Source organism: Chryseobacterium sp. NFX27, assembly GCF_049887855.1.
Lineage (GTDB): Bacteria > Bacteroidota > Bacteroidia > Flavobacteriales > Weeksellaceae > Chryseobacterium.
Window position 1 is genome coordinate 1 of the sequence record NZ_JAGEKK010000004.1, and the last position, 57671, is coordinate 57671.

The following is a 57671-nucleotide window of genomic DNA, read 5'->3' on the forward strand; positions in this document are numbered from 1 at the left end:
TCGCTGCTCACTTAAAGATACTGCTTGGATCTTAAACTCTAGACTGTAATTTTTTCTGATCTTTTTCATACTCTTAAAGTTAAAGAGTATAAGAATCGTGTCCTAACAAAGTTAGCAACTCCAAAAACTGATATCTACGATATTGGCAACTTAATTTCTAATATTGAAGAGGCCAATTTTAGAAAATCGGTGCACATCATGCTTGTCGGAAAAGGAGAAGACAAGGATGACTCCAATAGTTTCAAATCATTTCTGAATATGGTGAAAGACGATCAATGGTACTGTTTTGATCTAAGGCCTTTGAAGAAATCCATTTTACAAAATAAGCTGATTTTAGATGATGTTTACTTGTCAAGAGTTATTAAGGGTTATGATTATTTGATTTATATACCTCAAGTGACTAAAAGCAAAGAGATTTCGAAAGAATAACGACATTACAAGACCTTCTCGGTAAATTAAGAAAGACAAAGATCATAAATCCAACCCCTAACTTTTTAACTTACACTCTTTGTGGTATAGTGTCTTTTGACAACCTTACAGAATCTCCGAATCACTTCCGAGTTTGCAAATAACCAACACTAAAAATAATTTGGAAGTTAGATGCGTAACTGATTCGAACCAAATATTCAAATTTTCAAAATCACAATCCCATTAAGATAACTTAACAGGAATCAAATAAAAAGAACAAAAAAAATAAACACCTTATTTTCAACTACATAAATGTAAAATATTTTCAATATCATTAAAAATAGTGTTGGTAGCCTACCAGCGAGGTCACAAATTTGCCAAAGGCGACAACTAAAGACAGTTGGCGCCATTTTTATTTAATGAAATAATTGTTTTTAAGTGATGAAAACATAATCTGTAAAGTATCAATAGATCCGCTACAAAAATGACTTAAATTTATGGTATAAAGTTTAAAACTTTTATCCATGAATAAACAGCAACAGCAAGTCAAGGCTCGCAAAGATTGGCTTAAAATCTATTTAGAATTGGGGTCTGTAACAAAAACAGCTTTACGCTGTAGAATTGCAAGATCAACACTTTATCGTTGGATAAAAAGATATAAAGAAGAAGGAGAACAAGGACTGTCAGACAAGTCAAGACGTCCTAAACCCTTACTAATACTAAGGTTACAAAAGAAACTGAATCTATTATCCTTGATTTAAGAGAGAAAAAAAGATGGGGAGCAGCAAGAATCTCAATTCATCTGCTTCGAAAAGGAATCATGCTTTCTGCAATGACTGTTTGGCGGGTACTCTTTAAACATAAAGTTAATCCTGTATTCAAAGGCGTAAAAAATCTGATTACAAAAGATACAGCAAAGAAGTTCCAGGGGATAGAGTTCAGCTGGATGTTACTAAAATCAGAAATAAAGCCTATCAATTTACAGCTATTGATGACTGTACAAGAATGAAAGTTATTAGGATCTACTCTAATAAAAAAGCAGAAAGTACAATACATTTTTTAGGTGAAATTTTGGATACATTCTATTTTCCTATACAGCATATTCAAACTGATTGGGGAACGGAGTTTTTTAATTATTCCTTTCAATATGAGCTACATGAACATTTTATCAAATACAGACCCATCAAGCCCAGATCCCCTCATTTAAATGGTAAAGTAGAAAGAACCCAACAGACTGACAAATCCGAATTCTGGTCGCTAGTGGATTTATCTGATTCAGATCTTGATTTAAATGCTTTAGCTTTTGAATGGCAGGAGTTTTACAATAAGAAAAGACCGCACTCTTCTTTGAATGGAAAAACGCCTTGGGAAAAATTACAGTCGTTGGAACATCTTATCCCTATTCAGCCTGATGTACAGCAAAATTTTGGGACTCGAATGAAGTAATATTGCCCAGAAATTATACTTACTTAAGTTATATAAAACAAAAAAATATTAATTTAGTTTCAAAGCTCAAGAGGAAGTAGGCTCTGCTGGGGAGCAACCTACCAGCAATAGGCTTTTAGATATACGGAAAGGGAGACCCAAAAGGTCTCCTCTTTTTATTTCCGGTATCTTCTATGGCTAAGAAAACCCTCTCTTAATTTGTAGCGAATCTATTGTTATAGCACACAATATACCCCCTTTACAACATACTCCTATTATGTACTATCCACTTCAATAAATTGTTAATGATCGAAGCAATCCACTGTTGAAATGAGCAGCAGGTATTCTTTTGACATTTGACATTTGTTAAAACATCAGTTCCTCTTTTCCAGCCAATCTCACCAACCATTACCGGATTGCCGTTAGTTTATTACTGCCTACCTTTTTATGGAGTAGAAACGAAACTTGAATGTCTTCGCTTTCTGTCTGGGCATGAATGGCAGATAGGTAATCTTTATACAATAAACTTGTCGGCTGCAGTGCCAGCACTTTTCCGTCACCATATAGCACCATCTTAAAACTTTTTATAGGCAAAATTTCTCTCTTTTCGCGCACTGTACCACTCATTTCATCCCACCGTTGTTTAGAATCTGCGGGGGTGTTCCAATAGTAAGCTTTTGCCAATTCTACTTCTTTATCATACATCAACGAAGCATAGGCGCGTACATCTTTTTTTATCAGTATATTTCTAAAACTTTTATAGGCAGCAACAGCCTCTTTAAGTAACTCATCCTTATTCTCTCGACTAAGGTCTTGAGAATTGTGCCATCCTTCTAACTGATATGGGACATCGGCAACAAAATTTCCTTTAAATTCAAATACTTTTTGTCCGCTGGCCAGGAAGTTTTCAGTTCCTCGTTTATTGGAAGTACTAAATTCAAAAACCTGTTTATAGTCGTCCAAAGATCCATCAGCTTTCCTATGTAATACCTTGATGTTAAACTTAGAAGCTTCAACAAATGTCGGTGACCAGCTTTTATTGGAAAGTTGAGGAGGAAACAGACGAATCGTAATTTCCTGCCGCCCACTTCTCAGTATATGATCATTGATTGGAAGTCGTTGCAAATTGGTACTGCCTAAAAATAGATAGCGATGCAATGGTATATCATTAATTAAAATTTCATAACCACATGCATCATGGCTGAATTCCACCTCATATAATGGGCTATAATCATATATTTTTACCTGCTTATAAATATCGAGCATTTTCTGATCTATATCCTTATCTTGATTTCCCATCGTTGAAGCTACTGAGTGCTTTTGCTGACAGCCACTTAGGTTTGACAATAAAAATAAACTTGCTATAATTAATTTTCCCATTTTAATCATTTATGTTGTTAGTTCCCATTTGTATTTGTGCTTCAATGAGCAATATAGTACTTTTTCTGGTCCGCAGTTACTTGTTTTTCTTTTTCAACAACAGCACCAGGAGCATCAATAATTTGTTGACTTCCAAGTATAATAAATGGTTACTAAAGTCTGAAAACTTCCTTTGCTAATTGCTTCTAACGAATTCTTTATTGAGCTATGTATGCATATTCGAAAAGGTGTATGCTAAACAAATATATTTAAAATAAAATTTAATAATCCTAATACAAAAGTAGGCTGATAAAAAAAACATGGTTAACACATAAGTAGGAATGTCTAACACAAAAGCACATTAGGAATGCTTCGGTTAAATACATTCTATCATTTTATTCTGCTTTAATGTTCTTCTTCTTTTTCAATATCGAGACTTGGCGGGATCAGTTTATACATCACCGGCGTCACAATTCTTGAGAGAATCGTTGAACTAATGAGTCCGCCAATCAATACTATGGCTAATGGAGCAATCAAAGGATTGGAGTTTAAAGCTAAAGGAATCAATCCGCAAATCGCTGTAATTGATGTTAATACTACCGGAAGAAAACGAGTCTCTCCAGCGATTGCAATCGCCTCATCAATTGATTTGCCTTCCAATCTGAGCTGATTCGTGAAATCAACCAAAAGAAGGGAGTTTTTAACCTGAATTCCGGACAGTCCAATGAATCCGATAATGGCAACCAGGGACATTGGGCTTCCATCAATCAGCAACAATATCACACCACCCAAAATTCCCAATGGAATGATTGAAAGGACAATGATGATTCCTTTGAAAGTTTTAAACTGAAGCAACAACACTGCGATAAAAAGAAAAGTGCTCAAAATAATGACCGAAATAAAATTTCCGCCCAAAGCATCGCCCTCAGATTCTTTCTCGCCGGACAGTTTGTAATAATAACCTTTTGGCATTTTCAACTTGTCCAATTGTGGTATGATGTCTACCAACAGATCGTTGGCATAGTATCCTTTTGCTGACATTGCAGACACTTTGGCAAATCTGGATTTATTAAAATGATTGATTGCTGTCGGAGAAGTTTCAAACGAAACGGTCGCGATCTCATTGAGCGCAATGGGGGCTCCTTGAACATTATTGACATAAAGATTTTTCAAAGCATCCAGATTAGCGAATTTTTCTCTGGGCAAAGTCAGAGTTACCGTTCTGGCGTCGCCACGGTCATCAATATAATCACCGACGGGAAGCCCGGCAACGGCCAGACGGATCACTTTATCAACTTCGCTCGTCAGTACTCCGAGCGTTCTCGCTTTTTCCTTATTAATCCTTATTTTCACATCGGTCTTGTAGGTATTAAGCTCATTGTTGATATATACTGTTCCTTCCTGCTTTCTCAGAATATTTTCTACCTGGGAAGACAGTTGTCTCAAAACGGAGGGGTCTTCACCAAACAGACGGACCACGATATTTGCTTCTATAGGAGTACCCTGCTCGAAATCTTTTACCTCCACTTTGGCGTAAGGCATCGTCTTAAATTTCTCTCTCAACGTTTCGATCAATGCTGTTTTGATCTCAGGTTTTGCCTCGTCGTCCAGCTGAACAAAGATCTGCGCAAAGTCCGGTTTCCTATCTTGTGGATGGACGTTATAATAGATCTGTGGATTTCCCTTTCCAACATTCGTAGTGTAATAGGCAATTTCCTTGTGACTTTTTAATTCAGATTCAACGATCTTCGCCACACGGTCACTTTCCGAAATATTGGATTGAAGCGGTGTCTTAATATTGATCAGGAACATCGGTTTTTCTGAGGTCGGGAATAATTTAAACCCTGCCAAACCGAACAGTCCGAATGCCAGAACACTTAATGCCAGTGAAATCCCGATCGTCATTTTAGGATATTTCAAAGCTTTAGGCATAATCCTTTTATAACTGTTGGTCAGGAATTTCTGAAGGTACTGCAGAAAAATATTTCCGCCTTCGTTATCGTGGGTCTTCAGGAACTTACTGCCCAGAAAAGGAACCAATGTAAGCGCCACCAGCATTGAGGCCAAAACACTCGTCATTACCGCTACAGGAAGACTTCGAATAAATTCTCCTGCAATATCAGGAAGAAATGCCAATGGCAAAAACGCAATAATTAATGTTGCCGTACATCCTACAACCGCCAAACCGATCTGCTTAGTCCCTTTAAGAACCGCATCTTTTTTAGAATGACCTTCACGAAGCCAACGTTCAATATTTTCGACGACCACGATACTGTCATCGACCAACAATCCCAAAGCCACAACCAATCCGACGATGCTTAACTGATTCAGTGAAAATCCCAATGCATTCATCGCTATTAGTCCCAATGCCAATGACAAAGGAATAGAGATCATCACAATGATTGATGCTCTTGAACCTAACGGTAGTAACGTGATGATAACCAAAATAATGGCCAACCCGAAATCCACACCTAAATGCCCGAGTCGCTGAGAGACCATATTTGCCTGGTCGAAATTCTTAACCAGTTTGATATTTTCAGGAAGATCTTTTGAGAATTCTTCGAGTATAGGCTCAAATTCTTTCTGAACATCGGTTATATTGACATTATCCTTCATTCCTGCACTGACCAGAACGCAACGGTGTCCATTGATCCTTGTGATGTGATCCACTGTCTGAGATTTGTACCCGACCTCAGCAACGTCTTTCATATAGACGATTTTCCCATTGGCATTGTAGATGACCGTGTTGGCAACATCCTCCTCATTTTTAAACTTACCACTGGTTTTCACGTTGAAAACCTTGGTGCCCATATCGATGCTTCCTCCCGGAATATCGGCTGCTTCACTTTGTAAGCTTCCCATCACCAAATTCAGTGGGATTCTCAATTGAGCCAGCTTATCCAGCTTCAGATCGACTCTGATTTCCTGTTCGGGAATACCGGAGTAGATCACATTTTTGAGATTGGTGATTTTCTCTAATTTTGTTTTAAGCTTGTCAGCCTCGTCGTGGAGTTTTTTTTCAGAAACCGTTTCAGAAACCAATGCCACCTGCAGAATTTTCACATCGGCCGAGGATATTTTTTCTGTTTTGATCTGATAAATATCTTTGGGAAGTTCACTGTTTTTCAAGGCATTGATTTCGGTTGAAATTTCCTGATATTTGTTATCTACATCTACCCCATATTTAAATTTTACCTGAAAAGCGGCAACACCGTCTTCTACAGTTGTCAGTATTTTATCAATATTTTCAAGACCGTAAATTTTGTTTTCGATTGGTTTTACAACCTGCTCTTCCATATCTTTAGGACTTGTCCCGGGATAGATGACCGTAATCAGATATTGTGGTGGATGCGTCGATGGATCTTCAGATCTCGGCATTGTGAAAAGCGTTAACAGACCGACAACCGCAACAAGAAGAAATATGATCAGGGTAAACTGATAGTTTTTAACGGCAAAATTTGTTATCTTCATCGGATTCTATTTAATTATTTTGATGGTTGACTGCTCATTGAGATAAGCACTGTTGGAGATCGCGATCTTGTCGCCTTTCTGAAGCCCGTCTTTTACAAAAACTTTATCATTTTCGAATCTGGCAATCGTCACAGGTCTTTTCTTGACCTTATTGTTTGCAATGACGTAGACAAATGCTTTGTTTCCATCTGCTTCAAGCAAAGAATTGTAAGGAATAACAATCAAATCTTCAGACTGATCGGTCTTAATATCAGCTTTTCCGAACATTCCTACGGCGGGTTTGCTGTCATTCATTATCAGTTTTAGTTCGACCTGAAAAGAACCGATAGCCCTATCTGCTGCCTGTGATTTCCTGAAAACGAAAGATTCAAATTTTTTATCCGGATAGCCATCAAGAGTCACCATCGCTTTTTGCCCGATCTTTACAGAGGCCCATTCGGTATCTGTCAATCCTACTTTCAATAAATAATTGTTATTGTGCGACGTCTCATTGATCAGTAAAACTGGCGAACCCGGACCCACAATTTCCCCTTTGTTTGCTACTTTTTGGGAAACGAAACCATCAGCTGTCGCATATATTTTTGCATATCTTGCGTTGAAAGCAACAGCATCTTTCTGTCTTCGGGCAATGTCCAGACCTGTTCTGGTGTTCTGAACCTGTTCCAAAGTATATACACTGTCTTTGTATAAGTTTGTGGCTCTTTTATAGTCACGCTCATTCTTTTGAACATTTAAGTCAGATTGATTCAGACCGGCACGTATCTCCGTCTCATCCAGAGTTGCCAGGAGCTGCCCTTTTCTGAAAAACTGGCCTTCCTCGACAAAAACACCTCTCACCACTCCACCGATCTTAAAAGAATAGGTAGTTTCATTCTCTGTTGTCACCAGACCTGATGCATTGATATTGGAGCCCAGAGCCAAGGATTCCACTGCCGCTGTTTTTACGGCGATCACGTCAGCCGTTTCAAAATGTTTTGATTCTTTTTTTTTTTCTTTGCAGGATGTCGTCAATAAGACTGAAAGCAGAAATATTGTTATTTTTTTATTCATAATGATTAATTTTTAGTTAGGTTGAAAGTTGCGTTGGCTCTTTCCAGTTCGGCAAAAGCAATCCAGGAATTAAAGAGGGCGATGTTGGCATTGAGCTGTGTGTTAACCAGTTGGTTCTGGGCATCCAGTAATTCGATGTAAATTGCCATCCCTTCTTTGTATAATCTGGTCACATCATCATTGTACTTTTTAGCCGTCTCTTTCTGTTTGGTATCTGAATGATACTGATCCAAAGCTGATTTCAAATTATTTTGGGAAACCTGAAACTGTAACAGCAGCTGCTGTTTTACATTATCAATCTGGGAACTGATCTTCTTACTGTCCTCATCCACCTGCTTCATCTTATACTTGTTTTTATTGCCGGAGAAGATGTTCCATTCCAGACTCAAACCTGCGAAATAATAGCGTGACGATTTGTCGACCTTGAAATCAAAATCCTGAAATCCGAAATCTGCAAATCCGCTTAATTTCGGATACCAGTTGGATTTGGTCATCTTAAAAACATTATCGTTGAGCTCTTTCGCCTGATTCAGTTTCTGCAATTCTTCCATGTTTTCAGTATTTTCTGAAAGTATTTCATTTGGTACTTGCATATCTTGATCGATTTCAATGTCAGAATCTAGTTCTTTATTTAAGAGAAAATTAAAATAGGATTTAGCGTTTTTAGATGTATTAACAGCGGTCTGAAGGTTGGCTTCAATTCTTGTCACTTCATTATCACTTCGGAGTACGGCTGTGCGGTTGATCTTGTCATTTTTATAAAGCGACCTGTTCACTCTTTGATTTTCCTTGACTATGGACATAGCATTTTCGTAGATCCTGATCCCTTCCATTGACTGTAGATATTTATAGTAAGCAATTTTAATTTCCTTAACCAATTCCCGACGGTAAATTTCCAGTTCGATCCTTTGTACGGTAGTTTGCTGTGACTTGATCTTTTTGTTGTACATAATTTCGTAGTTCAACAGTGGCATTGTCGTGTGGATCTTCACATCGTAAAAATTATTTGGATTGATCAAAACTGACTGATTTTGCAATGATGGAAAAGAATTGGAATTTGTGATCTGATTCAACGTGCTGTATACAGGATTCAGCATATCGCCGATCGGAATATCGATAGTTCTGCCTCCATCGGCTATGGTATAGTTTGCAACCAGACCAACAGAGGGATAAAACAGTGATTTCGCTTCCTGCAAAGTATATAAGCTTTTGTTGATATCGAATTTTTTCTGTTTGATGATTTCATTATTTTCCAGACCGGCTTTGATGTAACGATCCAGATGACTTTGGGAATATCCTAATATTCCAAAGCAAAGCAACAATACGAGTGATAACTTTTTCATTAATATACATTGTTTTTAATTTGAACATTGTTCATTTTTTAAGACAAAAAAACTCAGAGTCTTTCCAATATTTTTAAAAATTCGTTGTAGCCCTCAGACATTATGGTATCAGGGCTGCTGAATTTTACACCTTTTGTTCGCTGCCGAATTTCCAGGCAGCACATTCCGTGTACCAAACTCCAGATCATAAAAGCTAAGGCTTCAGAATTATGTTCCTTGAAATGCCCATTAAGCATACACTGTTCCACCGTTTTCTTAACATAACCGAATGTTTCATTTCCTTCCGACCACAGCTTGTTTTTTTGTGTTTCCAGATAATCCATTGGCGCTCTCAGGTTGAACATCAGATCATACATCTCAGAATTTTCTAGGGCAAACTTAATATAGACTGATCCCATTTTTTTTAACCGCTTCATTGGGTCTTCTATAGCAAAAAGTTCATTGAAGTACTGCCCCAACTCCTGAAATCCGATCGAATGCAGATCGTGAAAGATTGCATTTTTATCTTTGAAATAGACATAGACCGTACCAACACTATAATTGATCTCATCTGCTATGTTTCTGATCGTGGTATATTCTATGCCTCTTTCAACGAAAAGCTTTTTAGCTCCGTTTAGGATCAGGAGCCTTAGTGCTTCCTTTTCCTTTTGTTTTCTTTCGCTGATGCTCATAAAATTATTTTAAGATGCAAATATATAAATATTTTTTGAACAATGTTCATTAATGATTATATGCTTAAATTTATCAACAATTTCCCCAATGATAATAGTACCAGTATTTTAACTCAATTAGATTTTTGATCCTTAAGTCTCCTTCTTAAAGCTAACATATCATCACTTACTTTCCAATACAGAACTTCAAGCTATTTGATTATTAATTAGTTAACCAAAATGAGGAAGAAATAGGGAACTAAAAGCATCATAACATCCCAAACCATCGCAAAGAAACGACAAATTAGCTCTCTAATTCATCTAACTTACACAAAACAAAGGTAAATAAAATTTTTGAGGGGCAAAAATAAGCAGTTTATATCTGAATTTTTGGCTCTAAGAAAATCTTTAAATGACTCTAAAAGAAGAGACGACATTCATGATAATATATTTATTACTTTTCAGCAAGCATTTCGTCAAAAAATAATTCTAAATATTTCGTTGTATTTTCAACCAAAATAAATATCTGAAGCATTCCCATACCGCCTTTTTAAGATGTCACGTTCTAGCTTTGTTTCTTTTTCGAAGTCTCAAGCTCTTTTCTTATGGAATCATAGGAAATTTGTTTTCCTTCGTTGGTTTACATTCTTTGTGAAGCTTTCTCCAATTGACTAAACTTTCTTTGCAAATCCCAATTCTTGAGCTACTAAGGATACATTGCCTCGCTACTCACTTAATAATACCGCCTGAATTTTTCTGATCTTGTTCATAATCTTAAAGTTAAGTATAAGAATTTTGTCCTAACAAAGTTAGCAACTCCATTTTTTTCTGTATATTTATGGTTAAACTAAATTAGCTAAAAACTCATGAAAAGAACTTCACTCACCCTAGTCTTTCTCTCCATTTATGGTATTGCATTTACTCAAGAACTAACAAAAGCAGAGAATGCATTTAAAAATTCAACGTTTATTACATTCAATACGAATATTAAACCTGAACAACTTATTGGCTCTATCATCTATTACAAGGAAGGTAAAAAAGATGATTTTGAATACATACCGATCCTAAAATCAGACCAACTGAAAAAGATAGAACCAATTTACAACAATAACATTATGTTTAGTACCATGGTAAGCAAATCAAACATATCATCAGCTAAGTACTTATCGATCATCAATGTAAATGTTGCTGTAAACTACATGCTGGAAGTTATTTTAGAGGATGTTTTAGATTATAAGGCGCCGAGCTTCGCCAGTGACGCGGATATACAGACTCAGGCTTTATTTTACGCAGGGATACTGAAAAGACAGGGCTATATAACTGAATATATAGATAATGTTAACTTATGCACTTTAACAAGCAAAGTCTTCTCCGAACAGAGAATCGAAGGACAAGGCTCTTATTTTGTTGATGCAAGTAATAAAACGTTTGCCAGTAATGATGAGTTCACCTCGAAAAGGTTAATTAGCATTCATTCTGTTAACTTAACACTTTTTGTCGACGACTTTAAAGTAACCAAACTGACAGATAAATTGAGTACTAAAGCCAAGTCTACACTTAAAGACAAATTAGCGAGTAAAGCTTTGGCCGAAACAAATGCACCAGAAACCTCAGTACCGAGCTATGTCATTGCCAATAAAATTAAGCTTGGATCTAAAGAAGTAATTTTAAGCAAGCAATAAGTAAGCAGCTAATGTGTGGAGTTGCTATATTTGAGTAGATACAAAATTAAGAGAATTATATACCAAGCAAATGACTGTTTTACCAAGTTATTAAATTGTAATTTTTCTGATCTTTTTCAAACTCTCAGAGACAAAAAGTATAACAATTTTGTCCTAACAAAGTTAGCAACTCCAATCGTTCTTATGATAAACAATCAGTACAACAAATATTAGATTATCAGAACAAACATCAATTAAATAATACCCAAGTTGCTCAAAAATATAAACTCAGTAGAAATACTGTTGCCAAATGGAAAAAGCTAGACTTAGCTCAAGAAACTGAATAATTTTTTTCATAGCGTACTTTACGCAATTTGTGTTTTGGACAGCCTTCTTATATTATGAGGGCTGTTTTCTTAAAATGTGTATTGTCGCTTTTATTTACACACAAAGTAGTCCTCCTCATCATTTAAGTAATCTTAATTATAATGTGAATACCAGAGGAAAGTTCAAGAATCTAGAAGGTGTGGCTAACAAGATTATCTATAATAGATTATCCCATATTTTTTGAGGCTTGGAGCAGGTTAGTTCAATGTTTTACCATTGCATATCACCACAGGTAAACGCTATGACTGCTAACCCTACAATCGAAAGTTTATTATGAGATCAGTTTATCTTTATAGTAAAATAAAATGAAGTAATACTGATAATGAGCAATTTAAAAACAAAAATTAACGAAAAAAATTTATGCCCAGTCAATCATGCTGTAAGTTTATTAAGCAGAAAATACAAACTTAGAATACTTAATGCATTACTTAATAAAGGTCCGAAACGTTTTAAAGTTCTTGAAAGAGAAATATTTACGACCGTACCTCCTACTGTTGAATATAAAACGACAACACTTGGTCAGACAACAATGCCTATGCTTGATGAGATATACCAATGGGGGAATGTTGCATATGTTTCATATGAAATAGAAAACTTTGATTAGTGGAGCGATGCTCATGCCGATGGCTCATAAAAGAAGTGACAGAGATAATTTCATATGAGTGCTAAAAAGTGACATTTCTCACCGCTTTTTGTTATACATTTAAAATGTGTTTCTTTTTAAATTTGCAGTACTAATAAGAGTTTCACTAAACTTTTTAAAAAATATTTCTCTTGTCTGATAATTTGAATACCCATATTTGGCAGTACTGTCACTCTTAAAAATGGGGTTCCTCTTCATATTGTGAAGGAGATGATGGGGCACTACTCTGTGAAGCAAACTGAGGAATATGCAATCACAGAGCAAGAATCAGTAAGTTTAGAAATGCAACAATTGAAATAGAAGCTAAACAAGATTGACAATAGTCAGAGCAACGAAAGCCCCATGCAACTTTTACTAAAGCTTCAACAGGAAGTTACTTACTTAAGTCAAAAAAATATTCCAAATGGAAATATAAACCCACAAGAACAGTTAAGGGAAATAACAAGAAGGCTTGACTCCCTAAGGGAAATGTTTTTAAATACATAATCTCGTTTAAAATAACCTGTTTCTCTCAGTGAGTACTCAAGTTACGTATATTGTAAACTCCCAAATTACTTTTTCTATTTGGGAGTTTTCTTTAACATAGAGAGCTCATCGGAGAAAAAGCCACTTGCTAGAAATTTTCAAGTCTATTCTTGGAACAATTAATTTAATTATTGATTATTCGAAGGCTTGAGTATAATTTTGCCGAAAGTTTTTCCCTGCTCTACTAAACGGTGCGCTTCCTGAACCCCTTCCAAACTAACGATATTAGAAATATCGGGCTTTATCTTTCCATCTTTTAATAATTGAAAAAGAGTTTTCAAATCTTCCTTAAAAAAATTAGAATGCCTTTTTTTGTATGCTGTGATGTCGTAAAACTCTGCGTTTGGAAACCATGGCAAGATATTCCATATCAAGACTTTGATAAAATCGAAATAGACACTACCTTTTTTTCCTTGTGATATTCCCTGAAAACCAAAATCGACCAGCGTACCATTTTTGTTCAAGATACGAAATGACTTTTGAAGCTGTATCCCGCCAATAGGGTCAAAAACGGCATCTACTCCCTGCGGTTCTCTCTCCTTTAGAATCTGTTCAAAGTCTTCTGTTTTGTAATCAATGAGTTGCACTCCTGAATTTTTCAGAGTCAAGTCACGATGTAGGGATGCTGTACCATACATCTTTAAATTCATCAAAAGTCCCAGCTGAACCAATGCCTGCCCCACTGCCCCACCAACAGCGTGAATAAAAATAGTCTGCCCGAATTGTACTTTTGCTAATCTATGTAAAAGCTGATAAGCCGCAACATATGTAAGGACAAGACTTATCGCCTGCTCATCCGTTATACCATCAGGAACCGAAACCAGTGTCTTTGCGTCCAAACAAATATACTCAGTGTATGCACCAGTAACCGTTAATTGCGCAACTTTTTGTCCTATCTTTATGTTTTCCACATCTTTTCCCAAAGCATCTACAGTTCCTACCAAGTCATAGCCCGGCGTTAACGGTAAATTTCCTTTTCTTACAGATGGATAAATTCCACGTCGGATAAGGGTGTCTGTAAAGTTAACACTAGTTGCCAATACTTTAATTCTAACTTGCCCCGGCATTGGTTCCGGCAAATTATTGCGCGTTACTATTTGCAGTACCTCTGGGGTACCAAATTCAGTTATCACTATTTTTCTATAAAACATCTTTTCTTAAATTTTCCTTGTTTTTTGCTTTCAAATTTGGATACAAGGAGATGTTCCTACCTATGGCAAGCTAATTTTCTCCCTGATTACTTCAAAATTAAATTTTGTCCAGCTCAGATTGGTAACGCGAAGAAACCTCCTTCCAATTAATGATTCTCCAAATATTTTCAAGATAATCCACTCTTTTATTCTGATACTTCAAATAATAAGCGTGTTCCCAAACATCGATACCTAAAATGGGAACACCTTTGATTTCAGCGGTATCCATCAGCGGATTGTCTTGGTTTGCTGTAGAAATAATGCTCAGTGCACCATCTTTGATGATCAACCAAACCCAGCCACTTCCAAAACGTTTTAGACCGGCTTCATTCACTTCTTTTTTAAGGTTTTCCAAACTACCAAACTGATTGTTAATGGCTTTAGACAAACTTTCTGACAACGGTGTATTCACAGGTGATAGACTTTCCCAAAACAATATATGGTTATAATGTCCTCCTGCATTATTGTGCACAGCAACAGGATATTTGGAAATACTATTGAGTAAGTTTTCTAAAGAAATATCTTCAATTCTTATTTCATTTAAGGCTTTGTTTAAATTATCCACATAGGTTCTATGGTGTTTATTGAAGTGGATATCCATCGTTTTCGTATCGATAATGGGCTCTAAGGCACTTATTTCATAAGGCAACGGTTGTAATGTATAATTCATTTTACTTAATTTAAATGGATGAATAATTATTGATGATTGACTAGTCTGTACCAAATATTCTACGGATTAAAACATCGGAAGTTTCTGCTTTCTCGATCTGAATATTGAAAGTTTTCCGTAGTGTGTAAATTAATTTTTCAGGATCGCCCAATAATTTAGTGATAATGACACCGTCCTGTCTTTTGTGTTTAAATTGATTATTCTCAAGGGTATAAATTCCGTTTTCACTTCTTCTTGTAATAATTAGATTTTTAACAAAACCCGATTGAGGATTTGTTGACACATACCAGTTAGCAACTTCCAGGTCCTGTACATTACTTTGCTCAATTTCAAAACTGTACATCCGGAGCCAATCCTTATTCCAGTATTCAAGTGTAGAAAAGGTTTCCTTTCTCACAATTCGGTACCCGCTTTTAGAATTTATATTTTCGTCATCGCTAATTAAGGATACGGGAAAATCGGGTGTGGTCACCCCGAAACCAGCATCCACTAAATAATCTCTACCATCCAGACTGACAATGATAAAAGCATGGGTTTTTGGTGGCAAGGCGCTGTCTTCTTTTTTCCATAGCACTCGTGCTAAAAGTATTTTCCTTTGAAACCCTATAGTTTCCAATACATAATTAAGCAGTAGATTTTGCTCATAACAATACCCTCCACGCTGTTGATAAACTAATTTTTCAAAAATATCCTCTATTTGCAGGGATGGTGATGTGCCAGTAAACGCATCCACATTTTCAAATGGAATAAACCGCGTTTGCAATTTTACCAGTTGCGACAGTGTTTCATAATTTGGCTTGGCAATATTTTGAAATTTAATCTTTTCAAAATATGATTGTATGTTCAAGTCCATATGTACTTTATTTTGATCTTAAAAATATTTTACGATATATATGTGTGTCCATTGAATATTTGCCCCCGCCTTCCACAATTAAAGCGACTGCTATTCCTATTGCTAATAAATCAAACTGGCAGCCTTCCCCTTTTTGGTTTCCAAACCAGTTCATAAAAAAACCATTTCCCAAATGTGTTGTGACCATAATGCCAAGCAATAAACCTACGTAAGCAGTTGCCCAGAATCGTGTAGTCAGTCCCAACAAAAGGCAAACTGCTCCACAAAATTCTATCATAATGACGGCGAATGCTATAATTGCTGGAAGATGCAACTGCTCGGTAAAGATTTTTATCGTCCCGTTAAATCCCGCGCCTCCATATATTCCTACTGTTTTTTGCAAGCCGTGTGGCAGAAAAATAAGACCCAGTGTAACTCGTAATATGATTCCGGTGAATGTGTTGTAAGTTTTAAAAATTATGTGTTTCATTATTTTGAATATTTAATTGTGACCCTATTGAAATTGTATCTATAGCAGCATCTGAAACAATTGATAATCCGCCCCCTATGCATCAATTGATGACCATATTTCGCTGGAAATAATAATGCAGATGTTTTTTGGTTACTGATCATTTTTAATTGAAGACGTTGGAAGCTATAAAAATTCCGTAATTCTCTTTGCTTGTTTTATCGGGTCCATATGCATCCCAATTGGCTCCTAAACCAAAACGAAAATCTTTATAACTCAATCCTGCCCTGAGCATCAGATAACTTCTTGCATGATCTCCATTTTTCACCGTTGCACAATACAGGCCTTGTGCCCGGGTGTAAATATTCCAGTGCTGATTCAATTGCGGCTTATATTCCAGCATAGCAAATCCTTCCCAATTACTATTTTTAGACAAGTCAATCCTTGGCACCAGGGAAAACATAAGTGTTCGGGAGGAATAAGTATATGAAAGCGCTGTATTTGGACGCAACCCCGAATTAGGTGTATAATGTGTTCCTGCTAAAACCTTTAGCCCTTTGGCAAACTGATAAGTGAGATGAATCTGATTCATCATATCTTTTGAATAGGTCTCGCTCCATTTCGAAGAAAAATTGGTGACACTGAAAATACCGAATTTAGAAAAGTTCCGAAATGATTTATTAACTGTCATTTGCGCAGCATATCCACTTGTTCCCGGTAAAATTTCGACCACTATGGGTGGATTTTTCACTTCGTGAACAGCATTTTCCTGCGCGAAAATTTTGGCTGGAAATAGTAGTACTACATTAATCAAAAATATCCTATTCATTACTTTTTTGTTCTTAACTGTTATTACAATACAAATTTCTTCCAATTCGAATCATAATTGTAGAACAAAAAAATTAAAGACTAGGACAAATCAATCATTTTTCGATATTCACTGGGTTGAAGGCCGGAATGCTTTTTGAAAAACCGTGAAAAATAGGAAACATCTTCAAATCCTAAGACAAAAGCTGCTTCAGAAACCGTATAATTGGGTAATGATAAAAGCGCCCTTGCTTCCATGGTAAGTGCTTCATTTATAATAGCTGATGCCGTTTTCCCTGTGACAGATCTTGCACATTTATTGAGATGATTGGGTGTAATATTGAGCATTTCTGCATACACCTGTATTTTGTGCGTCTTTTGTATGTTGTCGGTAATTAATCTCCTGAAACGTTGTATAATTGCTTCTTTCGGAGAAAATACAGGCAATGGCAGCGTGTGGATGAAATTGGCGATTTCATTCAGCAAGGTATTTAAATAGGATTTTAATAAACTATCGCCCGTATCTTTTTCATACAGCAAAAGGAGTTGCTGTAGTAAATATTGAATTCTCGAGGTTGTTTCCTTATCAAAACTGAAAACGGGATTATAAATGAGTTCAATATAATTAGAAATTTCTTTTAGCTTTTTCTGGGATGAAAGATCATTAATGAAATCATTTGAGAAATGACCGTAATAGCCTTCAATATTTCCATTTTTTTTTAAGATCGTCCGGATCTTATAACCTGGCAAAAGCATTAACATTCCAGATGTTAATTCGAATATATCCGAACAAACCATTTTTGATAATTCCCCTTTTGTTATAAAAACAAAATCGTTCACCGTCTTACGATGAGGAACGGAAGGCAGAACTGCCGTTTCGTTTAGAGAAGTAAGGGGTTCAATAACAAAATCACTGAAAATACCTTTGGTAGCCAGTCGATCGACATTAATTATTTCTTTAAAACTGTCCGGTTTAAATTCTTCAATTCTATCCAATTTGGTGCTTTTATCTTTGCTATACTAAAATAGCAAATTTATAATGCAAAGTTAACTCTATGCAATGCATTTGCTTTTAAATCAGAAATGATAATATATTGCATAACATCTCATTGTTATGGAGTTCTTCAGATTCAGACCTTGGCTAGCTGTAAATGAACAACTTAAGATAAATTATTTTAGGATTGTTTTCAATTATTCATAATATTCGGTCATCAAAATAAACTAATTTATGTACATTTCAAAGATTCGTGGCAGAAATTTGAAAATGATTAAAAAAAGGTTTTATACCATCTAGAAAAGGGTGGTTCGAATATATGTAGAATAGAGACCTTCATATTCTGTAATTTTTCTAGCATCTTGTAGGCATCCATAATATTACGGCTGAATCCATCCAATAAGTGAAGAATGATTTTTAGTTAGCTTAAGCTTAGTGAACAGTCTGTTCCATTATGGTCGGTTAAAAGTTTTTGCAGAATAATCCACGAAAATAGTTTCTGTAATAATTAGATTATTATATTTACAATCACTAGCGTCCAAAATAAAATTTAGGTTATAAAAAAGCGATTCTTCTTTTCAAGAACAGTGTTTTTTTTTAGATTCCGACCTTAAAAGACGCCAAATTGCCCGTTTTTGTCAGGTAATTTTTCCCTGATAACGGATCTTCGTCCACTTCCAAAGTCAATCTTCACAAAGATATTCATGCGTATAAAACTCACCAAGTTGGGTTTTTGATTTGTTCTATTAAGTTTTTGTAAAAATTACATTCACAATGTTATTAAGGATTTAGGAAATCTCCATATGCTATCAATAATGTTAGTGTAAAGAATTTTTGTAGGGATTGTGCGTAATAATACCTACGGGGGACAGATAGCAACATTGCAGAGGCTAAACTGCCCATTAAACAATCTTTTTCTCATTTAGTATAGGTTAAAAAAACAAGTCTATAGAGGAAAGCTAAGCTTTACGGGTTACAGAAAGAAATATTTTCTTTTCTCCACTTACTTCCATGCACCACCATTTGAATTCATACCATCTGTAGGTATTAGTGTCAATCTGCACCTGTAGATTCGTCGTTTCAACTTCCGCTGCAGTAGTAGTCCAATATACAATATTATTAGCATCAATCTGCAAATAATTTCCGGTCAGCAGATTATTATTAAGTGAGGTTTCGTTCTCATTTACCTGGGTAGCAAATGATTGATAGCTTACAAGTTTGGGACTATCCGATATGTTATAAATCCGCGGATCGTACCATGTTAAATTCACTCCCTGCAAGTTCATTTCTAAACCGTCAATAGAAGGTAAAGCAGGAAGGTTATTTGCTGTGACATAGGTTTTTAAATTAAAAGTATTCGCCTGTGCCGTAGCCACAGGCACAGAATATATCCTTGTAATTGCTTCTCCTACAGGCAGGCCTCCACCATCACTTATTTTAGGAAGTCCTTCAAGGTATCCTAAAACACCGTTTGCATCTGCGACTAAAGTTTTTGTTGCTGTAAAAGCCTGGTCTTTAGTTTCAGACTTTGTACCGTCAGGTTTTGTAAAAATGGCATTGCTGGTATTATGCTTAGGAAGCTCTCTTACCCGTTCAATACCGTTAACGTCAAGCATTTCTGTAGGAGCAGGAGTATTAATACCCACTTGTGACAAAAGTGAAACAGAGACCAAAGTGGCCATTAGAAGTAATCCTTTTTTCATTATGTTTTTGTGTTTAAATTATGATTAAAAAGCTGGTTATGAGGATGTCTTTAATGCCAGCTAAATTTTTTGCAATATTAGGAAGAGTATAATAAAAAAAATAACAGTAGGTGTTAAGAAATACGAAATTCTCATATATCTTTAAAGGAAAAAACCTGATATGATGAGGCTAGCCAAAAAAAATTTACAAAAAAACACATTAATAATCAAAACATTACAGCATATTGTATCATTATTAACAGATAGAGAAAGAGATTATAAAAAAATCAGTCTACAATAAAAGCGGGATTTTAAAGTACTTATATCTACTTGTATAAATTCCCTCATACAACATTGATGGACGGAGAGACAAAACGTTTTAAGTCTTAAAATTAGTTATCTCCGGAATATCTATTTTTGCACTGTCATTATTTCAGCTCAGGAAACCATAGAATTTTAGGAACTCCCATTCAAAGGTATTATAGCCAAATACAAAAAAGAAAAAATGGTTTTTATTGATGATTACGCTTCATAGGTGTGGCCCATGCAAAATGATGAAAAAAATGTTTTTCCTCAAAAACGATCAGAGACTACTATAATACCAACTTTATCAATGCAAGATTTGATATGGAAAAGTGAGAAGAAGAGATCTTGCTTCTAAATTTGGGGGCTCGCTCCTATCCTACTTATCTTTTCTGAATGGTGCTGGTGACAAAAACGTCCTGTTATCTTTTTATTAACTAAGGTATTCTCCGGAATATTCTAGGTTTACCCGTTAAAAAGCATGATCTTTCTGGTCTGTTCACATATGTTTTAATATCTTGTGATTTACTCGCATTGAAGATTTCTCCAAAAGATTAACATTAGACTTAGCATTATACAACTTATTGGTATAAATATTTTCATAAAACTGTATTTCTTTTTATAATAAAAAGTATTGATTGACCAACTTGAAGAATTATTGTTTTTGTTAGTATCCCTATGCACGCAATTTTTGATATCTAAATTAGATGAATATAGAAATAATAAATTGCTAGCATTTATTAAAAAATGAATGTTAAATATTCTGAAAAAAGATAATATAAAAAAAGTGCATTCATACCTTGCAAAGCTGCAGAAAATATTTGTATATATATATTCAACAAACCTCATTCACAACGATTCCGAAAAATAATATCACAACACACTGTCATTTTATAAATAAAGATATCAACATATTTGCACACAAACAATTAACACATTTTTAATAACTCATTTGTGTTTTTAAAGCACCCAAAAAACCGCATTATTTAATGATCCGAAAACCATTAAGTAAGTACCAAAGAAATATTACTTTTTTTCAGGAATTATAACATAATACTAAAATCTTTATAGCAGTAAATTTATAATTTCGCACTGAATCCTACTGCGACTATCAATATCAGATGACTGGCAGTAGAATGAAATATAATTCAAATAACTATTCCTCTCAAAACACAAACAAATGACAAAAACTAAATCAACTATTCTCAGGACTTCTTAATAGATACATCAAGATATACACTAATCTTTTCTAGATAAATAAAATCAAAAATTAGACTAATAATTTACAGGCTCTGGCTATAAGATTAATGGCAAGAGTGATCATATACCTATGAACATATCAAAGAATATCATCGAAAATTTATTATTATATAATAATGCAAACCATATCCTCTATGAACTTAATAGCATACCGGGAAAAGAAATAGCTGAAAAAATAGTTACCCTTGCCACCTGCTTAAGATCTACAGGGAAATTTAGGTGTGGAGATAGAGTAATATTGATTATGAATGATTCACCGGAATTTATCTATTCATTCCTTTCTTTAATATCAATTGGCTGTATTCCGGTTCCGCTTAATCCATTAATTCAAGATTCGGAATTAGAGTATATCTTAATAGACTCTAAAGCAATAGGTGCTATTATAGATTATCAACAATATCTACGGCTATATAATGTCATACATAATAGTTCATACTATATTATAAATGAATGTATTGTAGTAAATAATCCTTTAGTAAAAGAATATGGATCGATAAATTATTTGCAAAAATCTTTATTCCCACAAAACTTCTGTAATGCTTCTTCAGGTTTGGAATTTGTGTACGAAGAAAATAATCTGATTGCCTTTTGGCAATATACTTCCGGGACTACTGGTAATCCAAAGGCGGTACAGCACAGACATCCTACTATGCTAACAAATACAGAGCTATTTGCACAAAAGACATTGGGAATTTTTAAAGAAGACATAATAATGTCTGTTTCCAAGATGTTCTTTGGCTATGGACTAGGAAATAGCCTGTTCTTTCCTTTGATCACAGGAGCTTCTGTCATAATTGATGAAAAATGGTTCACCGTCGATAATCTGAAAAAAAACATAAGGCTTTATAAACCTACTATCTTATTTGGAACCCCAAAAGTATATTCGGAAATTCTTCATCAGCAAGAAAGCTTTTCAAAAAACGAGTTCAATAGCATAAGGTTATTTATTTCTGCAGGTTCTTCGCTTCCGGAATCTATCATCAGAGAATGGGAAATAGTATTTGGTAAAACTATCATCAATGGAATTGGATCTACAGAAATAGGACATATTTTTATGTGCAACTATCAATTAAAAGAACAGAGTGAAAACTCATCACTAGGTGTTCCCGTTTCTGGTTACAATATAAAAATAAGCAAAATTAACACCCCCGATGAAACAATAGAAAACTATGGAGAAATAGGCGAACTATGTATTCATCCCCCAAAAAATACACTCAGTTCATATTGGGAAAAAGAAGAAACTAATAAGATAAAATATAAAGAAGGTTGGTATTTTTCAGGAGATCTATGTTCTCAAAATGAAGATGGCTCCTATCTCTATCATGGCAGAAAAGATGATCTCTTTAAAATAAATGGACGCTGGGTAAATCCTCTTGAAATAGAAAATTATGTATTGCAGAATTTCAAGCAGATAAATGAATGTGCAAATATCCATCATTTAGATAATGATAATCTTGCCAGGTCAGTATTATATCTGGTAGGAAAAAGTGGAAGCGCCACTCGTGTTCTTTCTGATGAAATTCAAAAAAAATTGTCAGAAAATTTTCCCTCCTATAAACGTCCTTCCACAATTTATTTCATAAAAGAATTAATAAGAAATAGCAATGGAAAAGTAAATAGAAAAAGATTAGAAAACAATTTAACATAACTCAAATTATTAATATTAAAATATGCAGATAATAGATGCAATTAGTGAAGTTCCCGGAGTGAATATCATTGGTATCCGTGGTAAAATGCAGAACGGCTTTCAATGCCAGATTTATGAAACTGAAAAAGAAAAATCCTTATCCGCTTGGGCTGCAGAAGTAAGCATGCAACTCTTGGATAAAAATGATGTTTCACAAGATGAATTGGGTATCATTATCAATGCTTCTATTTCACTATATGATACTACTTCTCTGAGAAATACTTCAGCGCCTGGCTTAGGGCATGCAGTACAAAAATATTTGAATGCGAAAAATGCATTCGTTTTCGAAATGTTTCATAATGACTTAGGAAATATGATCAAAATCGCATCTGATTTTTTATTAAACTCCAAGAATAAGTATGCATTGATTATTCAGTCAAATAAATTCTCGGATTTTCTTAAGGATGATAAGAACGGATTTTGTATTCCTGACGGGGTAAATGCATTACTGCTTAAATCAAGCAATAACAAAATAGAACTAGAAAATATACATATCCTTTCTTCTGAAATATCAAAAGCTAGTTTAAGCTTCAATACAGGAAATGAAGAAGCTCTGAAAAAAGAGAATATTTTCAGATTGAATTGGAATTACAGCCCATCTTTTGTAAAAGCTATCAACTCTGAATTGAAAAGTATATTCTCAAAATTAAAAGAACAACAAACCCCTGTTATCACTGAAAAATGGTTTCCAGAACACCTCTCATCACACGAAACTGAAAATACATTAGCCATGAATACTATTCCCTGGCATTTGCAGGAAAACAAACAATTGAAAGAACAATCACTCACCATGGTGTCATATAATCCGTTTCTTGCCCAATATTCGGTTCTAAAAATTACAAATGATAAAATATAACTCTTCAATAAAAAGTGTAGCCATAGGACTTCCGGAGACTTATTACACCAATGATATGCCCCCGTTTTCCGAGATTCCCAATCTTCCAAAAAACTGGTGGAGAAGCTGGGGAATGGAAGGAAGATATATGGTAAACAAAGAAAAAGGAGAATCCTGTTCTCAACTTGCTAAAAAAGCCTCTTTAGGTGCCATAGAAAAGGCAGGTCTTTCCACACAGGACATAGATCTTATCATAGGAACTACATGTACCATTACAGGTTGGTCTGATAAAGAAGACGATAGAATCTTTCCGGGAATTTCAGAATATTTAAAAACAGAGCTGGAATGTAAACACTCAGTGATGACTATGGAAGTCAACCAGGCATGCATCTCATTTCTAGTGGCACTACAAATAGCTTCTGACTATATAAAAACAGGAATGTACAAAAACGTTCTGATTTGTTCCGCAGAAACATTTACTCAAATTGCAGACTTTTCTCTACCCTCTTCTACTCTTTTTGGAGATGGTGCTGCGGCGATAGTCATAGGAAGATCAGAAAAAGAAGGAAAATTAGTTTCTTCTTATTATAAAAGCATTCCCACATATAATGATATTGCAACATTACAATGGAAAACTCCTGCAGATAAGTCAGGGAAAGAATTTACCCGTCCGTACTTTACATTAGGAGAAGATGCTCCCACTCAAATGCAGACATTCGTGCCACAAAATGTTCCTGAAGTTATCTTTAAAGCTTTAGAAAAAGCTAATTCATCTCTTGAGGATATACATCATTTTGTATTTCATCAGCCGTCGAAAATGCTCATCAGAATGTGGGCAATGGGAATAGGAATAAAGAAAGAGAAATATACAACCACCGTAGAAAAATACAGTTGCTTGAGCTCTGCCTCAATCCCCATGACCTTATACTTTGCATTAAAAAATGAAAAAATAAAGCTCAATAATAAAATTGTACTTGCCGGTGCAGGAATCGGATGGGGTTTTGGAGCACAGGTATGGGATATAGAAAATATTAACTATTAAAAATTACAATAGAATGGAAAACCAACAATTATTTAACAAAGTGTGTGCTATTTTAGCAGATATTGCAGAATGCGATATTAATATCATTAAACCTAATACTGACCTATTAAATGAAATAGGAGTAACTTCTCTTATGGGATTGGAAGTTTTGGTCGAGCTGGAAAGAGAATTCGACATCAGCTTAGATGAAGGAATTCTGATCAAAATGAAAACGCCGAAAGATATCGTAGACGTTCTGGAAGAAGAATTAGCCGTTTAAGAATACAAAACACAGTCTTTGGGCTTTTACCAGGCATGTTGGGCCCAAAGATTTTAATAGATTTTGACTTTTCACCAATATTAATAAAGCCTATTAATGTTGGTTCATAACAGACATCCGTAATTAAAAATACTCACTTAAAAAAGTGAGGGTTATTTCTTTTGGAAAAAATAAAAAAAAATAATCTAATAATGATTGAAAATTTAGAAGTCGATGAATTAGTAATAGGTGCAGGACTTTGTGGTCTTATGTATGGCGTTGCTGCGGTTACCGAAGGAGGTTCGATTGCCATCAGCGAAGCCCATCATAAAGTAGGAGGTTATGCCACCAATTTTTATCGGAACAAAAGAAAATTTGTTTTTGACTGCAGCCAACATAAAGTAAGCGGACTCAAAGAAAATGTTGGAAACCTATGGAATACCCTTAAAAGGCTCGAACTACAGTCATTACTGGACGAATTCGAATTACACGAAGAAATTGGAACAGTAGTGTATAAAAACCAATTTATCAAACTTCCCTCTGAGCCGGAAGACATAAAAAAAACACTCATTACCCATTTCCCAGATGAATCGGCAGGAATAGAAAAACTATTTCAGGATATAGAATCTCACGGATATCAGCATTATATGTTTTTTAGAAAACTGATGAATGAATATACCATAAACAGAGATATTTTGAGAGAAAGCAGGGGTTTATCAAAAATTACAGCCCGTGATTATTTTAAAACCATTTTTAAAGGGCCAGACATTGTCGAAGTACTCAGTCCCATTGCTATTTATTCAGGTTCTATTTCCAATGAAGTCAATGCTTTTTATTTTCTTCATTGCCTTTATGCCATGTTCTATGGTGGGCCTGCCTTTATGAAAGGAACCGGACAGCGTATTTCGGATCTGCTGTTAAAAGAATTTGTAGACCGCGGCGGAATTCTTCTGAAGAAAAACCAGGTGCATGAGATGGAAGATATGGGCGACCATATGCTGGTAACCACCCGGAAAAATATAGTAAAGACCAAAAGAGTCATCGCGACCTGCCCTCCCGAAGATGTAGTAAGAATGCTGAAAAAAGATGAAAAGTCTCAGGAATTTAAAGAAGTTCTCGAAAACTTCACCGTTGGATGGGGACATTTTTGTGTATTTGCTGTACTTTCTATTCCACCCGATGAACTGGGAATTAGCTCACCAGAATACCTTTTGGTATCCGACACGGGTGATGACTTTACAGAAGAAGATTTTGAGAACGACCGGTATTATGATCTTTTTACCCTGAGTGTCAGCAACTATCACCGGGTAGACCCGGAAGGCGGTTATATTCTCCAGTTTATAGTTCTGGATCATGGAGACCGCTGGTTCCACCTGTCCGAAGAAGAATATAATCAGAGAAAAGATAAAATTCAGGAAAAACTGATCAAAAGAGTCCTTAAAACCTTCCCTCAGATAGAAGACAAGCTGATTTATACAGAATCTTCAACTCCGAAGACCAATTACAAATTTACACTCGCTACCAAAGGATCGGCTTTCGCCTACAAAATGCTTCCAAAAACCAATTTAGGATTATTGAGCAACTTCCCAAATGACAAAGTAAAACTGGTAAGCACATGGTCCGGAGGTCCCGGCTATGAAACCGCAATGTGTTTCGGATTTACACAAGGAAAACTTTTAAATATGAAAAAAACACAGAATACATGAGCAATCTAAAGAAAAAAACACTAAGCCCGAAGTTTACCCTCTTATTAGAAAAACTGAATAAAGCTTCCGAAAAAAAACAGATGAGCCTCCTTCTGGATCACCCTTGGGACGAACCTGTAGAAAGCGCCTGGCTGAAAAAAAGAGAAAATATTGCGATTTATGGAACACCTTATTATGATCTTGCTACAGAAGAAGAAAGAAGACTTTTATCCGTCTATGAAACAGGTTCATGGTGGTACACTTTCATCGTATTCGAAAACCTCGTGTCAGAATACTATATGAAAATCGTCAATCATGGCTCCCTTAAAAAATTTCCCGAAGTCGTAAAATACATACATCATTTCTGCAAAGAAGAAATAGTGCATGCAATGGTCTTCAAAAAGGCAATGGCTCATTTTCAGATTGCCCCCTTCCCCAGCCCTTTAAACCTCAGAGAAATATACAGCCACAATGCCGCAATGTCCGAATTTCCCCTAAAGGCTATCTACCTTACCATTCTTATTGAATGGCTGGCAGAAAACAATGCAATGGAAGACTGCAACAGCAAGGAAATTTCCCCCTTATCAAGAGCAGTAGCCGTAGAACATCATAAAGAAGAAGCAAGACATATAGAATGGGGCAAAAATATGATCCGTGAGTTTATAGATATGGTTCCTGAATTTTTGAAAGAAGCACAGGAAAGTACAGCTCCAATGCTCAGAAGCATGCTTGATATGTCGGTATGCAGTATTGTAGTGTATTCCCGTGTCAGCTTTCAGAATCCCGCATTCAGAGATTATAAAAAACTGATTCCTGCTGTGTTGGAAAGTGACAACCGTCAAAAAATCAATTCCAGAATTATGGCTCCCCTGATGAGATATTTCCTGGAACTTGGAATCTGCGATCCTAATGATGATGAAAACATGAAAGTATGGAGAGACAACAGATTTAAAAAAGATGTGGAAGATGCTGTAGAATATTTCAGAAAAAAATCTGCCGAAGCAGAGGATATAGATAATGTGATGAACAAAAATTACGACTAATGAATACTGTCATATCCGGATTTGGTCATGCTCTGCCCTCTGCAACCATAAACAACAAAACAATTGTTGAATGGATGAATACCACGGAAGAATTCATAGAAACCCGTACAGGCGTGCTCACCAGACAACATATTTCTGAAAATGAAAGCACAGGCGTATTAATGGTAGAAGCCTGCAAAAAAGCAATTGAAAAAGCCAATCTCTTACCGGAAGATATCGATATGCTGATTGTAAATACATTGAGTCCTGATTACCATGATCCGTCTCAGGCCTGCCTTATTCAGCCTATGCTTTCCCTGAAAAATACAATTCCCGTATTTGATATCCGGGCACAGTGTAGCGGGCTTATTTATGGAATGGACATCGCAAAGCAATTTATAGCAACCGGAACTCATCGGAATATATTAGTTTGCTGCGGAGAAGCTTTATCAAAAAGAATGGACTATTCTGATGACGGCAGAAACCTCGCCATATTACTTGGTGACGGCGCCGGAGCTGTTGTGCTAAGTGCTTCAGAGGATCAAAACAAAGGAGTTCTGGATGCTGCAATACACGCTGATGGAAGTTATTTTGAACTGCTTTGGACAGAAAGTCCGGGTACATCAGGCAAAACCTTCAGCGGAGATAAAAGCAAATGTTCCCATTTCCGGATGAACGGCAAAGCCATGTTTAAACATGCAGTAGAGAAATTCACAGAAGTAACGGTACAGACATTGAAAAAGCACAATCTTTCCATGGAAGATATAGATGTTATTATTCCCCACCAGCCCAATATGAGAATTTTGGATGCAGTAATAAATAATCTGGAAATTCCAAGAAATAAAGTACAGATCAATGTACATAAATATGGAAATATTGCTTCCGGTTCTTTGCCCATCACTTTGAGTGAATATATGGAGAATACTCCTCCGGAAGAAAGAGAAGGAAAGCTGGGACTTATAGTGGGATACGGCTCCGGAGCAACATGGGGAAGTGTTTTATATAAATTCTAATCCATAACACCATGTGGATCAATAAAACAGGAAATATAAACAACTCTTTAGCCATCTTGGGAACAATCTCCAACCCGGTTTATCTGGTAAAAAAAAATCAGGAATACATATTGGTAGAAGGAGGATTAACCCGGGATGCCAAAACTCTGCTGGCACAATTGAAAGAACATGTTTCTGATCTGTCATTAGTCAGACACTGGTTTATTACACACTCTCATTATGATCATTGCGGAGCTATAGAATCTCTTTATCCTTATCTGAAGCATGTAAAACTATATGCCTCGGAATATGCGGTGAAAAACTTCCGTAATGAAAAATATGTAAAAAGGATTCGTCAGCTGAATGCCCTGATCTCGGATAAAGAGATTAAAAAATTTCCGGCGGACTTACAACAGATTCCTTTTATCATTCTGAAAGATAAAGAACAAATAGAAACGAAATCTGGAATCTGGGAAGTGATCTATACTCCGGGCCATAGTCCATGCTCTGTGAGTATTCATTATAAAGAAAAAGACATTTTGTTTGTATCGGATGCTTTAGGGGAAATTATCAATACAAAAAAATGGTTTCCGTTGGCTTTTGATCATGTAAGACAATTTATAGACAGCATCAATAGATTGGGAGATCTGTGTGCCGAGACCGTTGCTTTAGGGCACAATGGTATCCTTACAAGTGTGGAAGCCCTATCTGCCCCAGCCTGCAGTCTTCTTGGGTGTAACGACTTAATAGAGTTTGTGGCCGTTCGTAAAGATTATTTATCAGAAGAAGAATTGGTGGATCACGTATGCAAAAAATATAAAGTGATGGATCATTCCTTCATTCCGGATAAAGTATACAGAAAAAGTATAGAACTATTAATCTCTCATTTAAAAACAGAATCATTCGTATGAATCAAAATCCAAAATATAAAGAATATGACGCTTGCATTGTAGGAGCAGGAATTGCCGGTATTTTTCTGGCGTGGCTGCTTGGTTCACAAGGCAAAAAAATCCTGATTTTAGAAAAAAATGCTAAAGTCAATATGAATGGTGCCGATATTTTGAAGCCTTCCGGAATCAATGTCCTTGAAAAACACGGACTGCTACAGGAACTTATGAATAGGGAATGCAGAGTGAGAGATCAGCTCAGCGTTTTTCATAATGGCATTCAGGTCGATCACATCAATTATAAGGCAGAAAACGAAAGAGGATATTTCATGGTTTGTCCATACAGTGTTTTACTGGAAACGATTTATGATAAAATTCAGGCCATCGAAACCGTAGAACTGTTGGTCAATCAATCCGTTTCAAAAATTAATGAGGTGGAAAACGGGGTCTATGTAGCCCTTAATTCAGGAGAGGAGATTTTCAGCAATATCCTTATCGGAGCGGACGGAACCAAATCCATTGTAAGAGAATATGCAGGAATAGAAGCCCATTTCGACTATTACGATCATGTGATGTATTTCAACAAATACCCTATTACATCAAGTGTAGAAGAGCTCAACCGATTGTATGTAGACAAAAACGGAGGGCTCGCCTATTTCTACCCGATCAACAATACAGAAGCCCGATGTGTTTTAGGGTTTAATATGGAAGAAGGGAAAAACCTGAAAGAATCCGGAAACAAAGAAACTTTGATCAACCGACTGAAAACATTTGTTACCCAAAGTAATGACATGTTAAACCAGATCAATTCACTGAACAATTTCCTCACTTTTCCCTTATGCAGAATGCATTCTGAACAATACTTTAAAGGAAGGATACTCCTTTTGGGAAATGCGGCACATTCCATCCATCCCATTACAGGACAGGGAATGAACCTGGCTATTGAAGATACAGGAGAACTGTTCATCTGGCTTTCAAAATATTTTGACGGTGAAATTTCTTTGGAAAAAGCACTGGCAGGCTATGAGGAGCAGCGTTTTGAACTTAACCGTAAAGTTCTTGCTTATGGTCATCGTCTGGCAGGCAGTTTCGGAAGCGCAGAAGACTTTATGAACAGCCTTAATTCCAAAATACAGACCAGCAGCAGAGACCTTTCCATACTCAATAAGATTTAAAAATAATTATGCAAATAGATTTATCAGACAAACATTTTTTAGTGACAGGAGGCGGAAGAGGAATTGGCAGAGCTATTGTTCAGCAGCTGCTTTCATCGGGAGCATCCGTATCATTTACCTATAATCATGGGAAAGAAACAGCAGAAGCTTTTTTGGACAAACTTTCAGCTGAATTTCCGGGTAAGGCTATGCTTTATCAGGCTGACATAAAAGATGAAGAACAATCAAAATCTTTAATCGTCGAAATTGAAAAATCTGCGTTAGGTCCGCTATACGGCTTGGTAAACAATGCAGGAATCACAATGGACGCACCTTTTTTCAGCATGACCACCGATATGTGGACCAACGTACTACAAACCAACCTGAATGGGACCTATTACCTCACAAAAGCAGTGATAAGGTCTTTCATCCGAAAGAAAAATTCAAAAATCATCAATATATCATCTGTTTCAGGAGTAAGAGGAGCAGTGGGACAGGCCAATTACGGAGTAACTAAAGCAGCTGTTATCTCTTTAACCAAAACACTGGCATTGGAATTTGCAAAATTCAACTTACAGGTAAATGCTGTTGCGCCAGGATTTATTGATACCGAAATGGTAGCAAAAATGAATGAACAAGACAAAAAGAAAATTGATCAGATGATCCCTATGAAAAGGATGGGAAAAACGGAAGAAGTTGCTGAGCTCGTAACCTTTCTGTGTTCGGACAAAAGCACTTATATCACCGGGCAGACATTCATTATCGATGGAGGATTAACTTTATAAAAACAGAATATAAATGAAAAGAATTGTAATTACAGGAATGGGGGTAGTAAGCCCCTTAGCTTGTGAAAAAGAAGCCTTTTGGGAAAAAATCCTAAGTGGAGAATCAGGAGTTGGAGACCTCACAAAACTGGACCCCTCCCACTATAAAGGGGTTACCCGTGCTGCCGAAGTAGATTTGGAAAAAGACTATAAGAATACTAAACTGCTTGACCATTTTAAACCTTATGGAAAGGCCGTTACTTACGCAGCTGCTGCGGTAGATATGGGGTTGAAAGATGCCGGTTTTGAAAAATTCACTAAAAAAAATAATTATGGCCTTATTCTAGGTACTACAAACAGCAACCAGGACATTGTAGAAAGAATTGTAGATCAATGGGATTTGGAAATGGAGCATGAAGATCTTTCCTCTGAAGCAGCAAAAACACTTACTTATTTCAGGCCGGTTGAAATGAGTGCCAGTATAGCAAAATATTACAGTCTCGGCGGAACCAATATGGTAATCCCTACAGCATGTGCAGCAGGAAATTATGCTATCGGTACAGGCTACTCGATGATCCGTGAAGGCAGATCTTCACTGATTATTGCTGGAGGCGCTGACCCTTTTACACGGTCTTGTTACACCGTTTTTTACAGATTAGGAGCCATGTCAAAAGACAATTGTAAACCTTTTGATCAGAACAGGAACGGAATGATTGTAGGTGAAGGTGCAGCTGTTTTAGTATTGGAAGAACTAGAACATGCATTAGCAAGAGGAGCTAAAATATATGGCGAAATTAAAGGATACGGCTTAGCCTGTGATGCCTATGATCCTACTGCCCCTGATCCGGAAGGTTCCGGTGCTACCCTGTCTATGAACAATGCGATAAAATCAAGCAATATTGATAGAGAGAGCATCACTTATGTAAGCGCCCACGGAACAGGGACAAAAGCCAATGATTCCCATGAGGTAAATGCGATGCGCAATGTTTTCGGGAAAGCAATAGATTCTTTATATGTTAATGGGATCAAATCCATGTTAGGACACTGTATGGGAGCAGCCAGTGCATTGGAAGCAGTAACTGCTACTCTTTCTTTACATCATCAAAAAGTTCCTAGAAACCGCAATACAGAAAAAATTGATGAAGCCTTCAATACTCGTTTTCATATTCAGCCATCATCTGAAATTGAAAATAAAGTAGATCATGTTCTTAGTAATTCTTTCGCTTTTGGCGGAAATATATGCAGCGTAATATTCAGTAAATATGATAACAAATAACACTTCAAATAACGATATAGTAATTTCCGTAATAGGCTTCAATAGTCCATACGGAACGCAGATTGACAATTATTTCTTCCGAAAAGAATCAGAAGCGAAAGCTTTAATCATACAAGATCATGATCCCCAGAAGTTTTTAAAACCAAAAGGACAGAGATTTCTTAACAAAGCAACACTACTGTACTGTAATGCTGCATTTCATGCCATACATAACAGAGGTTTAAATTCGAAGATCAATCAAGCTCCTGAAAGAATCGGGCTTTATGATGGCACTGAACTTTCCAACCTTGAAGACTGTTTTATATTTGATTTAACTGCAAGAAATCAAGGCCCAGACCGCGTAAGCCCTATGAGAGCTCCGAGCACGATTGCCAATGCAGCAGCCAGCCAGATGGCTATTCAGGCAGGAATAAAAGGCCCAAATTTCAGTGTTTGCGCAGGGATGGCAGGAAGCCTTCAGGCTTTGGATATTGCTTCCCTCCATTTAAAGCAGGGAATCACAGATTATGGAGTTATTGCCTCTACGGAAATACGAAATGAATATCAGGAGTCCATCCGTAGGGGAAGTGAAAGGCTGCACAGACCTGCATCCACCGAACTGGGAGTTGCTATGGTTTTAGAGCGCAGGGAAACCTTATCTGAAGCAGGTAGAAAACCTTTAGCCGTAATAAAAAAGATACATTCTGAAACCCATACTGAGGATCTGCCAATAGAAGTATTCCTGTATCACAATATTTCAGATATGGCAGCACTATTCAGTTTTGATATCATTGTTTTTTCTGGAGGCACTTCCGTTATTGATATAACTATTTTTGAAGAAATCTTAAGAAAAAATGGGCTGAATAAGTCTCTCATTTACCCTGAAAATCTGTTTGGAGATAATGACAATGCCGGTGGAATGCTGGGAATAGCTTATGCTGTTTCAGTATTCGAGGGAAAAAGCATTTACAAAACAGATCAGGAAAACATTCTGATTCTTTCAGCAGACAAGACAGGAACCGTAATTCTCACCTTAATAGAAAAATAAATGGAAGCATTGTTAGAATCCTATCAGATTACTCAAATTTTAAAATATAGATATCCGTTTCTTCTAATAGATAAAGTGACGGAGTATATTCCCGGAAAAGAACTGACCGCCGTAAAAGCAGTATCTATGGGTGAGCCTTATTTCGCTGGTCATTTTCCCGATTTCCCCATTATGCCTGGAGTTCTTATTACAGAAGCACTAGCACAGGCTTCATCACTCATGCTGGCTTTAGATGATCTGGAATGGGAAAAAGGAAGACCTTTTCCTCCAACAGAAAGACCAATAATAGGAGTTTTAGGAAATGTTCAGGTTAATTTTCTGAAGTCGGTATCACCGGGATGCCTGCTGCTGCTCGAGGTAAGCATAGACTGGAGAAAAGGACCTGCGTGTTCTATTCATGTAAAAGCATCGGCAGAAGGCTCTGTCTGTGCAAAAGGGAAAGTAACCGTAATGTCTATAGACAAAAGTAAACTGTCTATTTAGATGGAAGGCAAAACACTATTATTCTGTCTTCCATATGCAGGAGGTTCTTCTACTTCTCTGTCAAATGTTACCCATGTTATGAATACAGAAAACATTCAGATACACCACATAGAACTGCCGGGAAGGGGAATGAGAAATAAAGAACCATTTCATTCAACATTAGAAGAAACAATAGAAGATATTTCGGAGAAAATCAGAAGCACGCTGCTAAGCACAGACCAGCCTTTTATATTGTGGGGACATAGTATGGGAGCTGTTTTGGCCCTTCTTGTACTATTTAATTTACAAGAAGATTATACCTCAAAAGGGTTAATAGTTTCAGGTATGCGGGCCCCTTTGTTTCAATCAACAGAACAGCCGCTGACGAGAGAAAAACGAAATGCCTTATTGTCTGATATTCTTCCCACGAAATATGAAAGAAGCAAGAATGCTCCCATTTTTAAGAGAGTGCAGCAGAAACGGATAGAGATTATGGAAAAAGACACAGCACTTTTAGAAGAAAATCCTCTTGAACACTGGTCGTCCATTATCCTTAAAACCCCTTTGGCAGTAATCATGGCAGAAAATGATGAGCTTTATAATAATAAGAAGTGCTATAAAGACTGGAGCCGTCACACATCCAATACTACAAGTTATTTTCTTGTAGAAGGTGGACATTTTTTTATGTTTCAACATGCGAAGCAGACCGCTGCCCTGCTAAATAAAATAATAAATGATTTAATACACTAAATCCATGAAAAAAAACAAGATCTCTTCTTCCCACATAAGTTCAGATTATCCCGAAAACTTTGATCTTAAGAGTTTTTATAATTCTCTGAGACAGAAAGCTGCAAATTCTATTTGGTTTGAGGTTTCTGAAGCTGTAAACAATAAAAATCACAGATTGGTTTTTATTGCAACAGAACCGCTGGCCTCATTACAGTCAAATAATGTAAATGAACTTCAGTACAGATCAGGAAAAAAAACGGAAACAATAAAAACTGATGAAAGCAATTTCTGGGATAAAACAGCCGAATGGCAGAAACAAAACACCCCAGACAACGCTTCTCACCCGTATAACGGTCTTTTAGGCTTCAGTAGCTATGATTCCATACAGCTTGTAGAAAATATCTCCTTGAAAAAATATGCCGAAGAAAAAGTAAACAGCGAGCTGCCTCTTTTTAAATTCTCCTTGTTTCGATATATATATGTTTTCAATATCACTTTATCAAAGGTTGTTTATATCAATAATTATTACAATGGAGAAAGCAATGAGATCGATGGAATGGAAGAACAACTGAAAGACACCTCGTATACCAGGCTAAGAGGATTTTCAGTATCTGACACCCAAGAAACAGACTGTACTGAGGAAGAATTCTTGGAAAAAGTGAATAAAGCAAAACATCACTGCCAGATAGGAAATGTATTCCAGCTGGTCATTTCCCGAAGATTTTCCAGAAACTATGTAGGTGATCCATGGACATTTTTTGTTCATTTGAAAAAAAGCAATGCCCAATATTATTTCTTTCTGGAAGAAGAAAACTATACAATAGCAGGAGCATCACCGGAAACCCACTTTAGTTCGTCAGATGGTTTAGCAATAGTAAAACCAATCGCAGGAACATACAAGAAAACAATGAATGAAAAAGAAGATGCATTACTGGAAGAAGAGCTGTTAGCAGACCCTAAAGAAAATGCAGAACACAATATGCTGATTGATTTGGCAAGGAATGACCTCAGCAAATATGCAAAAGACGTACAGGTCAGTAAACTGAAGACTATAGAGCATTATAATAACGTTATACATATTGTAAGCCAGGTAGAAGGGAAACTAAATACAGATTTTAGTACGATCCGCTTAGTCAAAGAGTTTTTACCCGCAGGAACATTAAGTGGAGCTCCTAAATACAAGGCAGTGCAGCTTATTGATGATATAGAAAGCAGCTGTCGTTCATATTATGGAGGATTACTCGGCTGGATAGGATTTAATAATGATATCAATACCTGCATTCTTATAAGAAGTGCTTTATTCGAATATGGAGTAATGACTTACCGCGCCGGAGCAGGCGTTGTCATATCCTCTGATCCTTCAAAAGAGCTGGAAGAAGTAAACAATAAAATTACCTTAATTCTAAACACTCTGAAAGAATTCACATAATACAAATCATGAAGAAAATATTACTTGTAGATAATTATGATTCATTTACCTACAACCTCAAACAACTCATTTCTGAATGCGGTGAATATAAGATTGACGTCTACAGGAATGATACATTTCAGCTAGAGCTCGCACAGGATTATGATGCTGTCATCCTCTCTCCAGGCCCCGGAATACCGCAGGATGCAGGACTATGCATTCCTTTGATTGAGACTTATAAATATTCAAAAAAGATATTAGGTATTTGTTTAGGGCATCAGGCAATTGGAGTGGCTTTTGGAGCTCATCTTATCAATACTTCTCAAGTTTATCACGGAGTAAGTTCTCTAATTTCAATTAACAAAAATGAAAAAATTTATACTGAATTACCTGATCAGATAGAAGTCGCAAGATACCACAGCTGGGTGGTAGAAAATTATAATTTACCTCAAAACCTGATCGTAACATCTACTGATGATAAAAATACTATCATGTCTCTGAGGCATGAAAAATATGATATTACGGGATTGCAATACCACCCTGAAAGCTTTCTTACTCCAAAAGGAAAAGATATTATACAAAACTGGCTTAAATACTAAAAATTCAGAAAAACCTTATGATTATAATTGGAGATGTTTTATTAATTCCCATCAATTTCCTTCCTGCAATCTATTGAGGGATATGGGATAAAATTTGGCAGTTCTACAACAGAAAAAGAGATTCCGCTTTTTGAACAAGGTACTTTTATTTATCTCATTATAGATTAGTCACTTTTGCTTCCGGTATCAGCAATTACCTTGCCTAACAGATTTTCATTACCTATTTTATGATTAACCTCTCCTATTTTTTATAAGAGGAACAGGAGATTTTAGATATATCGGTTTAAAAAAAATATAAAAAAACATTTTGCCCAAAGAAATATACTGATCTACAATCCATTATTATAAGCTTTTAACATTATTACTCATTAAAATACATTAATATGAAAAACAAAAAGTTATTCCTTATGCCCTTAATAGCTCTGGGTATAGTATCATGTCAAAATGATGCTTTGTATGAACCAATCTCCCAAGCAAATCCTGGACTTTCGGCCTTATCCAGCTACAAAATGTCCAATGCCTTAACAGCTGCTTTTGGGAATAATATTGACCTGAACAATCTGGAAAACTATTCAGATCAGGAGGTTCCTTCGTATATAATTCAGGACAATACTCCCCTTCTAAATCCTGTAACAGATGCAGGTGCCACATTGGGAAGGGTTTTGTTTTATGATAAGAATCTTTCCTCAAATAATACTGTTTCATGTTCCAGCTGTCATAAGCAGGAGCTGGCATTTGGAGACAATAACATTGCAAGTCAAGGCGTTAACGGGCAGACAGGAAGACATTCAATGAGATTGGTCAACGCAAGATTTTCTCTTGAATCTCGTTTCTTTTGGGATGAAAGAGCAGCCTCTTTGGAAGCTCAGACCACAATGCCCGTTAAGGACCATATAGAAATGGGATTTAGTGGCATCAATGGCGATCTTTCGGTTAATGATCTAATCACAAGACTTAAAGGTCTGCCCTATTACCAGGAACTATTTACTAAAGCATATGGCAGTTCTAATATTACTGAACGTAAAATGCAGAATGCTTTAGCTCAATTTATAAGAAGTATTACATCCTTTGATTCTAAATATGATCAGGGCAGAGCTAAGGTCTTATCAGATTTTTCTTCGTTCTCTAATTTTACAGCAGAAGAAAACTTAGGCAAAAAACTTTTCATGGAGATACCAATATTAAATTTGCTAGTGGCAGGTGATCGTATAGCTGGTGGACTTGGATGCGCAGGATGTCATGGAGCTCCTGAATTCAGTATGGCTCCTATTTCCAGTAATAATGGAATAATTAATATAATCAACAGTAATGGGATTGATATTAACGTTACAAAATCTCCTTCATTACGGGATCTTGTAAACAGCACGGGAGCATCGAACGGACCAATGATGCATTCAGGGCTTATTACCACTTTAGAAGGTGTTGTGGATCACTATAATAAAGTCCCAAAAAGCAGTCAAAACCCTAAACTAGATCTACGCTTAGCACTATCTAATAACCTAAGGATCACAGAGAAAGAAAAAAAAGCACTGGTCGCATTTCTTAAAACCCTTTCCGGTAAAAATGTATACACAGATAAAAAATGGTCAAATCCTTTTATTAATCAATAATACATTTCAAACTTACTGTTAATAAAAAGGAGTAATCTTAATCGATTACTCCTTTTTATTGAATGTATAATATGATGTTAAGCTTCATGATACTGACAAAAAATTATCCGGCTGAATGGATCTGGATTATGTTTAAGGATAATCCCATTTTTTATTTATTAAAGAAAATATCAAAGGTAAAAACAAAAGCCTCATTATCATTAGAGTTAATCTATCGATGAATAATCTTCTATAAAATTATTATTGAGATTATTTATAAAAAAAGACGGAGTAACACCATTTTCCTTTTTAAAAGTAACAGCAAAAACTTCCCTGGAAGAAAATCCACATTCCTCTGCTAGGTAGCTTATTTTATATTCCCGGTAAATAGGATTTTCAATAAGTTTATTTTTTATATAATCTATCCTTAAACCATTGATATAATTATTATAGCTTTTCTTTTTGTATTGTTTTATGATTTCAGAAAGATATCTCGTATTGGTATTAAGATCATTTGCCAGAGAACTAAGACTAATATCCTTTTTTATAAATTTCTGAGACTTTTCAAATTTATTGAGCTTTAACAATATTGATTTTGAAATATGGTGTGGAATGTTTATATTTTTTTCAATGGAAATTTCTGGAGATGATTCATTTATAGACGGTTCATCATGTACTAATACATTTGTTTCTGATGCATTTAGATTTTTAGCAGCTATAATATTAATTGGATAGAGCAATTTTAGAACTAACCAGAACATTATAATAATTACAATAACAATAATTAAAATAATTAATACCGTTTTAAATCTTAATCTTGTACCCGTTTGCTCTTCATCTGTTATTGTTTTTTTAATGTTGAGATTCAGATCATTCTTCTCGACATTAACAAGACTATCATTTAACTTAATATAAAGATTTGTGTATTTTTTTGAAGATTCATTTATTTTTAATGCTGAATATGATTTAAAAGACACCTCGTAAATATCCCTACGAATATAAGGCAATCCTGCCCTTTTCTCCTTTTTTTCCGCTTTTTCAGCATACAGTATAGCGTCATTATATTTTTTTTGCTCATAATAAATCCATGCAAGTTCATTAAGTATACTAACTTCCAGATCTCCATGAATATAATACTTTTCATTTTGACAAATTCCCAACGCCTTTGATAAATATATTAAAGCATCATCAATACGACCTAAAGCCACATTCATCATTCCTATATTCATATAGGATATACCAAGTATAGAATATTTTTTTCTTATAAAGGCTTTATCACTTTTTATACTCAGCGCACTTTGTAAACATTTATTTTGATAATTTATCACAGAATCTATTGGAGCATTAATCTGGGAGTAATAAACAGCAAATTCCCGATATGTAAGAGCTTTTAAATAATTTCTATCATTTATAGACTCAATTTTTTCTGCAATGTTTATAGCTTTATTAAGTTCTTCAAGACCCTCAGTACTATAGTTTAATTCAATATAAGCCGCAGCTTTAAGTCGATAAGTATTTGCTAATATCGTGTCATATTTCTTTTCTACAGCCAGTTTTTCCGTCTCTTTACTTAATTGTATTACTTTTTTAAAGTCCCTCTTCTTAAAATAGTTGGTAATAAGTAAGCTATTAATATTAAGCATTCCTTTTTTATAATTTCTACTTTTGGCAATGCGATAAATATCTGTTGAAAGCGCAATTATTTCTTCTGACTTATTGGGCGAAAGTTTTTGGATTTTTTTAAATTCATCATCAATTTGTGATTCATTTAATGATCTTATGTCGGTAAATGAAAACATAAAACCAAAAAGAATTAAAGTACTTTTTTTAATCATTTATCATCGTTTGTGATAACAAAATAAATCATAACAAAATGATTTATAACAATTCATAATGTAATTTATTCTGAATTAAGCTCATACTCAAATCAATATAACGCGCTGTAAATAAAAACATTACATATAATAAAACCAAATAATTAATTACTAATTTTTCACTAAGAGAAATTTCAAAAAAGCAAACGCATATTCATAAATCATTACTTGTTAAATTTTTTCTAACAGGAGTAAAGGTGTAGGTTTGCTGACCTACAATTATTAAAACGCAGATTTACTTTAACCTCAAAACATAAAAAATGAACAAAAAATTATTCACTGCTTTTGCAGTCCCGCTCTTCATGTCACTTCACTCTCAGGTAGGCGTCAATACTTCAAATCCAACAGAAACATTAGATATTAATGGGCTCGAAAGGATAAGGGTTCTTCCGGCGGATGGAAGTTTAAATGCTATTTATACTAAATCTGATGGAACAAAATCTTTAAATAAAGATCAACCTTTTAGAGCTGTTAAAACTCTAGTGGCAGACGATAATGGTGTGGTAGGTTCTATAAACTGGATCCCTGCTCAAATTCCTATAATTCTTGGAGGAGTAGATGGCATTGATGTGGTAACAACAGCAAGCACAATATCTGCTGTGAATGGAGAAAGTACGACAACACCTGTTTTAGCGACAAAAACCTTTACGCTATCAAAAAAATCTATCGTTACTTTTTCTTATAATATATCTGCATCTAATATTCTCAGATATAATGGAGGGGACCTTTATGATGGTACTTCAAAAAGAGTAGGTGCAAAGCTTATTTTAAATTCTACAGACCTCATCAATTCCGGAATCCCCTTTACAAACAGTGGACAAAAATATGCCTTTGGTGTTTTTTATCTGAATGGAAACAGGAGTATTGTATTAAACGAGGGAACATATACTGTAAACCTTGTTGGAAACGTATTTGCCTATCAAGGAGATACAGTAGGAATAAGAGCGACATTCGGAGCCACTCCAACAGATCAATTAGATATACTAGCAACAGCAATACAATAACCCACGTTAAATCAATAAAAAACACACAATATTTTCATAATAAACTACTGAAATTAAAAATAAAACATTAATTATTAACTTTTTTAAAATCATTAAAATGAAAAAAACATTATTCGCAGGGTTACTACTTGCAACATTAGGAACAGCAAATATCAGTGCAAAAACTTTGAAAGTTGCAGAACCCGAAATTACACAATGCTATAGAGAGACAACATGTGTGATTACAGTGAAAGAAGGAAAATGCACTGTTACTTATAAAGTAACAAAAACTTACTTTTTGTGCTTTCTTATTTGTGAAAAAAGAACTGAAGTAAAAAGAGATTGCACCGGAGGTGGAAATGGGGATTTTACCAGGTAAACTTAAATAAAGCTCCGTTCAGGAGCTTTATCTTTATATAAAAAATTTGCCTGATATTCAGCGGTTAATATACTTGTAACCAGTGAAATTTCGAAATACAAAGTACATCAGTCTGTTATTATACTTTTACCGAGTGAGAAGATCTGTTTGTCTCGATAGCCGAATAAAGTGGATAAAGCACCATTGAATAGAGAACGGACTAATTTTCATTAAATCTTTCCTTTTAATAATAAATTCTACACATCTTTTAATATTGTAACGAGTATAATCTGTAAATATTCATAAATTTATTAATGTCATTTTTAAAGTATCCTTTCAAAACTAACATTGCTTTCCGGTGTTCCTCCAAATGTATAGCCTGAAAGTGAGAAACCCTCATTATCAATTGTAATTCTAAAATTTACATCATTATTAATATCCAAAAATAAAACTGTATCCGCAGAAGCCAGAAAATTGTTTATACTAAAAAAGGCTGCATTAGCAAACATATATGCTTTCTCTTCACCATTAACTACAATAGCAACATTAATTCTTGTACCGGTAAAACCAACATTAATTCCGTTAAACAGTACATTAAAATTAATTCTGTAAAGACCTTTCTGCCTTATTCGAAAAGTATTTCCGGAATGACGGATAGATAAATAATCTGAGAATTGAGAACTATATACAGACAAATTATTTGAACTGCACAGCAATGAAATACAGCCTATTGATGTAGATTCAATTCTTGCCCGGCTCCATGAAGTCGCTTTTCCATCTGGTATAAAAGCATGGTTCCATTTAGAACCGTCATATACTTTTGTAAATGCCGTATTTTTGTCATACATAAGCATGTCGTCATATTCAATACATTGATCTGCCCTACTTTCCTCTTTGATTAACTATAACTACAATCTCATAAAAATCATTTTTTGTGGATACTAAATACATTATGGATTCTTCACTGAGTGAAACTATTTATGGATATACTTTTTCAGCACTTTCTTTTACATGTTTATTTATCAGGTATGAATAAAAACTACCCAAAGAATAAACCTATTTAAAGCAAAACATCTTTAAGGATAATGAGATATAAGTATTGATTTTTTTATTATTCAAATTTATAAATCTGACGAACACTTCCTTTTTGAATAGCATGGTATTTATATAGATTTGTGTTTTAATGATAAAAAAAATCTATGAAAAAAATTATTCTTTTTTTTGGATTAATTTTGGTGGCGCATATGTATGCACAAAGCCCATTATCCAAATTTAATGCAACAGCTACTGGCACAAATGCTGTGAGCTTTTCTAATACAAGTAGCGGAAATCCAAATTCTATTTTATGGGAGTTTACAGGAGGAAATCCCTCCACATCTGCTGATCCTAATCCCTCTGTTTCTTATTTAGCAGCGGGAATGTATACAGCAAAACTCACTGTTAGTAATGCTTCAGGAAGCTCTGTTTCAACAAGAACAATCAAAGTGACTACGGGAAGTATTATTGATTTATGCACTGCCCGAAATAATGACGGCTCTCTAATGGTTGACACAGAGAAGGATCCTGATTGGTCATATACCGACACTAATGGAGCAGTAAGTACACCTGTTACACGTTATACATTTACAGGATGGTCTTCTGCATCTACAGGCAATGTAGTAGGAATTTCAAGATGGATAACAGGAAATAATTCAATTACAGGCTATCATGAATATAGGAGTAAAGAATTTGAAATTCCTACAGGAGTTACTACAGCGGTTTTAAATTTAAGATCCTTATCTTTCGTACGGAACTGGACCTATTTGGTAAAAAAGAATGCTGACGGAACTGAAACAGAGACACAAATTACACTAACAACATACATGAGTGATGGTGCAAAAGGATGGCTTAACTCCAGAAGCCCTGAAGTAATCAATTATCCTTTATCTCCCGGAAAATACTATATAAGGGTAAAAACGTATACAAATAACGGTTCACAAAGACAGGCAATAGATGTAAATGCCCATATAAATTTCGGAAATTCTATTACAATCTCGCCAACGACTGAGTTCTCTGCTTCGCCTACTTCTACTTTTGCAGGCAGTGACGTACAATTTACAAATCTTTCACAAGGGGTACCTTCATCATTACTATGGAAGTTTGAAGATGGTACAAATACACTTACCTCCACCCTAAATAATCCGGCTAAAGCTTTTTCTACCATCGGTACTCATTATGCGGAATTGAATGCAGATTATGGTAACAATTTAATTTCTTCACTGAAAATCAACAATTATATTCAAACCATCCAAATGGATGCTCCAATAGCTGCTGCTACACAGCCTTCATGCGGTATTCCAAGCGGATCTATTACGGTTACCTCTCCGAATACGGGGGGAACTTATAGTTTTGATAATGGTAATAGTTTTCAATCTTTAAATACGATTTCCGATTTAGCTTCAGGGACTTATCTTGTGAAAGTGAAAAATGCACAAGGCGCTGTTTCAGAGGCAACAAGTATTACTATAAATCCGGCTCCTGTCGTTCCCAATATACCGGCATTTACGATTGTACAACCTTCGTGTCCTGTGAATACAGGCAGTATTACCATAACTTCTCCTGCTTCAGGAGTAGAATACAGTTTTGATGGAGGAGTAACTTATCAGACTTCTAATGTGAAACCGGGTCTTGCAGCAGGAACTTATATCATTATGGTAAAAAGCACAAATGGTTGTACAGCTTCTGCATCAGCGGTTATCAATTCAGTAGACTGCAGAGATTGGACCTTAGCTCCTAACTCTTATATTTTTACAGGAAAAGACCAGAATAATAATGAGGTAGACGGTCTTTATATCCCCGTGAAAAAAGCGTACATGATGTGGGACAGCACAACCAATCTTATTGCCGGAAATCCTGTCCCGAATGGAGGAATGATAACAGCAGACGTACTTTGGGAAGATGTTCATGGTTTAATAAAGACCCAAGAGAATTATACTTTAGAGGTAATAGGAACAGGAAAAGAGGCCAAAATAAAAGTACCTGTTAATAAAACCAAGAAAGGAAATGCAGTAGTTACCTATAAAATAAATGGCGAAACGTATTGGTCGTGGCATATCTGGGTGACGGATGACCCTTCTAATGGATCAAAATATAAGAGTCATGATGATTTAAAAAGGCAATTAAGTAATGGTACTGTAGAAGCTATTCCTATTTCTGAATGGGGATGGATGGACAGAAATCTAGGTGCCGTGGGTAATTCTATGACAGGAACTAACTGGAATAAGAACGGAGGTCTTCTGTATCAATGGGGACGGAAAGATCCATTTCCTGCACTAGTGGCCAAAGGCGATGATTTTTATGAAGTTACTGGCTCTATCGGGAAAAGAGTAAGACACTTTGATGCTCATGAAACCAATCAATGGGTAGGTACTTCACTTGATGAGTTAGAAAAACGTGTAAAACTGCAGGATGCAAACGTAAAAAATAATATTCAGCTGTCTATAAGAAATCCGTTGAGTTTAATTTATGTCCAGAAAAATGAAAATAATGATCAGGCCTTCTATTTGAAGTATGATACTAATTTACAAAAATGGGTCGATAACCTAAACCTTCCGTATAATTGGTTTGGAACTTCTTCATCACTTACAGCAGAAAGGTTGGGGGAACTGAACCTATGGTCGGATAATTCAAAAGGGATATATCCTCAGGCTGCTTTAAACCAAGGACTTCCACAAACGGTACCAAGTTATAATTTCAATTCTCAGCGTAAGGCTTATAATAATAAATCTTCTTATGATCCTTGTCCTAATGGCTGGAGGATTCCGTCAATGTTAACAGCAGCACAAGGACGGTATGTGTCAGTTAATGGTCAAACTGTTGCCATTGATGATGTAAGAATTGACTATTCTCCATTTGGTATTGCACCAAATCAAGGAATTAATAATCATTTGTTTTCACCAAATTATTCATTACCGATTAATCCATTTTTAGCCAATAATTATACGGTTTTACCTACAGATGCTAATATGCCTTCTTATGCAAAAGGATTTAAAATATATCCTGAAACAGGTTTTGATATGAGGAATATTTCAGGTAATAATATGGGTATTTTTCCAGGTACAGGTAATTTATATACCTATAATTCAGAATATACAGATGGACATGAAACTTACCTGTGGACAGCGACTATGCCGAGGTGGCCGGATGCTTCGCCCGCTGTAGGAGCAAGAAGTTTAAGGTTATTACCAGATGCAGGACAGTATATCAATAATTACCGTCCGGATGCCACTAACTTCCCAAATGTATGGGGGAGGTATGAATATTATCCATTATGGGACAGTACAACTTCAGAAGGATTGGCATGCAGATGTATCAAAGACCCTTTGTTTGTAAAAAATGAATATGATTTTCCAATAACATCATCAGATTATTTTATTGAGGACACTCCAAAATACAGCGAAGGATTATATAATCCCAATACGTATAATCTTGTCATGGGCAGCGGAGAACAGGAACAGATGATACCTATAAGTAAAGCTTTTTCTGTTCAAAGTCAGCTATTAGGCAATCCTGATGTTTTGAAAACTGAAAACTTCAATAATTTAAAAGCGAATGTTTTATGGACGACTAATACAAATCTGATCCAAAGTGTTGCAATGAGTGGCAACGCAGCTTCTTTAGCAGATATTTCCGGTACAAATCTTATCGTAAAAATTAAGCCAAACGAATCTGGAAATGCAGTGGTCACCTTACATAATGGAAGTATTACCAATCCCATATATTGGAGCTGGCATATTTGGGTGACCAAGTCGCCTATAGCTGCTATTGATCCTTATGCCACTGAACAGCCTATAGCAGCAGCTGTTAATTATGTTAATTATGTCAAAAAAGGGACTGTATTACAGACAGAGTTTATGGACCGCAACCTGGGAGCAGAAGAGGCTTTCCCTACTGTTACAACTCCTTCTTCACCAGATACAGAAGAATTAAAGAAAATTAAATTATCAGGAGGAATGCAGTATCAGTGGGGAAGAAAAGATCCTATTCCTCCGTTTATAAACCCTGATGGAACGGCATATGATATCTATTTAGGAAACGTGAATGAAGACGGCAGTATAAGTTATTCTGTTCTTAACAGCGGGGCTTATAACAATGTGAGTGGAAATTATATCATTCCTTATAATACTTATACAAATACATCCAATGCTAATGTAGCAGCAACAGACAAGATCAGTACAAAAGTAAGTAAGGTGCTTTCTTACTCAGTTAAAAATCCTTTGGTATTTATGGTCCCAAGTAATTTTGCCCCGATATTTTATAATAATAAAAACTATACTAACGGGTCAGACTGGTTATCCAACGAAACCAATATAGGAGCGGACCGATGGGGAAGAGCTGATAAAAAGTCACCGTTTGATCCATGTCCGGCTGGATGGAGAATACCTGATGTAGCTTCTGTCTCATCTAGTGCCCAATTCAGTAATTTTCCATGGGGCAAAAAAGATGTAAATGAACTCGATATTCAAAACGTTAGTGTATACGGAGGAGTCCGTGTTGGAAACGGGCTGGGCTACCAGTTTAATGATAGCTCTTACAAAATTGGAAACTATCCTTTTATCGGAATCAGAGGGTATAGAAATATACTTAAAAATGCAAATGAAGGAGGGACTCCGGACTACACCAAGCTCCAATCAGCGTTAGCCGGTATTTGGACGGCTTCTTTAAATTCAAACTACTATGGCAGGGCTAATAACATGCTGATCAGCAGAGGTGATAATGTTTTAATCCCTCATAACGATTGGGCAGACCCCTATTTTGGAATGAATTGCCGTTGTGTCAAAGTAAGATATGAAGGTAATGAAGAACAAGGCGCTATCCAGGCACTTCCTGTGACAATAAATTCAGGAAAAGAGGCTGTTAATACTTTTATGAAAAAAGAACTTGAACAAAAAGTAAATACAGATAAATTGGTGCTTTATCCCATACCGGTACAGACTATATTGTATATAGACGCCAGAGATGATAAAGATTACTTTTACCAGATTTACAATATGTCTGGACAATTTGTGAGGAAGGGTAAGTTCACAAATAAACAGACAAATGTCTCCACTCTAATTTCCGGAGCTTATTTGATAAGAATTAATGATTCTGAAGCTGTTGTGAAAATTATAAAAAAATAACAAACTATTAATGAATAGAATAAACCTAATTAATTAAAATTTTAAAACAATGAAAAAATTATCAAGAAAAAGTCTAAGGGAAATTAAAGCCGGATCAGGAGGTATTGGTGATATGTGCCCACAACCCCAACTCCCTAAAAAATGCATAGATAGTCAGTATCCGATTTATAATCCATATAACGGATGTTGTCAATCTGAACCCGTACAAGTTGAGGCTGAACCTCAAATTAATTTATAAAACGGTAAACTCAATGAAGGGCCATGAATTATAAAATCCATGGCCCTTTTATGTACTATAATGTAGAGTCCTTAGATGAGATTCATTTTTAATAATTACAAATTATTTAACCCCTTAATATATTGTGATGGTGTCATTTTTGTTCTATCTTTAAATGCTTTAATAAAAGTTGTCGAGCTTTTATACCCAATTTCTTCAGAAATTGTTTGAATGGTGTATTTCCGGAATATTGGATTTTGTTCCAGTTCCTTTAATAAATAGTTTATTCGAAGATCATTTACATATTCAGAAAAAGATATTCCCTTATGTTCATTTAGTATTTTGGATAAATAGGCAGTATTGGTATTTAGTTGCTTAGCCATAGTCGTCAATTTGAAATTATTAGATAAAAATACTTTCCTTGATTCCAGCAAATCTAAATTCTTTAAAATCCGATTAACGATCTTATCTTCGACTCCTCTTGAATTTTTATTTTTTTCAATTGTGAAAGTATCCATCGGAAGCTTTTCTCTTTTTTCGATCTTTTCCTGAAATCCTCCAAGAGTTCTTTTTTTTCTTTTATTATAATTATAAAAGATGATCCCGATAGTTATCACTGTGATAAAAGCAATAAACAAAAAAGTGTTTTTTTTATTTTTTCTTATAGTCTCATCAGAAATGGATTTTATTTCCATCTGCTCATGTTTGCCTAGAAAGTTATTTCCTGAAGTATCCTGAATCTTTTTTTTACCTATTTCAGAGAGGCTTAATTTGGCAAATTTATAGGCATTTGTATTATCTCCCCTGTTTTCATAATTTAAACTCAATAAGTAATAGATTTTCACTCTGTTCTCATAGGTACATTTAATAGGCTCCTTCTCATTGTAAAGTTTACGAATATAATAAAAAGCTGAATCTGGCTTATCAAGAAACGTATATGTTTCAGCTTTTCCCAGCCAAACCGTTTCCCGCGAGAAATTTTTGCCCATTAAAACTGAATCTTGTTCACATCTATTATAAAGATCTAATGAATTTTTGTACTGTTTTTTAAGTAAGCAGATATTGGCTAGCCTACCGATTAACAAAGCTCTCGAATATGATGCTAAATCTGAATTACTTTTCATTATTTCAGCTGCCTTCTCATAACTAAACTGCGCTGAATCCAACCCTGTTTTATTGCCTGAATCTTTATACCACTTTACAAAAGTATCTCCCTTTGTATTATGGGTTGCAGCTATTTCTTCTATTCTGGGGACGCCACTGTATAAGATTCTCGGCTCATCAGATAAAATATCTTTTAAATGGCTATTCAAGAGTTCAATACTTTTATTATAATTTCCCAATTCTGTATAAGCAACAGCATAAAAAATAAGTTGTTTTTTACTATAAATTGGGTGCATTCCACGTGAAAAAAAATTTAGATATTTCAACCCTTGTGATATATTACCTAATCTTTTTTCAATGTAAAACAATCTCGTTATAGCAATATGTTTAAGTCCATTATAATGCGGCAGACCCAAATTACTTTTGTTAATCTCAACTTGATTTATAGAAGATAATACAGCTTTTTTTGCCGCTGAATATTTTCCCTGTTTGTAAAGTACTGTAGCTGAATCTAACTTAATTAGCAGGTGATATTGTAATTTATACTTTGAAATTCTTTTGAATTTCAAATTTTCGTTCAACAATTTTAAATGAACTAAATCCCATCGATCTTTTTTGATTAGGCTATCTATTTTTAGTGATTCATTTTGACTATATGAGTTTTGAGAGAATACTTTTAGTGATACAAAAAAGAGAATAATAAGTATCTTTTTTATTAAAATCATTTGTGGTTATTAGAGATTCCAAATTTAATCTAAATTATCTACGATTAAAAATTAATAAAAAATTTCAGTAAATCTGATCACAAAAATAATTGTAAACTCCTCAAGACCTTAAGTTATTACGGCTTCACATATTCCTGCCCTAACTGTTCCTAAATTAAAGATTATATTGTTTTGAAAAATACCGGTTCGGATTAACAGTTCATTACCTTTAAGATTTCCTACTTACATCAGAACACTAAAAATTAAGTGACAATGCTTCTTCATTGTCTGCAAATCCAGTGCAGGTTCTGACGTCAGTCAAAATTGCCACACCACTTAATTTTGTCCATAAAAGTAAGGATGTGTCATGACAAATTAAACAAGCAATTTTTCCGACTTCATAAAAGCTGATCTAACTTTACATTATCCTTAAAATTAATTATAGTCAGCAACATTTACAGCTGCAATTGGAATGATATTATCTATGCATTTTCCATATGTCGAGTGATGTATAAAACCTATACTTATCAGATCTTTTGATAGGCCCCTCTTGGATTTCGAGATTGCTGTGCCCATCAAAAATTGCTTTTCCTCACAAAGGAGAAGCTACATCAAACAGTTACACTTTGAAGAAGATGTGGAAAAAATGAAATATTAAAAACTTTGCGTGCTCAAGGTTATAAATAATTTCATTCTTGAATCGCGAACCTATCTGCAAAACGTTCTATAAAGAGACGGTAGAATAGATTAACATTTGTTTTCTTATTATCAATAAATATTTGCAAAATATCTCTTAGCATCATATCATTTCATCTGTTTGATCAAATAATACAAGAATTTAAGGACATTATTTGAAATTTAGTTTTTTTTAGAATTTAAGGTTTCCCTTTCATATTTTGATAAGATTGACAAGGTAAGTTCATTTCAATCAGTAGTAATATAGTTCAGAATAAGTAAAAAAACTATGTAGGGTAAAAAAATTATTGTTTTGTAGATTTTTCTGCTAAATTAATTTTAAGTTGACTAATAAAATAGGATGGACTGACTCCAGTTTCTTTTTTAAAAGTTACAGCAAAAACTTCTCTTGATGAAAAACCGCAAACTTCAGCTAAATAGCTGATTTTATATTCACGAAAAATGGGGTCATTAAATAATCTACCAGTAATGTAAGTAATGCGCAAGCCATTAATATAATTGTTAAAGTTCTTGCTCTTGTACTGCTTAATAATTTCCGAAAGGTAACGCGGGTTTGTATTAAAAATATTTGATAGTGATGAAAGACTTACTTCTTTCTTTAAAAACTTTTCTGATTTTTCGAATTTTGTGAGCTTATTAAGAATCAGAGTTGTAGTTTCTTCCGGTATGTATATATTTCTTTCTTGGCTTTTTATTTCGTTATTATCCCGATCATCCGTTATCCCGTACTTCGGCTCATTCCTTATCAAGCCCTCTATGATTAGTTCATATCTTCCGTGAAGTTTTATATTATATCGTCGCCACCAGTACCAGGTCATCAATACAATAAAGGCAACTAATATAGAGGCAGCAATTAAATATTCTTTCAAATTCTTCTGGTGCAACCGATCCTTTTCCACACCTATTGTTTTAACGGTCCGGTCTATGGATTTTTTATTGATATAAGCCAAACTATCCGTAAGATTGGAATAAAGTGACATATATTTTATAGTAGAATCTTTGACTTTAAGTCCTTCATAAATATTTGATAACGTTGCAAATGCGATTACTCTGGCTGAGGGATTCTTATTCTTAAGTTCAAGATTGAGTACCTCTTGTGCATATTTTACTGCCTCGGCATTTCTATTCTGTTCAAAAGAAAAGTTTGCAAGATAATTAAGGATGGGTACTTTATCTACTCTTATTTGAGTAAATTTTCTTTCATTGAGGATGCTTAGAGACTTTTGTAGATTTGTTTCCGCAAGACCCAATTTTTTTGGTTCATAAAGCGAGTAAACCATACCAATATTCATATATAAATATGAAAGAAGATCATATTTCTCCTCAATTTGACGGATATTGTCGTCATTATCATTAATCAGTTCAGCTTCGTGTAGGCTTTTGTTAAAATACTTTAGAATTGTATCCTGGTGTGACTGCTTTTGCGAAAAATAGCCTGCAGCTAATCCCTGATAAAGCAGAGCCATATTATAATGTCTTTTATTTACGCTCTTTATTTTGTGGACAAATTGTTTTGCTTTCAGAAGTGTGGAGTAATTTTCTTCATAAAAGCCCAAGGCAGAAAGTGCCGTTCCTCTTTGAATATAAATTTTAGCAAGTGATTCGTAATTGTTAGTTTCGGTAGCTAACTTCTCAATCTGATAGGACTGTTGAATAGATTTATCGTGCTCACCTATACTGTGGTAAATGATCATTAGCTTTTCACCACTTTCCAAAAGACCTTTAGTATAATTTATTTGCTTTGCATCCTTGTTAATATCAAGATAAAGAGTTAGTTTTTCACTTAATGTATACGGTTTTTTATCAGTGATTGAAATCCGCTGATCAATAGCCTCTTTTGTAGGGTCTGTATTGTTACTTTGGGCTTTACTAAAACTATAAATAATATATATGAAAACAATTAATAATTTTCTTAAAAGCATATGAAAAGTTATTTGTTTGCAATTCTACCATAATTTTTGAGAATCGACATATGATAAATGTTATAAATTCCGTATATATCTCGTAATTATATAGTGTAAATCTATTGATTTACAGAGAAATAAACACATAATTTGCTATTAATAAAATACTCCTTTTACTCTTCATTTATATTCTCAATTTTTCCCCCTTTTTCTTGTTTTTACTGCGACAAAAACCGAATTCTTCACAACATGTCCACAATTGATATTATTTAAAAAAATATCTTTGATCCGATTTCCTTATCCAACACAGGTATTTATATGTTTACATTATAAACTTAAAATGGACACTCTATATAAAAAACACTTTACAGATGAGTAAAAAAAATAACACAACAAGTAAAACTTATGATTCTTGACCTAAAAAACATTCATTTGGGTATACTGATACAACAACGAATTAAAGAGTTAGATATAGACAGCCGTCGAGTCTGCAAAATCTTATCATGCTCTGAAAAGGAATTGAAATCGATACTTTCAGATAGCTCCTTAAATTCCGATATAATACTAAGATTAAGCATTCTTTTAGAATATGATTTTTTCAGAATTTATTCGCAATATCTAATTCTTTATGCCCCGCCGGCAAGACTTAATAAGGAAAGTGTCAATCAGATAAAAAGTAGCCTGCCAAAATACCGGAAGAATATATACAGTAAAGAAGTTGTTGAATTTATTCTTGAACAGATAAATAGTGGAACAAAAACTAAAGCTCAGGTTATCGATGAATATCGGATCCCAAAAACAACATTATATAAATGGTTTCATAAGTACAATAATGATCAAAAGTAAATAATAGCCAAACATCTTGGCATGAGTAGAAATATTGTATCCATATAGAAAAACCGACATTAAGTCAATTACATTAAATTTTTTTAATACTAAATCATATAACAAATGAAACGAAAAAGACAATTTATTTTAATGGTTATTATCACTTATTGTTGCATTTTCTGGAGTAATGCTCAGGTTGGAATAGGCACATCAACTCCATTAGGGATATTACATATCGATGGTGCCAAAGACAATCCTATAAATGGTACACCTTCAGTCCTCCAGGTTGCCAATGATGTTATAATTAACAAAACATCAGGCTTTATAGGAGTAGGAGTTCTTAATCCTCAGGTTAAACTGGATTTAAGATCTGTAGCATCAGAGAATTCGATAGGTCTAAGTACAACTAATATTGCGGCTTCGGTTGCAGGTGCAGGTGCGGTACGATATGATGTGGTAAACGCGCCAGTTGGGCCGAAGATTGAGGTGTCGGACGGGACAGTATGGCACAAAGCTTATATTGCACCACAAAAGGCTGTTGTAGTCGCACGTAAGGTTACAAATCAGTCAATACCGCCAGCTACTGCAACCAATATTGGTACATGGTCAGTTGTGAGAGATATGAGCAATAGCTTTGATGCTACATCTGGTATTTTCACTGCACCCAGGGAAGGGACTTATACATTTCTTCTCACTTTCAACTTTAATGGAGTCGTTATAAATGATGGCTCCAGGGTTGAATCACAATTTTTTAATACAACTACTAACACTGTTCTAGCCTCCGTTTACAAAACTTTCGGGCAGTCTATGACCGGTAGCAATGACGATGCTAATGCAACGAGAGCTACGCAGGCTGGTGGCGCTAGTACGGTAACTCTGACCCTGACTGCAGGCACTAAAATCGTACCAAGGCTCTGGCATAATCTTGTATCGAGTGGCTCGGTATCCTTGCGAGTAAGCAGTAACTTATTAGATCCAGCTAATCCCGATGACGGGTTTAATAACTTGACCATTATAGAACATTAAATAAATAGTAATGAAAATGAAAATCAATTTTAGTTTAAAATTATTTGCTGTTGTTTTATTGTTTTCCTTGAGTCCAATTAAAGCTCAAGTTGGATTCTTAACTGAAAGGCCATTACAGCCGTTTCACGTTGATGCAGCAAAAGACAACGGTACGAGCACTGATGTTTCTAAATTAACAAATGATGTCGTTGTTATTACAAATGGAAACTTAGGAATCGGCGTTTTAAATCCGATAACGAAAGTAGACCTACGTTCTGCTGATAATAAAGGACTGATCGGATTAGGAACGAGTACGCAAACTCCACTGGAAGCGGGAATCGGGACTATTCGATATAATGTGTCCGGGTTTTTAGAATATTCTGATGGGGAACAATGGATTGCTCTCCCTCTCGCTCCTCCGACCAAAGCTCTGGTAAATGCTAACAAAAGTTCCGTTCAGAGTATCGGAAATAATTCTACTGTTTACATATCGGGATGGAATGAAACAGTAGATCTCGGAAGTGGAGTCATTGGTGATTTTAACCCAGGCACCGGGATCTTTACCGCTCCCCGTGACGGATTCTATCTCGTATCTTTCGGTATTACTTTAGCAAGTGGCCAAATCCCCAAAAATACTTTTATAGAGACTGCAATTGAAAGTGATCAAAATACCGCAAATATTCCGATATATAAAACGATCAATTCGTATCCGGCCTTTCAGGCAGGAACCGTTTCCAACTTTATAAGTGGAACTTGTAATGCAATTTTCAATCTTAAAGCAGGAAATACCATTAAGTTTAGTGTTAGGCACAACTTGGGTACATCGAGAAATACGCTTAATGACGGGAAGTTAAATAATTTAAGTATCAGTGAGTTATAAAAAGAACTATGATGAAAAAACAAATTAAAACTCAGTATGTTGCACGTATATTTTTTCCATTGCTTTTTGGAGGTATTGTAGCTAAGGCACAAATAGGAATAGGAGTAGCGAGCCCGGTTAATCCTGTAGAAGTTAATACTAGCGCGGGAAAGATTATTATAGACAATACAGGAAGAATAGGAGTACTTGTCGCGAGCCCAAAAGTGGCTATCGATTTACGTAGTGGGGCAAATGGTTCTATTGCCATCGGCAATACTGATAAAACTGCTGCAGAGGCCGGAGCCGGTGCTTTACGCTATGTTCCAAGTCCCGCTATTGGAGTTAAAGGCTATTTAGAATTTTCAGATGGAACCCAATGGGTGAGTTTTTTTCCAAAGGGAAAGCCAAGAATTATTGTGATGGCAAGTAAAACAAGCCAAGACACTTATGTCTTTGAAAGCTCGACCCCATCAGAGATAGGAACTAAATCTGGAATTGTCCAAAGAAGATCATCTTATCTGACCAACTGGACTGAAAAGTTCGATACAGATTCAGGTGTTCCTACCAATAACTTTGATCCAACTACAGGGGAGTTCATCGCACCGCGGACGGGGGTATATTTTGCAACATTCACTTTTGCACTACAGTCCAGTCAGGTGAATACTGGTGCTAATAACCAGACTGAGGCTATTTGGGAAGTGAGGAATCCAGCAGGGACCATAACGCAGAGGGTAAAAACGAATAATGGATATTCTTCTGATACTGGAGGTAGCCCTAACGCTGTACCTGTGGGATCAGCTTGTACAGTAAGCGTATATATGAACAAGGGTGATAAATTAAGACCATTTACATGGATTACTGTTGCATTTGACGGGACTATAAGCCAATTTGACACCTCTTCAGGCGGAATATACAATGCGCTTACAATTGTCGAGCAATAATTCTACACAAAAATGTTTAATATATAATTTGAATTTCCTCAATAGATGCAGATGACAGCAATTGGTTGCATATATGTAGAATCTTATTTTTTATTTTTAAGTGTACATCTTTAACATTTATTCTTATTACTTCCGGCGCTGTGTCTTTACCCTTGATCCCTCATAGTGCTTTGACAAGCAGCTTGTGGCTTAACAAAGCATCTTGGTGTATACCACATTTTCTACTATAGTAAAGCGCAGCGTCAAAGTAATTTTATAATTCACTTTTGACAATCACTGAAGAATGTGTAAGAATTAGAGTTAGTAAATCATCCATGTCATTTTTATGACCAAAAGATTATAGATAGAGCGAAACAAATGCTTATCAGTTGTGCTATAATAATTATCAATAGCAACAACGTTAAACTTTGCTATTAGGTTGACTAAAATCAGCTCTAAACGACCAATCATAGGCTGATGAAATCAGAATGACTCGTTAAGTTATATCTAAAAAATAAAAACAGCTTGCTTTGAAATTAATTCTGGCCGGCTAATAGTCCAGAGAAGACAAGAACAGGTAAGAAACTCTCTCTCTTTTAATCATGGGATATTATTTGTAATACTCTGCCATCAGGCTTTTCCTTTCTTGCGTTTCCAGATCGATATATTCAAATTTTCTGTACTCACAGAAAGAACCCATATCCTTATCTCCGTTGATAAAAACAGCCCCTGCCAATATTACATATTTGCAAGGATAATTGGTTTTTTTTACCAATACCTCTACTCTTTCATTAATAGCTTCATACATGACTTCCGTAGCTTCAAATATCTTATTTTCAGCATTTAGAATACGGTCTTTTTGATGAAGAAATATTTGCTCAATCGTATTCATCTGAAAGTCCAGTGAAGTGATATTCCCTTCAATAAGCTGTCCTGCAGAAAGTTTCTCCAATGCTCCTTTTGCAGCACCGCAACAAGCTGAAGTGCTGCTCTGTCCTATTCTGCTTATTTCTCCGATATTTCCATCTTTGGTAACCCCGATGTGTGGCGCGTAGAATATTACTACTGCCCCATCTTCCGGGACGTGATGTGCAAACGCATTCATTCCCGTGATTCCGGCAAAAGGAAAACCATCAAGACCTCCTAAATGGAAAGGACCCAACATCTCGTAAGCTCTTGGCGGATATTGTATAGCATTGACATCATCACAACACATACTGTCTGCATGCATCAATTGGTTTGGCTTTAAGCCGATATGCTTTTCAATGGTGTCCAATAAACGGTTAACGGTCTCGAGTGATGTTAACGCTTTCGGATACCATTTTCTAACGGATTTTAAATGTTCCATAATCTTGTCTGTATTTTTTCTTTACATTAAAATATTATTTTCTGCTGTAAGTACAGGCGGTAAATCTTTTTCCCCCAGCATTTCTCTTAAATCAATTTCTATATTTCGGCTAATCTGCGTAATAGGGACATCATTGGCATTTCCCTCAAAAGGATTTTCTGTGCTTTCGCCTATTTGTTCTAAAACCA

General features: G+C 35.3%; 46 protein-coding genes and 1 pseudogene (1 of these 47 running past the window's edge). 29 read left to right on the plus strand and 18 right to left on the minus strand.

The features are described 5' to 3' along the window. Nucleotides 1–932: 932 nt before the first annotated feature. Together J4Q03_RS05600 and J4Q03_RS05605 are read left to right on the plus strand one after the other, a co-directional pair. Nucleotides 933–1169, plus strand: a complete 237-nt coding sequence (locus J4Q03_RS05600; protein WP_426047225.1) for a helix-turn-helix domain-containing protein — start codon at nucleotides 933–935, stop codon at nucleotides 1167–1169. Between the two features lie 115 nt (nucleotides 1170–1284). After that, on the plus strand, nucleotides 1285–1854 hold the full coding sequence (locus J4Q03_RS05605; RefSeq protein ID WP_426047458.1) for an integrase core domain-containing protein: 570 nt from the start codon (nucleotides 1285–1287) through the stop codon (nucleotides 1852–1854). Nucleotides 1855–2241: 387 nt separating this feature from the next. Here J4Q03_RS05605 and J4Q03_RS05610 read toward each other — a convergent pair whose 3' ends face one another. The 5 genes from J4Q03_RS05610 to J4Q03_RS05630 form a co-directional block, all read right to left on the minus strand. After that, nucleotides 2242–3213, minus strand: coding sequence for a hypothetical protein (locus J4Q03_RS05610; protein WP_426047226.1), 972 nt, complete (start codon nucleotides 3211–3213; stop codon nucleotides 2242–2244). A 384-nt stretch (nucleotides 3214–3597) separates the two neighbouring features. Then, entirely contained in the window at nucleotides 3598–6663 is a 3066-nt protein-coding gene (locus tag J4Q03_RS05615; protein WP_426047227.1) for an efflux RND transporter permease subunit, read from the minus strand. Between the two features lie 6 nt (nucleotides 6664–6669). Next, complete coding sequence (locus J4Q03_RS05620) at nucleotides 6670–7713, minus strand: efflux RND transporter periplasmic adaptor subunit (RefSeq protein ID WP_426047228.1); 1044 nt, start codon at nucleotides 7711–7713, stop codon at nucleotides 6670–6672. Between the two features lie 5 nt (nucleotides 7714–7718). Continuing rightward, a complete protein-coding gene (locus J4Q03_RS05625) occupies nucleotides 7719–9056 on the minus strand; it encodes a TolC family protein (protein WP_426047229.1) in 1338 nt (445 codons plus the stop codon). Between the two features lie 53 nt (nucleotides 9057–9109). Continuing rightward, nucleotides 9110–9727 carry a TetR/AcrR family transcriptional regulator gene (locus J4Q03_RS05630; protein WP_426047230.1) on the minus strand — a complete coding sequence of 206 codons (618 nt, stop codon included), beginning with the start codon at nucleotides 9725–9727 and terminating at the stop codon, nucleotides 9110–9112. 845 nt (nucleotides 9728–10572) lie between these two features. On the opposite strand from J4Q03_RS05630, the gene J4Q03_RS05635 reads away from it, so the two are divergent. The 3 genes and pseudogenes from J4Q03_RS05635 to J4Q03_RS05645 form a co-directional block, all read left to right on the plus strand. Next, nucleotides 10573–11388: a hypothetical protein gene (locus tag J4Q03_RS05635; protein WP_426047231.1), complete on the plus strand. Its 816-nt coding sequence runs from the start codon at nucleotides 10573–10575 to the stop codon at nucleotides 11386–11388. A gap of 688 nt (nucleotides 11389–12076) precedes the next feature. Beyond that, a complete protein-coding gene (locus tag J4Q03_RS05640) occupies nucleotides 12077–12358 on the plus strand; it encodes a winged helix-turn-helix transcriptional regulator (RefSeq protein WP_426047232.1) in 282 nt (93 codons plus the stop codon). Nucleotides 12359–12553: 195 nt separating this feature from the next. Then, a pseudogene (locus J4Q03_RS05645) lies at nucleotides 12554–12883 on the plus strand (site-specific integrase); the annotation flags it as partial. Between the two features lie 167 nt (nucleotides 12884–13050). On the opposite strand, the gene J4Q03_RS05650 reads toward J4Q03_RS05645, so the two are convergent. From J4Q03_RS05650 to J4Q03_RS05680, 7 genes are all read right to left on the minus strand, one after another. After that, nucleotides 13051–14073: a medium chain dehydrogenase/reductase family protein gene (locus J4Q03_RS05650; RefSeq protein WP_426047233.1), complete on the minus strand. Its 1023-nt coding sequence runs from the start codon at nucleotides 14071–14073 to the stop codon at nucleotides 13051–13053. A gap of 97 nt (nucleotides 14074–14170) precedes the next feature. Beyond that, on the minus strand, nucleotides 14171–14782 hold the full coding sequence (locus J4Q03_RS05655; protein ID WP_426047234.1) for a superoxide dismutase: 612 nt from the start codon (nucleotides 14780–14782) through the stop codon (nucleotides 14171–14173). A 40-nt stretch (nucleotides 14783–14822) separates the two neighbouring features. Next, nucleotides 14823–15635: an arylamine N-acetyltransferase family protein gene (locus J4Q03_RS05660; protein ID WP_426047235.1), complete on the minus strand. Its 813-nt coding sequence runs from the start codon at nucleotides 15633–15635 to the stop codon at nucleotides 14823–14825. A 7-nt stretch (nucleotides 15636–15642) separates the two neighbouring features. Next, complete coding sequence (locus J4Q03_RS05665) at nucleotides 15643–16104, minus strand: DoxX family protein (protein ID WP_426047236.1); 462 nt, start codon at nucleotides 16102–16104, stop codon at nucleotides 15643–15645. Between the two features lie 145 nt (nucleotides 16105–16249). Further along, complete coding sequence (locus J4Q03_RS05670) at nucleotides 16250–16912, minus strand: hypothetical protein (RefSeq protein WP_426047237.1); 663 nt, start codon at nucleotides 16910–16912, stop codon at nucleotides 16250–16252. A gap of 80 nt (nucleotides 16913–16992) precedes the next feature. Next, the gene (locus J4Q03_RS05675) at nucleotides 16993–17886 is read right to left on the minus strand and encodes a helix-turn-helix domain-containing protein (RefSeq protein ID WP_426047238.1); all 894 of its coding nucleotides are present in this window, start codon (nucleotides 17884–17886) and stop codon (nucleotides 16993–16995) included. Nucleotides 17887–18843: 957 nt separating this feature from the next. Continuing rightward, entirely contained in the window at nucleotides 18844–19587 is a 744-nt protein-coding gene (locus tag J4Q03_RS05680) for a hypothetical protein (protein WP_426047239.1), read from the minus strand. 1612 nt (nucleotides 19588–21199) lie between these two features. Between J4Q03_RS05680 and J4Q03_RS05685 the strand changes: the two genes are divergently transcribed. From J4Q03_RS05685 to J4Q03_RS05765, 17 genes are all read left to right on the plus strand, one after another. After that, nucleotides 21200–22777, plus strand: a complete 1578-nt coding sequence (locus tag J4Q03_RS05685) for an AMP-binding protein (RefSeq protein ID WP_426047240.1) — start codon at nucleotides 21200–21202, stop codon at nucleotides 22775–22777. Nucleotides 22778–22799: 22 nt separating this feature from the next. Beyond that, nucleotides 22800–23672 carry a hypothetical protein gene (locus tag J4Q03_RS05690; protein ID WP_426047241.1) on the plus strand — a complete coding sequence of 291 codons (873 nt, stop codon included), beginning with the start codon at nucleotides 22800–22802 and terminating at the stop codon, nucleotides 23670–23672. Then, a complete protein-coding gene (locus J4Q03_RS05695; protein ID WP_426047242.1) occupies nucleotides 23659–24693 on the plus strand; it encodes a 3-oxoacyl-ACP synthase III family protein in 1035 nt (344 codons plus the stop codon). Before J4Q03_RS05690 ends, J4Q03_RS05695 begins: the two co-directional genes overlap by 14 nt. Before the next feature lie 13 nt (nucleotides 24694–24706). Continuing rightward, nucleotides 24707–24952 carry an acyl carrier protein gene (locus J4Q03_RS05700; protein WP_426047243.1) on the plus strand — a complete coding sequence of 82 codons (246 nt, stop codon included), beginning with the start codon at nucleotides 24707–24709 and terminating at the stop codon, nucleotides 24950–24952. A gap of 191 nt (nucleotides 24953–25143) precedes the next feature. Further along, nucleotides 25144–26637 carry a phytoene desaturase family protein gene (locus tag J4Q03_RS05705; RefSeq protein ID WP_426047244.1) on the plus strand — a complete coding sequence of 498 codons (1494 nt, stop codon included), beginning with the start codon at nucleotides 25144–25146 and terminating at the stop codon, nucleotides 26635–26637. Continuing rightward, on the plus strand, nucleotides 26634–27659 hold the full coding sequence (locus J4Q03_RS05710; RefSeq protein ID WP_426047245.1) for a diiron oxygenase: 1026 nt from the start codon (nucleotides 26634–26636) through the stop codon (nucleotides 27657–27659). The genes J4Q03_RS05705 and J4Q03_RS05710 overlap by 4 nt, the downstream gene beginning before the upstream one ends. Continuing rightward, on the plus strand, nucleotides 27659–28651 hold the full coding sequence (locus J4Q03_RS05715) for a 3-oxoacyl-ACP synthase III family protein (RefSeq protein ID WP_426047246.1): 993 nt from the start codon (nucleotides 27659–27661) through the stop codon (nucleotides 28649–28651). The genes J4Q03_RS05710 and J4Q03_RS05715 overlap by 1 nt, the downstream gene beginning before the upstream one ends. A gap of 11 nt (nucleotides 28652–28662) precedes the next feature. Further along, nucleotides 28663–29541, plus strand: a complete 879-nt coding sequence (locus tag J4Q03_RS05720) for an MBL fold metallo-hydrolase (protein WP_426047247.1) — start codon at nucleotides 28663–28665, stop codon at nucleotides 29539–29541. Next, nucleotides 29538–30692: an FAD-dependent monooxygenase gene (locus J4Q03_RS05725; protein WP_426047248.1), complete on the plus strand. Its 1155-nt coding sequence runs from the start codon at nucleotides 29538–29540 to the stop codon at nucleotides 30690–30692. The genes J4Q03_RS05720 and J4Q03_RS05725 overlap by 4 nt, the downstream gene beginning before the upstream one ends. Before the next feature lie 8 nt (nucleotides 30693–30700). Continuing rightward, nucleotides 30701–31456: a 3-oxoacyl-ACP reductase FabG gene (gene fabG / locus J4Q03_RS05730; RefSeq protein ID WP_426047249.1), complete on the plus strand. Its 756-nt coding sequence runs from the start codon at nucleotides 30701–30703 to the stop codon at nucleotides 31454–31456. A 13-nt stretch (nucleotides 31457–31469) separates the two neighbouring features. Continuing rightward, nucleotides 31470–32711 carry a beta-ketoacyl-[acyl-carrier-protein] synthase family protein gene (locus J4Q03_RS05735; protein ID WP_426047250.1) on the plus strand — a complete coding sequence of 414 codons (1242 nt, stop codon included), beginning with the start codon at nucleotides 31470–31472 and terminating at the stop codon, nucleotides 32709–32711. Beyond that, nucleotides 32698–33738 carry a beta-ketoacyl synthase N-terminal-like domain-containing protein gene (locus J4Q03_RS05740; RefSeq protein ID WP_426047251.1) on the plus strand — a complete coding sequence of 347 codons (1041 nt, stop codon included), beginning with the start codon at nucleotides 32698–32700 and terminating at the stop codon, nucleotides 33736–33738. The genes J4Q03_RS05735 and J4Q03_RS05740 overlap by 14 nt, the downstream gene beginning before the upstream one ends. Beyond that, complete coding sequence (gene fabZ / locus J4Q03_RS05745) at nucleotides 33739–34221, plus strand: 3-hydroxyacyl-ACP dehydratase FabZ (protein ID WP_426047252.1); 483 nt, start codon at nucleotides 33739–33741, stop codon at nucleotides 34219–34221. Continuing rightward, nucleotides 34222–34950: a thioesterase II family protein gene (locus J4Q03_RS05750; protein ID WP_426047253.1), complete on the plus strand. Its 729-nt coding sequence runs from the start codon at nucleotides 34222–34224 to the stop codon at nucleotides 34948–34950. A gap of 4 nt (nucleotides 34951–34954) precedes the next feature. Beyond that, nucleotides 34955–36358 (plus strand): anthranilate synthase component I family protein, encoded by a 1404-nt coding sequence (locus J4Q03_RS05755; RefSeq protein WP_426047254.1) that lies wholly within the window; start codon nucleotides 34955–34957, stop codon nucleotides 36356–36358. Nucleotides 36359–36366: 8 nt separating this feature from the next. Then, the gene (locus tag J4Q03_RS05760) at nucleotides 36367–36936 is read left to right on the plus strand and encodes an anthranilate synthase component II (RefSeq protein WP_426047255.1); all 570 of its coding nucleotides are present in this window, start codon (nucleotides 36367–36369) and stop codon (nucleotides 36934–36936) included. Between the two features lie 383 nt (nucleotides 36937–37319). Next, a complete protein-coding gene (locus J4Q03_RS05765) occupies nucleotides 37320–38546 on the plus strand; it encodes a cytochrome-c peroxidase (RefSeq protein ID WP_426047256.1) in 1227 nt (408 codons plus the stop codon). 206 nt (nucleotides 38547–38752) lie between these two features. Here J4Q03_RS05765 and J4Q03_RS05770 read toward each other — a convergent pair whose 3' ends face one another. Further along, on the minus strand, nucleotides 38753–40360 hold the full coding sequence (locus J4Q03_RS05770) for a tetratricopeptide repeat protein (protein WP_426047257.1): 1608 nt from the start codon (nucleotides 40358–40360) through the stop codon (nucleotides 38753–38755). A gap of 299 nt (nucleotides 40361–40659) precedes the next feature. Here J4Q03_RS05770 and J4Q03_RS05775 point away from each other — a divergent pair, with 299 nt between their 5' ends. Both J4Q03_RS05775 and J4Q03_RS05780 read left to right on the plus strand, forming a co-directional pair. Next, nucleotides 40660–41403: a hypothetical protein gene (locus J4Q03_RS05775; RefSeq protein WP_426047258.1), complete on the plus strand. Its 744-nt coding sequence runs from the start codon at nucleotides 40660–40662 to the stop codon at nucleotides 41401–41403. Between the two features lie 97 nt (nucleotides 41404–41500). Further along, on the plus strand, nucleotides 41501–41761 hold the full coding sequence (locus J4Q03_RS05780) for a hypothetical protein (RefSeq protein WP_426047259.1): 261 nt from the start codon (nucleotides 41501–41503) through the stop codon (nucleotides 41759–41761). A gap of 302 nt (nucleotides 41762–42063) precedes the next feature. Here the strand turns inward: J4Q03_RS05780 and J4Q03_RS05785 are convergent, their stop codons facing one another. Next, nucleotides 42064–42594: a hypothetical protein gene (locus J4Q03_RS05785; protein ID WP_426047260.1), complete on the minus strand. Its 531-nt coding sequence runs from the start codon at nucleotides 42592–42594 to the stop codon at nucleotides 42064–42066. A 345-nt stretch (nucleotides 42595–42939) separates the two neighbouring features. On the opposite strand from J4Q03_RS05785, the gene J4Q03_RS05790 reads away from it, so the two are divergent. Together J4Q03_RS05790 and J4Q03_RS05795 are read left to right on the plus strand one after the other, a co-directional pair. Continuing rightward, entirely contained in the window at nucleotides 42940–47898 is a 4959-nt protein-coding gene (locus tag J4Q03_RS05790) for a PKD domain-containing protein (protein WP_426047261.1), read from the plus strand. A 49-nt stretch (nucleotides 47899–47947) separates the two neighbouring features. Further along, nucleotides 47948–48136, plus strand: coding sequence for a hypothetical protein (locus tag J4Q03_RS05795; RefSeq protein ID WP_426047262.1), 189 nt, complete (start codon nucleotides 47948–47950; stop codon nucleotides 48134–48136). Between the two features lie 95 nt (nucleotides 48137–48231). Here the strand turns inward: J4Q03_RS05795 and J4Q03_RS05800 are convergent, their stop codons facing one another. Then, the gene (locus J4Q03_RS05800) at nucleotides 48232–49944 is read right to left on the minus strand and encodes a helix-turn-helix domain-containing protein (RefSeq protein WP_426047263.1); all 1713 of its coding nucleotides are present in this window, start codon (nucleotides 49942–49944) and stop codon (nucleotides 48232–48234) included. A gap of 959 nt (nucleotides 49945–50903) precedes the next feature. Next, entirely contained in the window at nucleotides 50904–52541 is a 1638-nt protein-coding gene (locus tag J4Q03_RS05805; RefSeq protein WP_426047264.1) for a helix-turn-helix domain-containing protein, read from the minus strand. A 933-nt stretch (nucleotides 52542–53474) separates the two neighbouring features. Here J4Q03_RS05805 and J4Q03_RS05810 point away from each other — a divergent pair. From J4Q03_RS05810 to J4Q03_RS05820, 3 genes are read left to right on the plus strand one after another with little or no spacing between them, the layout of a single operon-like run. Then, on the plus strand, nucleotides 53475–54377 hold the full coding sequence (locus J4Q03_RS05810) for a hypothetical protein (RefSeq protein WP_426047265.1): 903 nt from the start codon (nucleotides 53475–53477) through the stop codon (nucleotides 54375–54377). Between the two features lie 16 nt (nucleotides 54378–54393). After that, nucleotides 54394–55236, plus strand: coding sequence for a hypothetical protein (locus J4Q03_RS05815; RefSeq protein WP_426047266.1), 843 nt, complete (start codon nucleotides 54394–54396; stop codon nucleotides 55234–55236). 8 nt (nucleotides 55237–55244) lie between these two features. Next, nucleotides 55245–56156: a hypothetical protein gene (locus J4Q03_RS05820; RefSeq protein WP_426047267.1), complete on the plus strand. Its 912-nt coding sequence runs from the start codon at nucleotides 55245–55247 to the stop codon at nucleotides 56154–56156. Nucleotides 56157–56745: 589 nt separating this feature from the next. Here J4Q03_RS05820 and J4Q03_RS05825 read toward each other — a convergent pair. After that, the gene (locus J4Q03_RS05825) at nucleotides 56746–57483 is read right to left on the minus strand and encodes a hypothetical protein (protein ID WP_426047268.1); all 738 of its coding nucleotides are present in this window, start codon (nucleotides 57481–57483) and stop codon (nucleotides 56746–56748) included. A 21-nt stretch (nucleotides 57484–57504) separates the two neighbouring features. Next, nucleotides 57505–57671, minus strand: partial view of a bestrophin family protein gene (locus J4Q03_RS05830; protein ID WP_426047269.1) — the final stretch only. 784 nt of this gene lie beyond the right edge of the window; the window shows 167 of its 951 coding nt (coding positions 785–951); its start codon lies beyond the right edge, outside the window; the stop codon is at nucleotides 57505–57507.

Coding starts and splice junctions, on each gene's coding strand:
- J4Q03_RS05610 (WP_426047226.1), bottom strand. CDS start 3,213: ATGGGAAAATTAATTATAGCAAGTTTATTTTTATTGTCAAACCTAAGT.
- J4Q03_RS05600 (WP_426047225.1), top strand. CDS start 933: ATGAATAAACAGCAACAGCAAGTCAAGGCTCGCAAAGATTGGCTTAAA.
- J4Q03_RS05820 (WP_426047267.1), top strand. CDS start 55,245: ATGATGAAAAAACAAATTAAAACTCAGTATGTTGCACGTATATTTTTT.
- J4Q03_RS05685 (WP_426047240.1), top strand. CDS start 21,200: ATGAACATATCAAAGAATATCATCGAAAATTTATTATTATATAATAAT.
- J4Q03_RS05720 (WP_426047247.1), top strand. CDS start 28,663: ATGTGGATCAATAAAACAGGAAATATAAACAACTCTTTAGCCATCTTG.
- J4Q03_RS05620 (WP_426047228.1), bottom strand. CDS start 7,713: ATGAATAAAAAAATAACAATATTTCTGCTTTCAGTCTTATTGACGACA.
- J4Q03_RS05625 (WP_426047229.1), bottom strand. CDS start 9,056: ATGAAAAAGTTATCACTCGTATTGTTGCTTTGCTTTGGAATATTAGGA.
- J4Q03_RS05705 (WP_426047244.1), top strand. CDS start 25,144: ATGATTGAAAATTTAGAAGTCGATGAATTAGTAATAGGTGCAGGACTT.
- J4Q03_RS05615 (WP_426047227.1), bottom strand. CDS start 6,663: ATGAAGATAACAAATTTTGCCGTTAAAAACTATCAGTTTACCCTGATC.
- J4Q03_RS05790 (WP_426047261.1), top strand. CDS start 42,940: ATGAAAAAAATTATTCTTTTTTTTGGATTAATTTTGGTGGCGCATATG.
- J4Q03_RS05630 (WP_426047230.1), bottom strand. CDS start 9,727: ATGAGCATCAGCGAAAGAAAACAAAAGGAAAAGGAAGCACTAAGGCTC.
- J4Q03_RS05750 (WP_426047253.1), top strand. CDS start 34,222: ATGGAAGGCAAAACACTATTATTCTGTCTTCCATATGCAGGAGGTTCT.
- J4Q03_RS05650 (WP_426047233.1), bottom strand. CDS start 14,073: ATGTTTTATAGAAAAATAGTGATAACTGAATTTGGTACCCCAGAGGTA.
- J4Q03_RS05640 (WP_426047232.1), top strand. CDS start 12,077: ATGAGCAATTTAAAAACAAAAATTAACGAAAAAAATTTATGCCCAGTC.
- J4Q03_RS05760 (WP_426047255.1), top strand. CDS start 36,367: ATGAAGAAAATATTACTTGTAGATAATTATGATTCATTTACCTACAAC.
- J4Q03_RS05725 (WP_426047248.1), top strand. CDS start 29,538: ATGAATCAAAATCCAAAATATAAAGAATATGACGCTTGCATTGTAGGA.
- fabZ (WP_426047252.1), top strand. CDS start 33,739: ATGGAAGCATTGTTAGAATCCTATCAGATTACTCAAATTTTAAAATAT.
- J4Q03_RS05695 (WP_426047242.1), top strand. CDS start 23,659: ATGATAAAATATAACTCTTCAATAAAAAGTGTAGCCATAGGACTTCCG.
- fabG (WP_426047249.1), top strand. CDS start 30,701: ATGCAAATAGATTTATCAGACAAACATTTTTTAGTGACAGGAGGCGGA.
- J4Q03_RS05710 (WP_426047245.1), top strand. CDS start 26,634: ATGAGCAATCTAAAGAAAAAAACACTAAGCCCGAAGTTTACCCTCTTA.
- J4Q03_RS05815 (WP_426047266.1), top strand. CDS start 54,394: ATGAAAATCAATTTTAGTTTAAAATTATTTGCTGTTGTTTTATTGTTT.
- J4Q03_RS05655 (WP_426047234.1), bottom strand. CDS start 14,782: ATGAATTATACATTACAACCGTTGCCTTATGAAATAAGTGCCTTAGAG.
- J4Q03_RS05795 (WP_426047262.1), top strand. CDS start 47,948: ATGAAAAAATTATCAAGAAAAAGTCTAAGGGAAATTAAAGCCGGATCA.
- J4Q03_RS05635 (WP_426047231.1), top strand. CDS start 10,573: ATGAAAAGAACTTCACTCACCCTAGTCTTTCTCTCCATTTATGGTATT.
- J4Q03_RS05670 (WP_426047237.1), bottom strand. CDS start 16,912: ATGAATAGGATATTTTTGATTAATGTAGTACTACTATTTCCAGCCAAA.
- J4Q03_RS05825 (WP_426047268.1), bottom strand. CDS start 57,483: ATGGAACATTTAAAATCCGTTAGAAAATGGTATCCGAAAGCGTTAACA.
- J4Q03_RS05785 (WP_426047260.1), bottom strand. CDS start 42,594: ATGCTTATGTATGACAAAAATACGGCATTTACAAAAGTATATGACGGT.
- J4Q03_RS05680 (WP_426047239.1), bottom strand. CDS start 19,587: ATGAAAAAAGGATTACTTCTAATGGCCACTTTGGTCTCTGTTTCACTT.
- J4Q03_RS05800 (WP_426047263.1), bottom strand. CDS start 49,944: ATGATTTTAATAAAAAAGATACTTATTATTCTCTTTTTTGTATCACTA.
- J4Q03_RS05740 (WP_426047251.1), top strand. CDS start 32,698: ATGATAACAAATAACACTTCAAATAACGATATAGTAATTTCCGTAATA.
- J4Q03_RS05755 (WP_426047254.1), top strand. CDS start 34,955: ATGAAAAAAAACAAGATCTCTTCTTCCCACATAAGTTCAGATTATCCC.
- J4Q03_RS05690 (WP_426047241.1), top strand. CDS start 22,800: ATGCAGATAATAGATGCAATTAGTGAAGTTCCCGGAGTGAATATCATT.
- J4Q03_RS05715 (WP_426047246.1), top strand. CDS start 27,659: ATGAATACTGTCATATCCGGATTTGGTCATGCTCTGCCCTCTGCAACC.
- J4Q03_RS05660 (WP_426047235.1), bottom strand. CDS start 15,635: ATGGACTTGAACATACAATCATATTTTGAAAAGATTAAATTTCAAAAT.
- J4Q03_RS05780 (WP_426047259.1), top strand. CDS start 41,501: ATGAAAAAAACATTATTCGCAGGGTTACTACTTGCAACATTAGGAACA.
- J4Q03_RS05810 (WP_426047265.1), top strand. CDS start 53,475: ATGAAACGAAAAAGACAATTTATTTTAATGGTTATTATCACTTATTGT.
- J4Q03_RS05775 (WP_426047258.1), top strand. CDS start 40,660: ATGAACAAAAAATTATTCACTGCTTTTGCAGTCCCGCTCTTCATGTCA.
- J4Q03_RS05700 (WP_426047243.1), top strand. CDS start 24,707: ATGGAAAACCAACAATTATTTAACAAAGTGTGTGCTATTTTAGCAGAT.
- J4Q03_RS05765 (WP_426047256.1), top strand. CDS start 37,320: ATGAAAAACAAAAAGTTATTCCTTATGCCCTTAATAGCTCTGGGTATA.
- J4Q03_RS05735 (WP_426047250.1), top strand. CDS start 31,470: ATGAAAAGAATTGTAATTACAGGAATGGGGGTAGTAAGCCCCTTAGCT.
- J4Q03_RS05805 (WP_426047264.1), bottom strand. CDS start 52,541: ATGCTTTTAAGAAAATTATTAATTGTTTTCATATATATTATTTATAGT.
- J4Q03_RS05770 (WP_426047257.1), bottom strand. CDS start 40,360: ATGATTAAAAAAAGTACTTTAATTCTTTTTGGTTTTATGTTTTCATTT.
- J4Q03_RS05665 (WP_426047236.1), bottom strand. CDS start 16,104: ATGAAACACATAATTTTTAAAACTTACAACACATTCACCGGAATCATA.